Source organism: Mesorhizobium sp. M1D.F.Ca.ET.043.01.1.1, assembly GCF_003952385.1.
Lineage (GTDB): Bacteria > Pseudomonadota > Alphaproteobacteria > Rhizobiales > Rhizobiaceae > Mesorhizobium.
The window spans coordinates 1,903,886-1,961,556 of sequence record NZ_CP034444.1; the positions used below are offsets into that span (position 1 = coordinate 1,903,886).

Sequence of the window (57,671 nt, forward strand, 5' to 3'; positions counted from 1 at the left end):
CCGAAACCAGTCATTCAAGCCCCCAAACGCCACGCGCGTTTCCGCCAACTTAGCGGAAAAAGCGCGTCGGGAGCACTCTCACGGCATCATTGCCTGCCAAGCGCACGATTCAAAACACGATTGAGGACTGGGCACCATTTTCGGCATCGAATGTCTCAATGGCCTTGCGAACCGCCCCACAGAATCTTCCCAGAAGTTCCGGCTCGCTCCCCAGTCGACGGCGCAGCGAAAAGGGCACTTCCAGCTGGGCTCCTTTGCCCGTCAATCCTCGGTTGACGATGTTCGAATCCTGGATACCTGGAAAGGGATGGTTATCCTTTTTGGTCTGGAAGTCGGCTTCCTGGAGACGCCAGGCTATCTCCAAAACCAACGCGGCGTCCTTGCCGCCCAGGTAGACTGTCGAGGGATCGTTCCGATCCTGGCGACCGTGGATAGCGACGACGGTGGACTTCGTCCGCAACAGTTCCAGCGCGGTTGCCTCGTCAAAGTTCCTGGACGTTATGTGCAGCTCCCGGTTGCTTTCCGGCATGAGCCCTTCAAAGCAATACATATCGAGATCGCGCCCTGCTATCGTCTCGGTGATCAGAGAGGTGCGGGGCTCGATCTTGCCGCCGTGCGGGGCCATGACGATCGCACTGCCGGTTCGCGCTCCGCGCCGGACGACTATGCGATAATCTATGTTTTCGATTTTGGCGGCTTTCAGCGCCGCGAAATTTGGAAACTCGTTGTCCATAAATCCCGTTTCACGCCGTCTTCTGTGCCACCAGCCCCAATTCCTCGACCATGGCCTTGCGCATCAGAAACTTCTGCGGCTTGCCGGTGACCGTCATCGGCAACTCGGTGCGGAAGCGGATGTAGCGCGGGATCTTGTAGTGCGCGATCTGGCCGGCGCAGAAGGCCTTGATCTCCTGCTCCGTGGCGATCTGGTTGGGCTTCAGCACGATCCAGGCGCAGAGCTCCTCGCCATATTTGTCGTCGGGGACGCCGAACACCTGCACTTCCTTGATCTTCGGATGGCGATAGAGGAACTCTTCCACCTCGCGCGGATAGACGTTCTCGCCGCCGCGGATGACCATGTCCTTCACCCGGCCGACAATGTTGCAGTAGCCCTCGGCGTCTATTGTCGCGAGGTCGCCGGTATGCATCCAGCCGTCGGCGTCGATCGCCTCGCGCGTCTTCTCGGCGTCGTCCCAGTAACCCTTCATCACCGAATAGCCGCGCGTGCAGAGCTCGCCAGGCTCCCCGACAGCGACCGTGGCGCCGTCGGCGCCGATCGCCTTGACCTCGACATGGGGATGGATGCGACCGACGGTGGAGACGCGCTTTTCGAGCGGATCGTCGACGCTGCTCTGGAACGAGACCGGGCTGGTCTCGGTCATACCGTAGGCGATCGTCACTTGGCTCATATGCATCAGCGACACCACCTTCTTCATCACCTCGATCGGACATGGCGAGCCGGCCATGATGCCCGTGCGCAGGCTGGAAAGGTCGAAGGTCGAAAAATCCGCATGATCGAGCATGGCGACGAACATGGTCGGCACGCCGTAGAGGCCGGTACAACGTTCCTGCGCGACCGCCTTCAGCGTCGCGCCGGCATCGAAACCTTCGCCCGGGAAGACCATCGTCGCGCCCTTGGTGACGCAGCCAATCGTGCCCATCGACATGCCGAAGCAATGATAGAGCGGCACCGGAATGCAAAGCCGATCGTCGACGGTGAGTTTTATCGCCGAGGTGACGAAATTGCCGTTGTTGACGATGTTCAAATGGGTCAGCGTCGCGCCCTTCGGCGCGCCGGTCGTTCCGCTCGTAAACTGGATGTTGATGGCCTCATTCGGCTTCAGGCTCTCGGAGATGCGGTCGAGGCTGTCATGCTCGTCGCGCCCGGCCATGGCGAGCACGTCGCCGAAGTTGAACATGCCGGGCGAATTGTCGTCGCCCATGCGGATGACGATCTCCAGCGCCGGCAGCTTCTTCGCCTTGAGCTTGCCGGGCTCGGCGGTGGCGATCTCCGGCGCCAGCGCCTCGATCATGCCGAGATAGTCGGAGGTCTTGAACTGGACCGCCGTCACCAGCGCTCGGCAAGCGACTTTGTTCAGCGCATATTCGAGCTCGGTCAGCCGGTAGGCCGGGTTGATGTTGACCAGGATGAGGCCGATGCGGGCGGTGGCGAACTGCGTCACCAGCCATTCCCAGCGATTGGGCGACCAGATGCCGACGCGGTCGCCCTTCTCCAATCCGAGCGCCAGGAAGCCGGCGGCCAGAGCGTCGACGGCGTCCGACAGCTCGCTCCAGGTGAAGCGCTTGTCCTGGCCGACGAAGACGGCGGCGTCGAGCGTGGCGTATTTGCTCACCGTGTCGGAAAACAGCTCCGGAATGGTCTTGTCGAGCAAGGGGAGCGAGCGGTCGCCCGAGACATGCGCCCTGCCGTCCACCGGAGCAATGAAGCTATTCTGCGCTTTGCGCAGATTGGTGGCGTTCATGAGCTCGTCGAGTTTGATCGCCATCGCCGTTTCCTCCCGGAATAAGCCAGCCTATCAGCCTGCCGGGATGGTGGAAACCCGCCGAAGGTATGGGGGGTCAAGCGACCAGCGCGGCCATCTTCGCGGCGATATCGCGCAACAGAGCCTCATCGGCCGCGTCACGCTGGTTCTTCGAAGCGACGAGACAGGCCTGCGACTTCAGGATCACGCCGTCGCCCAGCACCTTGAGGTGGTTGGCGCGCAGCGTCGATCCGGTCGTGGTGATGTCGACGATGACGTCAGCCAAACCGGCCGCCGGCGCGCCTTCGGTGGCGCCGAGGCTCTCGACGATGCGGTAGACCTGGATGCCGTGCTTGAGCGAGAAGAACTGCTGCGTCAGCCGCCAGTATTTGGTGGCGATGCGCAACCGCCTGCCGTGACGCTGGCGGAAATCGGCGGCGACGTCGTCGAGATCGGCCATGGTGTCGACGTCGAGCCAGATGTCGGGCACCGCGACCACGACATCGGCATGGCCGAAGCCGAGGCGGGCGACGATCTCGGCGCGCGCTTCGCAGTCGGCGAGGTTCTCGCGCAGCAGGTCCTCGCCGGTGATGCCGAGATCGACCGTGCCCTGGCCGATCTCGCCGGCGATTTCGGACGCGGAGAGGAAAGCCACCTCGACATTGTCGAGGCCATCGATGCGGGCGCGGTATTTGCGGTCGTCCTCAGGCAGGGTGACCGCCAGTCCGGCCCTGGCCAGCACTTCCAGCGACTGCTCCTTGAGACGGCCCTTCGACGGGATCGCCAGCGTGATCATTTCGCGCCCTCCCGCAAAGCCTCGATGCGGTCGAGCCAGACCGAGAAGCCGACGCCGGGGATCGGCTTCCTGGCGCCCAGCAGCGTCAGCAGCCGGTCGTAGCGGCCGCCGCCGACCAGCGGCCGGTCGCCATCGGCAGCCGCGATCTCGAAGACCAGACCGGTGTAGTAGTCGAGCGGACGGCCAAAGGCGGCGTCGTAGCGGATTTCCGCCATCGGCAGGCCATGCGCCTCGATCGCCTTGGCGCGGCCGGCGAAATTCTCCAGCGCAGCGCCGAGCGACAGGCCGGCATCGGAAGCGAATTTTTCCAGCGCTTCCGTGGCGTCGCCTAGTGCGACATCGATCGCGAGAAAGCCCTTCAGCGCCGAGAAGGCCTCGTCGGACAGCCGCACGCTGCGAAGCTGCGCTTTCTCGATCAGCCGCCGCGCGATGTCGGCAGGCGCGCGGCCGGTCGATGCCGACAGGCTGGCCTGCTCCATGCCGGCGGCGATATGCGCGGCAAGGCCTTCCGCGTCGCCGTCGAGCACCAGCATGGCGACCGGACCCGAGAGCTGGCTGTTGCGCGGCGGGTTGGCAAGATCGGCAAGCGCTGCCTCCAGCATCGTCGCGGAGCCGAAGGCGCGCGCAAGCCGCATGCGCCAGCCGCGCGGCAGGCCAAGCGCGGCCAGCACCGCCTCGAACACAGTCTGGTCGCCGAGCGTGACGGCGAGCGGCTGTCCGGGCAGCACCAGCGAGAGCAGCGCGTGCGCATCGGCCAGCGAGCGGGCATCGGCCGCCGCCGTGTCGCGATCGCCGAGATCCTCGATGCCGGCCTGGAAGAACTCGTTGCCGCCTTCGCGGCGTTGGCGAAACACTTCGCCGAGATAGGAATAACGGCGCGGCGTGCCGGCCTGGCTGGCGATGTGGTCGAGGCAGACCGGAATGGTGAATTCGGGCCTGAGGCACAGCGTCTTGCCAGTCTCGCTTTCGGTGAGGAAGATGCGGCGGCGCAGGTCTTCGCCCGCCATGTCGAGGAACGGATCGGCCGGCTGCAGCACCGCGACCTCGACCGCGTGCGTGTCGCGCGCGGCGAAGAGTTTTGCGATGTCGGCGGCGATGGCGGGGTAGCGGGAGATCATGCGGCACGCCCTTCCCTTCTCCCCTTGTGGGAGAAGGTGGATCGGCGCGCAGCGCCGAGACGGTTGAGGGGTGCTGGAAGGAATGAGACGTTGGCGTTCCCTGGAACACCCCTCATCCGACCGAGCTTCGCTCGGCCACCGCCCGGGGGCGAGCCACGGGTCTCGCCCCGTCCTTCGGACCCCACAAGGGGAGAAGGGGAGGTCGGCGCCTTACCTGCCACGAGCTCGCTCCTCGGCCTGCGCCGCCAATATCTTCTTCACCTCGGCGACCAGCTCGCCTTCCGCCACAGTCACCTGCGCCGGCCTTGCCGCCCGCCATTCGGCATTGTCGGTGATCTCGGCCGACATGCGGGCGCCTTCGATCAGGTCCTTGATCTGCACTTCGCCCCTGGCGCGCTCGTCGCCGCCCTGGATGACAGCGACCGGGCTGCCGCGGCGATCGGCATATTTCAGCTGCGCCTTCATGCCGGCGCCGCCGAGATACATTTCGGAGCGGATGCCGGCCGCGCGCAGCTCGGCGACCATCTTCTGGTAGCGGCCGAGGCTTGCCGTGTCCTTGTCCATGACGAGCACGACGACCGGGGCGATGACATCGGAAGTGTCGAGCTTGCCGAGGTTCTTCAGCGCCGTCATCAGCCGGGAGACGCCGATGGAGAAACCGGTCGCCGGCACCGGCTCGCCGCGAAAGCGCGACACCAGCCCGTCATAACGGCCGCCGCCGCCGACAGAACCGAAACGCACGATCTGGCCGTCCTCATTGGGTATCTCGGCCAGAAGTTCGGCTTCGAAGACGGGGCCGGTGTAGTATTCGAGGCCGCGCACGACGGATGTGTCGATGAGCACGCGGCCGTCATAGCCTGCGGCATCCACCATGGCTGCTATCGCCGCAAGTTCGTCGACGCCCTCGCGACCGGTGTCGGCGAAATAGTCCAGCGTCTTCAGCCAGCGGATCTGGGCGGCGTTCGGCGAGATGTCGGTCGCGACCTCCAGCTTGCGCCATTCGCCCGCTGCCGTGCCAGGCTCGTAATTCATGAAATAGAGGACCGTCTCGATCGCCTTGCGCTCGAGGCCGGCGCCCTTGGTGAAGTCGCCGCTCTCGTCCTTGCGGCCGGCGCCCAGCAGTTGCGCGATACCTTCCGGCCCGATCTTGTCCAGCTTGTCGATCGCGCGCAGCACCGTCAGCCGGCGTCCCGCATTCTTGTCGCCGCCGAGGCCGATCGCCTCCAGAATGCCGTCCAGCACCTTGCGGTTGTTGACGCGGATGACGTAGTCGCCGCGCTTGATGCCGAGCGCTTCCATGACGTCGGCCATCATCATCGCCATCTCGGCGTCGGCGGCGACGCCCGCAACGCCGTTCGGCGTGCCGATCGTGTCGGCGTCGAACTGCATGAACTGGCGGAAGCGGCCGGGGCCGGGCTTTTCGTTGCGGAACACCCAGCCGGAGCGGTAGCTGCGGTAGGGCTTCGGCAGCCGGTCATAATTCTCGGCGACGAAACGCGCCGTCGGCGCGGTCAGGTCGTAGCGCAGCGACAGCCACTGGTCGTCATCGTCCTGGAAGGAGAACACGCCTTCGTTCGGCCGATCCTGGTCGGGCAGGAATTTGCCCAATGCATCGGTGTATTCGATCATCGGCTGGTCGACCGGCTCGAAACCGTAAAGCTCATAGACCGAGCGGATGGTCGCCATCATCTTCTCGACGGCGCGGATGTCTTCGGCGCCGCGGTCGGCAAACCCGCGCGGCAGCCGCGCTTTCGTCTTTTCCGATTTGTCGGCCATGGGATAATCTTCTCTGGTCAATGGGCGCGCGTTTCCTAAACGATGCGGCTTGGAGCGGCAAGGGCGGCGACCTCTCCTTCTCCCCTTGCGGGAGAAGGTGGATCGGCGCGCAGCGCCGAGACGGATGAGGGGTGTTCCAGCGGAGTGAAGCGCCGGCTTTCCCTGGAAAACCCCTCATCCGGCCGCTGCGCGGCCACCTTCTCCCACAAGGGGAGAAGGAAGAACTGAAACAAAACCACACCAAAACGAAACAATTCCGCCATCAGCGCGGCATGCTGCAGACACAATCCAAGACGATAAAGCGCACCGAAACAAAGGGTTCGGGGCGATGACCATGGCGGAAGACATCATCGAGAGCGGCACTGCCAGGCTGCGGCCTGCCGGCAACCTCATGCCCAAGCCGGCGCAGCAGCCGGCCGGGCCGTTCGAGGTTACGGCGGAAGCGCAAAAGCCGACGCTGCGCGACGCGCTGGTGACCGGGCTGCTGGTGATCTACCCGGCCTTCGCGGCCGTGGCGGCCATCCTTGCTGGGCTGTTTTTGACCGGCGCCAGCAGCGTCTGAGCTAGCGCACTTCCCCTTCTCCCCTTGTGGGAGAAGGGGAAGTGCGCTCACTTCGGCCTTTTAAATCTCTTCCGTTCCGCCTCCACCTCGGCGCGGCAGACGCAGCCTTCGAGGTGGTCGTTGACCAGGCCCATCGCCTGCATGAAGGCATAGACAGTGGTCGGGCCGACGAAGCTCCAGCCGCGCTTCTTCAGTTCCTTCGATATCCTGACCGAGACCGCCGTCGTCGGGTTGGCGCGCAGATGCGCGAGGTCGACGATTTCGGGCCGTTCATCGGGACCCGGCTCGAACTTCCAGAACCACGCGGCAAGTGAGCCGAATTCATCGACCATCTCGCGGGCCCGCCTGGCGTTGTTGATGGTCGAGACGATCTTGCCGCGGTGGCGGATGATGCCGGCATTGCCGAGCAGGCGTTCGACATCCTGATCGGTGAAGCGCGCCACCTTGTCGAAGTCGAAATTGGCGAAGGCCTCGCGGAAATTCTCGCGCTTGCGCAGGATGGTCAGCCAGGAGAGGCCGGACTGGAACCCTTCGAGACAGATCTTCTCGAACAGCCGGCGATCGTCCGTCACCGGCCTGCCCCATTCATGGTCGTGATAGTGGAGATAGTCCGGCAGGTTGCCGTGCCAGAAGCAGCGCGCGACACCGTCGGGGCCATCCAGCAGGCCGGCATTTTCTTGTCCCATCAGAAGAATTCCATTCGTTAACGCGCTTCGGCGCGAGCTTTACCGTGGCTTTACCAGATTCCTGAACCGGCCGGTAACCACACCAAAAAGTTTACTGACAAAGCGGTCTTTTACGCATTCCGATTCATGTTTTGCTTGCCGCTCCGCGCCAAGGTTCGCCACGCCGAGGGCCCCTTCCCCGCCCTTGGACGAGTTCGACGATCAAGGTGCGTTCCGATGAAGACAGCGTTCACTTTCGTGCTCGGCGCGGCCGCGGTGCTTACCGCCGGCGCGACGACCTCTTTCGCCAATGACCGTTACGCGGACAGGCCGCCGGTGATGGTGAGCCCCGACCTTTCGGCACCCTGGTTGCTGCAGCTTGGCCATGCGCCCGGCATCGTGCGCCCGGCCCGGCAGGCGACGCAGCAGCGGCTTTTCCAGGCGCAACCCGGCCAGCAGAGCACGGCTGCCGTGCAGCAGCCGGCCAAGCGCATGGTGATGCGGCCGCAGATCAACCCGATCTACCTGCCGCAGGAAGTCACCTATGACGGCCCGCAGAAGCCTGGCACCATCGTCATCGACACCCACCAGAACTTCCTCTTCCTGGTCGAGCAGAACGGCAAGGCGCGGCGCTACGGCGTCGGCACCGGCAAGCCCGGCTTCGAATGGTCGGGCACACACAAGATCACCGACAAGAAGGTGTGGCCGGACTGGCGCCCGCCGGCGGTGATGATCAAGCGCGAGGCAGCCAAGGGCCGCTACCTGCCGACCTATCTGGCCGGCGGCATCGAGAACCCGCTCGGCGCGCGCGCGCTCTATCTCGGCACCACCGAATACCGTATCCACGGCACCAACCAGCCCTGGACGATCGGCGGCGCGGTGTCGTCGGGCTGCATCCGGATGCGCAATGAGGATGTCGTCGACCTTTACGAGCGCGTGAAAGTCGGAACGACGGTCGAGGTGATATAGTCACTGCGCATCAGCCAGTAAGGCGGCGCTGAGGCGTTTTTTGGCGCTTGCTGTTGCTCTGAAGCCATAGCGCGCTTTTAGGAGACGTGCTTAGACTGGCAACGAATACGGGGGACGGGTCGTGTGGGGATACGGCCAGTCACGAAAGGGCAGCACGGGAAACCGCGCTGCCCTTTTCGTTTCAGCTGGCTGCGACAGGTCGCCCCGAAAGCACGGTGTTTCGTTTTCAGAGCTGATTTCCAGCCCCTGCTCTGCTATTGCACAATTCCCCTCGCCAAAGGTCTTGAGTCATGTCCCGGTCCGACGACAGCCGCTATCTCAAGGGTGGTCCGGTCGCCCAACGCATCATCGCTTCCGTGCGCGAGGATGCGGCAATCGCCACCGCCGAAGGCTTTCCGCCGAAGCTGGTCTCGATCACCGTCGGCGATACCGACGCGGTCGATGTCTATGTGCGCAACCAGCGTGCCAAGGCGGAGCTTGCCGGCATCGGCTTCGAGGAGCGGCGCTTTGCCGCCGACATCACGGCGGGCGAGCTTGAGGCCGCCATCCAAGGCCTCAACGCCGACCCGCGCGTCACCGGCATCATCATCCAGCGGCCGGTGCCGGCGCATATCCCGATCAAGACGCTGCAGGCGGCGGTGCATCCGCTGAAGGACGTCGAGGGCATGCATCCTGCCTCGATAGGCAACATCGTCTACAACCAGCTCGACCTCGCTCCCTGCACGGCGGCCGCCTCGGTCGAACTGCTCAAGGAGACCGGCCTCGATCTCAAGGGGCTCGAGGTGGTCGTCGTCGGCCATTCAGAGATCGTCGGCAAACCGATCGCCTTCCTGTTGATGAGCGAGGGCGCGACGGTGACGGTCTGCCACCACATGACGCGTTCGGTGGCGGCGCATGCGCGGCGCGCCGATGCGCTGTTCGTCGCCGTCGGCAAGCCGCGGCTGATCAAGGCCGACATGGTGAAGCCCGGTGCCTGCGTCATCGACATCGGCATCAATTCGGAAATCGGGCCGGACGGCGAAAGCCGCATCGTCGGCGACGTCGACACCGAGAGCGTGAAGGAGGTCGCCTCCTGGATCACGCCGGTGCCGGGCGGCGTCGGCCCGCTCACGGTGGCGATCCTACTGCGCAACACCATGGTGGCGCTCAACCGCCAACGCGCGCTCTACCGCGCGACCTACGGCGTGGCGGACAAGCTCGCGGCGGAGTAGTTATTCCGCAGCGATCAAACCGCTGTCGGAAACGCCTTCCGGTTTCGGGCCACCATAGGCCCAGTCGAGCAGTTTTATCGTGTGCACCACCGGCAGCTTCGCGGCGGAGGCGATCTGGGTGATGCAGCCGATGTTGCCGGTGGCGACGATCTCGGCGCCGGTCGCCTCGATGTTCCTGACCTTGCGGTCGCGAAGCCTGGCCGAAATCTCGGACTGCAGGATGTTGTAGGTGCCGGCCGAGCCGCAGCAGAGATGCCCTTCGCGCGGCTCGCGCACGACAAAGCCTGCCCTGCTGAGAAGCTCCTTCGGCTGTCGGGTGATCTTCTGGCCGTGCTGCATCGAGCAGGCGGAATGATAGGCGACGATAATGCCCGGCTTGCGCACCGGCTCGGGCAGGTCGAGGCTGGCGAGATATTCGGTGATGTCCTTGGCCAGCGCAGAGATTCGCGCCGCCTTTTCGGCATAGGCCGGATCGAGGCGCAGCATGAAGCCATAGTCCTTGATCGTCGTGCCGCAACCGGATGCGGTGATGATGATGGCATCGAGCCCACCCTGGTCGATGGCGCGCGTCCATGCGTCGACATTTTGCCTGGCCGAGGCAAGGGCCTGATCCTCGCGACCCATGTGATGGACGAGCGCCCCGCAGCAGCCCTCGCCTGCCGGCACAACGACCTCGATGCCCAGCCGTGTCAGCAGGGAGACGGTCGCTTCGTTGATGGCCGGATCGAGCACCGACTGCGCGCAGCCTGTGAGGATGGCGACGCGGCCGCGTTTTTTGGTCCCCTGCCCCGCATGCGTGCCCGGCGAAGCCATCGGCGATGCCGGCGGGATCGACGACGGCGCAAGCTTCAGCATCGCCGCGATCGGTCTCAGCGCCGGTAGCTTTTCGAACAGGCCGATGAACGGCCGGCCGAGGCCGGCGAGCTTCAACGCGGCGCGGAAGCGACCTGGGTAAGGCAGCACGAAAGCCAGCATGGCACGGTTCAGCCGGTCGAGCAGCGGCCGCTTGTAGGTCTTCTGGATATGGGCGCGGGCATGATCGACGAGATGCATGTAGTTGACGCCCGACGGGCAGGTCGTCATGCAGGCCAAGCAGGACAGGCAGCGGTCGATATGGGTGACGATCTCCTTGTCCGCTGGTCGGCCGTTCTCCAGCATGTCCTTGATGAGATAAATGCGGCCGCGCGGCGAGTCCAACTCGTTGCCCAAGGTCACATAGGTCGGACAGGTGGCGGTGCAGAAGCCGCAATGCACGCATTTGCGCAGGATTTTTTCCGATTCCGCGACATGCGGGTCGGCAAGCTGGGCAAGGGAGAAATTGGTCTGCACTCAAAAATCCTTACTGCCCCAGTAGCCAGCTTTGCGGGTTCTTGACGGGCTCGCCGCGTTGCAGCGCCTGGATGCCCAGGATGCAACGGGCGATGAACCAGACGGCGACGGCGAACATCAGCAGGAAGCCAATCACGAGCATCATCAGGACCACGGAGATCAGCGCGTAGAGAAGGCCGATCCAGAAAGTCCTGACCAGGAATGTGTAGTGGCTTTCGACGAAGCCGCCCGCCTTGCCGCGATTGATATAGGCAAGCACGATGCCGACAATGCCGGTGACGCCGACGACGAGGCTGGCGAGATAGAGAATGTAGATGACCAGCGCGTTGGTTTGGCCTGGTTCCAGCCAGCGATCGGTCTGGCGTGCTCCGGTGTCTGGCCCTGGATTGGCGTTGCTCATGGTGCTCTTCCCTCCGTTGACCGAGGAAGAGTAACAGAGATGGAACCCGGCGCCATGCGGCCGGGGTTGAGAATGTGCTTCGGGTCGAACTCGGCCTTGAGCCGCGCCGACAGTGCCGCCAGATGCGGCGGCTGCGGCTCGAATACCGGCAGTGCGGCGCGATGCGAGGCCGAGGCGCGCACCAGCGTCGCGTGGCCGCCGCCATGTTTGCGGATCAGTCCGCGCAGCAGCTCAGCCTCCGGGTCGTCCTCGCGCATCGACAGCCACACCAGTCCACCCTGCCAGTCGTAAAAGGCATCGACCGCGGCCTGCATGCGCAAGGCCATTACCATGTGATGCGCCTGCGAGGGCGCCATCGAGACGCGCCAGACCGGTCTCGCGGCGACGTCGGCGAAGGGGGCGCAATCGCGAATATCGCGCCAGATCGTCTTTGAGGCTTCGCCCGCGATCTCCTGCAGCGGGCCGGCCCTGCCGAGCAACTGCTTGAGCGCCTCGGTGCGATAGACGACCGACGGCCCAAAGCCTTCTACGCGCAGCAGCGTCGCGGCGTCGGTGCCGAGATGGCCTTCGGCGACGCGCGCGGCGATCCGCTCCGACAGGTGCGCCGCGCTCGACACTTCGGCGCTGGAGCCGAGCGCCAGCGCCATTGCGGCGGCAGCGGCATCGTCGAGCAATCCACGAATGGCCAGCGTGACCTCGGTCTCGGCCGCCGGCAGAACCTTGAAGGTGACGTCGGTGAACACGGCCAGCGTGCCCCAGCTTCCCGCCATCAGCTTGGAAAGATCGTAGCCGGTGACGTTCTTGACGACGCGGCCGCCCGACTTGAAGGCTTCGCCGCGTCCCGAGACCGCCGCTATGCCAAGAACATGGTCGCGCGCGGCACCTGCCTTGAGGCGACGCGGACCGGACAGGTTCGAGGCGAGCACACCGCCCAACGTGCCCCTGCCCGGCTCGCTGCCGAGCAGGGGGGCGTAGTCCATCGGCTCGAAGGCGAATTGCTGGCCGTTTTCGGCAAGGAGCGCTTCGATCTCGGCGAGCGGCGTGCCGGCGCGCGCCGACAGCACCAGTTCGGCCGGCTCGTAGAGCGTCACGCCGGTGAGCTTGGAGAGGTCAAGCGTGTGCTCGGTCTGCAGCGGACGGCCAATGCCGCGCTTGGAGCCGTGGCCGAGGATTTCGAGCGGTGCTTCTTCGGCCGCTGCCCATTGGATGGTGGAGAGGACTTCGGCGGGGGCGGATGGGGCGAAGGTGGTCATGAGCGCGCGCCTTTCCTCGCCGCGCAAAGCGGGGGAGAGGAACCCCAATTCTGAGACCTCCCCATCAAAACCTCGGAATATCCGGAAACGCCACTTGCCCACGGTGCACATGCATCCGCCCAAGCTCGGCGCAGCGGCGGAGCTGCGGGAAGACCTTGCCGGGGTTGAGCAGATGGTTGGGGTCGAAGGCACATTTGACGCGCATCTGCTGGTCGAGGTCGACCTGGTTGAACATTTCCGGCATCAGGTCGCGCTTCTCGACGCCGACGCCGTGCTCGCCGGTGAGCACGCCGCCGACCTCGACGCAAAGGCGCAGGATGTCGGCGCCAAAGCTTTCGGCCTTGTCGAGCTCGCCAGGCACGTTGGCGTCGTAGAGGATCAGGGGATGCAGATTGCCGTCGCCGGCGTGGAAGACGTTGGCGACGCCGAGCCCATACTTCTCGGAAAGCTCGCGCATGCCGGCGAGAACGCGCGGCAGTTCCTTGCGCGGTATGGTGCCGTCCATGCAGTAATAGTCGGGCGAGATGCGGCCGACCGCCGGGAAGGCCGCCTTGCGCCCGGCCCAGAAGCTCAGCCGCTCCTGTTCGGATTGCGAGATGCGGCAGGTGGTCGAGCCGTTGCGGTAGGCGATCGCCTCGATCAGGCCGATCAGGTGGTCGACCTCGACGCTCGGCCCGTCAAGCTCGACGATGAGCAGCGCCTCGACGTCGAGCGGATAGCCGGCATGGACGAAGTCTTCCGCCGCCTGGATCGCCGGGCGGTCCATCATCTCCATGCCGGCGGGGATGATGCCGGCGCCGATGATGTCGGCGACGCACTGGCCGCCCTCTTCGCTCGTCGGGAAGCCGATCAAGAGCGCCCGCGCCGTCTCCGGCTTCTTCAGGATGCGCACGGTGACCTCGGTGACGACACCGAGCAGGCCCTCGGAACCGGTCATGACGCCGAGCAGGTCGTAGCCTTCCTGGTCGAGATGGCTGCCGCCGAGCCGCACCACCTCGCCGTTCATCAGCACCATCTCGATGCCCAGCACATTGTTGGCGGTCAGCCCGTATTTCAGGCAGTGCACGCCGCCGGAATTTTCCGCGACATTGCCGCCGATCGAGCAGGCGATCTGGGAGGATGGATCGGGGGCGTAGTAAAAGCCCTCCTGCTCGACAGCGGTGGTGATGCCGAGATTGGTGACGCCCGGCTGGGCGACGACGACGCGGTTGGGATAGTCGATCGCCAGGATGCGGTTGAAGCGGCTCATCACCAGCAGCACCGCATCCTCGAGCGGCAGCGCGCCGCCAGAGAGCGAGGTGCCGGAACCGCGCGGCACGACGCGGATGTTGCGCTCGTTGCAGTATTTCAGGACGCGCGAGACCTGCGCCACCGTTTCCGGCAGCACGACGACCAGGGGCAGTTGCCGGTAGGCGGTGAGGCCGTCGCTCTCGAAGGCGCGCATTTCGTTGGCCGTGTCGACGACGCCCTCGCCCGGCACGATGATGCGCATGTCGGCGACGATCTCGGCGCGCCGGCGCATCGTGGCGTCGTCTGGCTTCGGCATGGCAAGGCCGGACATCGGGGCAGCCTCATGAGCTTGACTGGTCAAAATCTTTTACCAGCCAAGCGCGTTCGTTGCAAACCCTGCGTTAGGCGGACAGGGGCGACGGGCGCAGGCCAAGCTTCCTCAGCGGCAATCTGCCGCTATGGTTTACCCTCCCCTTGTGCGGAGGGTCGCGAACCAAGTGAGCGGCGTGGGGGTCGGCGCGACGAAAGCGCTTTACGAGCATCCACGCCCCGATCCGCTATGCGGATCGACCCTACCTACAGGGGAAGGTAAGGGGCGCGGCTATTCTCCCGCCGGCTTACCCGGCTCGGAATGCATCTTCCGCACGCGGCGCACGCCCCACCATACCAGCAGGATGGCGACCGGCACCGAAGCCGCGGTGACGACTTCCGGCGCAAAGGCGTGGCCGAAGCTCGAGGCGCCCTTGGCGACGTAGCCGATGAGGCCGACGACATAATAGGAGACGGCGGCGACCGAGAGGCCTTCGACGGTCTGCTGCAGGCGCAATTGCAGCCTGGCGCGGTTGTTCATCGAGGCCAGAAGATCGCGGTTCTGCTTCTCGACGTCGACATCGACCCAGGTGCGCAACAGCGTGGTGGCGCGGGTGAGCTTTCGCGAGAGGTTGGCCTGGCGCTCCTCGACGGAACGGCAGGTGCGCATGGCCGGCGCCATGCGCCTTTGCAGGAAGCCGGCCCAGGTGTCGTAGCCCTGCACCGGCTCCTCATCCAGCGCCTCGAGCCGTTCCGAGACGATGCCGTCATAGGCGCGGCTGGCGCCGAAGCGGTAGAGGCTGGACGCCGCGTCGGCTTCGAGTTCGGCGGCAAGCTCGGTGAGATCGGCAAGCAGCGTCTGGCTGTCGCGGGTCTCGACCGCCTTCATCTCCAGTGTCGTCTGCGCCAGCCGGTCCTCGATGCGGCGGGCCCGGCCGGACAGCGTCAGCGCCAGCGGCAGGCCAAGCATGGCAAGGGTCCGGTAGGTCTCGATGTCGATCAGGCGCTGCGACAAGGCGCCGGTGCTGGCCGGCGTCAGGCCGCGGTCGAGCACCAGCATGCGGGTCAGGCCGTCGCCGTCCTGGCGGAAGTCGGTGACGATGGCCGCGGCACCGCGCTCGACCAGCGAATGGCAGAGGCTGGCCGGGTCGAAGCCGGCGATCAGCTTCTCGCTCGCCTGCGTCCATTTGCGGATCTCGAGCCGGATGCCGGAGATCACGGTTCCCGGCGGCGCGAAGCCGTTGCCGAAGGGCGAATCCTCCTGGCCCCGACCGTTTTCGGCCAGCGGTCCTTCCCAGAGATAGGTCGAGAACTCCGTGTGCCGCTCCCAGCGCAGCGTGCCCTTGCCCCATCTCATGGCGTGGTGGCGGGCATGGCGCTCGGGCGCCGCGATGCCGAGGCGGCGCGACAATTCCGAGAGCACGGCATGGTCGACGCCGGCACCGCCGTCGGTCATGAAGGAAAGCTGGATGAGCACGCGCGGCTTCTCGACAAGCGGATGCGGCCGGGCATGGACTTCGCCCAGCGCGCCGGGGCGTCCCTCATGCGCCGGAAAGCCCATGACGCTGCCTTGGGCGCGCGGCTGGAATTCGAGGTTGGACGTCTCGTCCGACACGGCTGGTCCCCCTGGTTTCGACCGTTCGTGCAATCGGGTTGTCTTGCGGCAATCGCCAAGGCACGTAAACAGCAAATTTTAGCAGGCACGGATGGGAAGGCACTGCGTCGGAATCGACCGGATCCGGCGAATTGGATAAATAATTTGACCAGTTGGCGACAGAGGCTTTAATCTGCGCGGCATCCAATCCGTTCCCAGGCGCCCTCCGTTGAGCGATATCTTCTCCAGGATCGAGCATTCGCGCACCGCCGACGAAGTGGTGCAGCAAATCGAGAACCTGATCCTCGAAGGCGTGCTGCGCACCGGCGACCGGCTGCCGGGCGAGCGCGAGCTGGCGCGTCAGTTCGACGTGTCGCGGCCGATCCTGCGCGACGCGCTGAAGGCACTGGAGGGACGCGGGCTGCTGACCACCAGGCCGGGCGGCGGCACGCATGTCGCCGACGTCATCGGCCAGCTTTTCACCAAGCCGGTGACCGACCTGATCTCGATGCACCGCAAGGCGGTGACCGACTATCTGGAATACCGCCGCGAGGTCGAGGCGATCGCCGCCGAGTATGCGGCGCGGCGCGCAACGCCAGAGGATCTCGCTCTGCTCGACCGCATCATGGCGCGCATGGACGAGGCGCACCGGACCGGCGATTTCGACGACGAGGCGGAAATCGACGTCGAATTCCATCACGCGGTCTGCGAATGCGCGCACAACATCATCCTCCTGCACACGCTGCGCTCCTGCTATCGGCTGTTGTCCGAGGGCGTGTTCCAGAACCGGCTCCTGGTGTTCACCGTTCCCGGCGCGCGCGAGGCTCTGCTCCAGCAGCACCGGGCGATCCACGCCGCGATCAAGGCGGCGGACCCGATCGCGGCGCGCAAGGCCGCGATGGACCACATCACCTATGTCGAGCGCTCGATGGCCGAAGCCGAGCGCAGCGGCGACTGGCAGCGCGTGTCGCGGCTAAGGCTCAGGCAACGCTCCGAGACCGGCGACATCGAACCCGCACGCAAACGCTCCTGAACACGGATCAAGCAAGGACCATTATGAGCGAAATCCTCACCATCGCCGATCTCAAGGACCTGGCGCGCCGCAAGGTGCCGAAGATGTTCTTCGACTATGCCGATTCCGGCGCCTGGACCGAGAGCACCTACCGCGCCAACGAGGAGGATTTCCAAAAGATCAAGTTCCGGCAGCGCGTGCTGGTCGACATGAGCAACCGCTCGCTGGAGTCGACCATGATCGGCGAGAAGGTGGCGATGCCAGTGGCGCTCGCCCCTACGGGGCTGACCGGCATGCAGCATGCCGACGGCGAGATGCTGGCGGCGCAGGCTGCCGAGGAGTTCGGCGTGCCGTTCACGCTCTCGACCATGAGCATCTGCTCGATCGAGGATGTCGCCTCGGTGACCAAGAAGCCGTTCTGGTTCCAGCTCTATGTGCTGCGCGACAAGGACTTCGTGCTCAACCTCATCGACCGCGCCAAGGCGGCAAACTGCTCGGCGCTGGTGCTGACGCTCGACCTGCAGATCCTCGGCCAGCGCCACAAGGACGTGCGCAACGGGCTGTCGGCGCCGCCCAAGATGACGCTCGCGAACATTGTCGACCTCGCCCTCAAGCCGCGCTGGTGCCTGGGCATCGCCGGCACCAAGCGCCGAACCTTCCGCAACATCGTCGGCCATGCCAAGGGCGTCAGCGACGTCTTTTCGCTGTCGTCCTGGACGACGGAGCAGTTCGATCCGCAGCTGTCGTGGAACGACGTCGCCTGGATCAAGGAGCGCTGGGGCGGCAAGCTGATCCTGAAGGGCATCCTCGACAAGGAGGACGCGTTGATGGCGGCCGAGACCGGCGCCGACGCGATCGTCGTCTCCAACCATGGCGGGCGGCAGCTCGATGGCGCCGCCTCCTCGATCTCGGTGCTGGAGGAGATCGCCGACGCGGTCGGCGACAGGATCGAAGTGCACATGGACGGCGGCATCCGCTCGGGCCAGGACGTGCTCAAGGCGCTTTGCCTCGGCGCCAAGGGCACCTATATCGGCCGGCCGTTCCTTTACGGCCTCGGCGCGATGGGCAAGGCGGGCGTCACCAAGGCGCTCGAGATCATCCGGAAGGAAATGGACATCACGCTGGCGCTGTGCGGTAAGCGTCTGGTAACCGACATGGGCAAGGACCAGTTGCGGCGCTAGGGGCTTATTCACCGATCCGCCCTAGTTTCCCGTGATGACCGACACGGGAAGACGCTCGCCTTGACCGAAACCGGCATCCATTACCTCGACGCGCGCGGGCCGGACGGCATGCGGCTCTACGCGATCGGCGACGTGCATGGCCGTCATGACCTTCTCGCCGCCATGCACCACGGGATCGAGAGCGAGCTGGAACACGCGCCGTCGTCCGACTGGCGCATCATCCATCTTGGCGATTATGTCGACCGCGGGCCGGACTCCAAAAGCGTCATCGAGTTCCTGATCGAGGCCAGGAAGCGCGACCCGCGCAACATCATGCTTGCCGGCAACCACGATATCGGCATGCTGGAATTTCTTGCCGAGCCCGACCCGGACGGCCTGTTCATGCGCTTTGGCGGGATCCAGACCGCGGCGTCATACGGGGTGAAGCTTTCGACCGGCGGCAGCTGGTTCGGCAGGCCGGACGAGGCGCTGGCCCACGGACACGCGGCATTGGTCGACGCGGTGCCGCAAACCCATGTCGATTTCCTGAAGTCGCTGTCCTTTTCAGTGTCCTTCGGCGACTTCTTCTTCTGTCATGCCGGCATCAGGCCCGGCATTCCGCTCGAAAGCCAGAGCCCGCTGGACCTGATCTGGATCCGCGACGCGTTCCACGATCACCCGGGGCTCTATCCGAAAGTGATCGTGCATGGGCACACACCCGTGCCGGAAGCCGAGGTGATGGCCAACCGCGTCAATGTCGACACACTCGCCTGGCAAGCGGGAACGCTGAGCGCGCTCGCCGTCAATGGCGGCGACAAGCGCATCCTGACCGTGCAAGGGAAAGCGCTTTAGGCCGCGATCCTTTTCCTGGATTGCTCTAGTTGAGCGCGGCGGTGACGCCGTAGCCGTTGACGGCCCGGTGGTTGGTCGCTGCATCGGCGGCATAGATTCCGAGGCCGCACAGAACGATGGCAGACAGCATGACAAAGGACAAAAGCGCTGCTTTCACGGACGTCATCTCTGGTTGAGCTTTCTGCATCTGTGCACGAGGCGGTTACCAATGCGTTGAAACGATAAAATGCGTCTCAATGTTTCGACGATTTCGCGCTTCTAGGCAGATTCTGTATCGCCGGTGTGTCGCCTGGATCACACAGAAGGTTCATCGCGGTTGCACGGACGATACAGGGCGGGCGCCTTCTAGAATGGCGCTCGGGTACAAGCCAAGGACGAAGCAGGTTTTCCCCAGGCGGAACCGCCGTCGCGTGCCAATTATGTCACGCTTGGTGCGGCGGTCTGCAAGATGATCAGATCGTCGCCACCCAGGCGCGCGCAATCGCCAGGCCGGCGGCGTCGGCTTCCTGCCCGTTGCGCGCCGCCTCGTCGTCGAGCCTGCCGGCCCAGTCGGGGTGGCGGTCGGCGATCAGCGACGCGAAGGAGGTGCTCCAGTCGCGCACCATTGGGCGATCCGCCTCGAAATGGAACTGGAAGCCATAGACGGCGCGGCCGATGCGAAAGGCCTGGTTCGCCGCGACATCGTTGCTGGCAAGCCGCACGGCCTCCTCGGGCAGGTCGAACGTGTCGTCATGCCACTGGAAGATCGGGAAGCTTTCCGGCAATGCGCCAAGCACCGGATCGGCCTTGGCCGCCGTCGTCAGCGACACGCCGCGCCAGCCGAATTCAACGGCACCGCCGATGTGGTTCTCGGCGCCGAAGGCGCGGGCGAGAAGCTGGCCGCCAAGACAGATGCCGAGCACCGAGCGGTCCTTGCCGGCGAAATCGCGCGTCAGCTCGAGCAAGGCGGGAAAGTAGGGATAGTCGTCGTCGGCCAGCGCATTCTGACCGCCGCCCAGCACCACCATGGCATCGTGACCATTTGCGTCCTGCGGCAGCGGGTCGCCCTGGTAGGGGCGGCGCAGGTCGAGCTCGGCGCCTGCCTCCGCAAGAGCGGCGCCGATCTGGCCGAGGCCGGTGTTGTCGTAGTTCTGGACCACCAGCACCCGCATGGGAAAATCCTGCTGACATGAAAATGCTGGGGAGCGATATCATGGCGCCTTCGTTTCAGCCAAGATGCGTGCCGGGGAGAAAGCTATGCCACTGCAGAACCGGGTCGATCCGTTCGGTGCCATCCATGCCACGCCGGAGCGCGGCCTGTTCACCGGCAATCGCGGCATCATCCACGACCCCGAGACGAAAACGCTTTTGAAGAAGCGCTGGGCCCTGCCGGCCTGGATCATCTGCACGTGCCAGTTCCGTGGTGTGCGGCGCGAGCCGATGGGCCGCAACCGGCCAAGTGATGACGAACCGGGGGGTAAGGCGGGCTGGACCGAACTGTTCTTCCTCGACGAGGTGACGGCGCTCGCCGCTGGCCACCGGCCCTGCTTCTTCTGCCGGCGCGAGCGGGCCGCCGATTTCGTGCGCCGCTTCGGCGAGGCCTTCGGCGTTGCCGAACCGCGCGCGCCGATGGTCGACAAACGGCTGCACAAGGAGCGGTTGGGCTCGGGCGGCCGGCCACCGACGGTCGAGCCGGACGTGCTTTCCGCCCTGCCTGATGGGTCCATGGTCGCGGATGGCGGCACCGTCTATGCCTTGCGTGGCGGCAAGGCGCTGCGCTGGTCGTTCGCGGGCTATGGCACTCCGACGGAATTCGATGAGCTAGCGGGTCGGCCACTTCGCCTGACCACGCCGGCGACCACCATCTCGGTGCTGCGGCAAGGCTACGTGCCGGCGTGGCATCCTTCCGCCGAGGCTTGACGGCACAGGTCGCGTCGCCCATTGCTCGGCCATGCGCGCCAATTACAAGATGCAGCGGCTGTTCGTGCCGGACGATCTCGAACCGGGCCTCGAATTCGACGCCGGACAACAGCAGAGCCACTATCTCGCGCATGTGCTGCGGCTCGGCGAAGGCGCCGAGGTTCTTCTTTTCAACGGCCGCGACGGCGAATGGTCGGCGGCAATCGCCGCCAAATCCAAGAAGGCGGTGCGGCTCAAGGTGCTCTCCCTGCAGCGGCCGCAGCCGCCGCTGCCCGATCTCGTCTACTGCTTCGCGCCACTGAAGCAAGGCCGGCTCGACTATCTGGTGCAGAAGGCGGTGGAGATGGGCGCAGGCGTGTTGCAGCCGGTGATCACCCAGCATACGCAAGTGGCGAAGCCCGGCATCGATCGGCTGCGCGCCAATGTCGTCGAGGCGGCCGAGCAATGCGGCATCCTGGCGGTGCCAGACGTGCGCGAGGCGGAGAAGCTGGCGCGGCTGCTCGGCGGCTGGGACAAGGAACGGCGGCTGATCTTCTGCGACGAGGATGCCTCGACCAACAATCCGCTGACGGCCTTGCAGGCGGTGCGGGAGAAAAAACTCGCGCTGCTGGTCGGGCCGGAGGGCGGATTTTCCGACGACGAGCGCAGGATGCTGCGGGCGCTACCTTTCGTCACCGCCATCCCGCTTGGCCCCCGCATCCTGCGCGCCGATACGGCGGCGGTGGCGGCGCTTGCCGTGATGCAGGCGACGATCGGCGATTGGTGATCAAATCCAGTTGAGCCGTGGCTCAGGATTTTTCGCTTGATCGGCTACTGACATTTCGTCCATCTAGCGCCCGGCGGTCGTCCGACCGCCTACAGCGCCGCGCGTCCTTTTTCGGACGCGCAAAGGACGTTGTAGCACTTTGATTTGGCGTATGATCCTTTCCGAAAATCGAAGGCGATTTTCGGAGTCATGCGGCGGGAGGGCTCATCATGGCGCGCGACACAACCGATATTCAGCCCATTGAAGGCATCGACGAACTCGTCGGCTATCTCGTCGCGGGCAACAAGCCGCGCGATAAATGGCGCATCGGCACCGAGCACGAGAAATTCCCCTTCTATGTCGACGGCAACGCGCCGGTGCCCTATGGCGGCGAGCGCGGCATCCGCGCCATCCTCGAAGGCATGCAGCAAAAGCTCGGCTGGGATCCGATCATGGATGCCGGCCGCATCATCGGCCTGGTCGAGCCGACCGGCCAGGGCGCGATCTCGCTGGAGCCGGGCGGACAGTTCGAGCTCTCCGGCGCGCCGCTGGAATCCATCCACCAGACTTGCCGCGAGGGCAACGCGCATCTGGCACAGGTGCGCGAGATCGCCGAGCCGCTCGGCATCCGCTTCCTCGGCCTCGGCGGCAGCCCGAAATGGTCGCTGGCCGAAACGCCGAAAATGCCGAAGTCGCGCTACGAGATCATGACGCGCTACATGCCGAAGGTCGGATCGAAGGGCCTCGACATGATGTACCGCACCTGCACGATCCAGGTGAATCTCGACTTCGAGAGCGAGACCGACATGCGCCGCAAGATGCAGGTGTCGCTGAAGCTGCAGCCGCTGTCGACGGCGCTGTTCGCCAATTCGCCCTTCACCGAGAGCCATCCGAACGGGCTGCAAAGCTGGCGCGGCGACATCTGGCGCGATACCGACAACCAGCGTTCCGGCATGCTGGAACTCTGCTTCGCGCCGGATTTCGGCTTTGCCGACTATGTCGAATGGGCGCTCGACGTGCCGATGTATTTCGTCATCCGCGACGGGCAGTATCACGACATGACGCGCCACACCTTCCGCCAGTTCATGGCGGGCGCCGCCCGCAACGAGGTTCCCGACGGGCTGCCGACAATGGGCGACTGGGCCAACCACCTGTCGACGCTGTTCCCCGATGTGCGGCTGAAGCGCTTCCTTGAGATGCGCGGCGCCGACGGCGGACCGTGGCGGCGCATCTGCGCGCTGCCGGCCTTCTGGGTCGGACTGCTCTATGACGAGCAGGCGCTGGACGCCATCGAGGCGCTGACCTCGAGCTGGACCTACCAGGAGGCGCTGGCGATGCGCAGCGCCGTTCCGGAGCAAGGCATTGCCGCGCCGTTCCGCAACACGACCTTGCGCGACGTCGCCCGCGACGTGCTCGCCATCTCGCGCATGGGCCTGAAGAACCGCGCCAAGAAGAACCGCGACGGCTATGACGAGACTTCGTTCCTGAACACGCTGGACGAGGTCGTGGCGCGCGGCACCACCAGCGCCGAGGAGATGCTGTCGGCCTACCACACGCGCTGGGGCGGCTCGATCGAGCCGGTTTTCATGGAATATGCCTACTAACCGGCCAGTTTCCGCCTGACGGCGCGCGGCGAAAGCCGCTTCAATCAGGAATGGAAACGAATTAGGCTTCTTCCACGAGGATGTTCCCGGAGGAGACGCCCATGCCTTCCTTGTTCGACATATTCGCCCAAGCCCAGAACGGCGCCGGCATGCAGGCGCTGGCCCAGCAGTTCGGGCTTTCGATGCAGCAGACCCAGGCCGCGGTGCAGGCGCTGCTGCCGGCCTTCTCACAGGGGCTTCAGCGCAACACGGCGGACCCCTATGGGATGGGCGCCTTCATGACGGCGATGGCGAGCGGCCAGCATGCCAAATATTTCGAGGACGCGACCCGGGCCTTCTCGCCGCAAGGCATTGATGAAGGCAACGGCATTCTCGGTCACCTGTTCGGCTCGAAGGACCTGTCGCGCGCCGTGGCCGCCCAGGCCGCGCAGGCGACCGGCCTCAGCCAGCAGGTGCTGCAGCAGATGCTGCCGGCCATGGCCTCGATGATGATGGGCGGGCTGTTCAAACAAACCAACAACCAGATGCAGGCCGCTGGCGGCTTCGGCGGCGGCAATCCACTCGGCGAGATCATCGAGGAAATGATGCGGCAGGCCGGAGGCGGCGCGCAAGCGCCGCAACCGGCACCCAGTCCCTATGGCGACAACCCGCTCGGCAAGGTCCTGCAGGACATGTTCGGCGGCGGCGCGCAACAGCCGCAAAGCCAGCCGCAGCAGGCGCCGAACCCCTACGGTGACAATCCGCTCGGCAAGGTCCTGCAGGACATGTTCGGCGGCGGCGCGCAACAGCCGCAAAGCCAGCCGCAGCAGGCGCCGAACCCCTACGGTGACAATCCGCTCGGCAAGATGTTCGAAGAAATGCTGCGCCAGGGCGGTGGCGGATTTGGCTTGCCGGGCGGGCAGCCGGCGCCGCAGCAGCCGCAGCAGAGCCAGTCGCCGCAGCCGCAAACCAACCCGAGCGGCCGGCCGCGGAACCCGTTCGACGATATTTTCGGCAGGATGTTCGAGACCGGCGCGCAGCAGCGTGACGAGTACCAGAAGGGAATGGAGAGCATCTTCGACCAGTTCAAACGCGGCATGGGCCGGCGGTAGCTTTCGCGCGGCCCAGGGTGTGTCGAGATTCAGGTCAGGCCGAGCCGAAAATGCTGATTTCCGAGAACCGGCCTACGCCGGCCGTAGCCTTCATAGAGCGAAGAGACTTATGGGGCTTCGGCCGGCAAGGCCGGAGCGGAGCGTACTTGAAGTACGTGAGCACCGGAAGCGCAGGAAGCCGCCATTTGCAGGCCGGCATCACCTGAATGGCGACGTGCCAAAAAATGCCCGGTCCTGGAGGGGTACCGGGCAATGTGCAGGCAGGCCGGCGGGGAACCGGCAGGGAGTGTGGGAGCCTGCATGAAGCTTGGTCGCGCCGGACCCCGAAAAGGTTCAGGGGCGGCCCAAAATGCAGTCGGGCAGCCGATCAGGCCACCTTGCGAGCGAGGTCCTCGATCGTGTCGGCGCGGTCGCTGGCGATGGCGCGCAGCTTGGCCGTCGGATCGCGGCCGAAAGGAACGGCGACAGCGACATGAAGGTCGGCGCGGGTCAGGCCGATGTCGGCAAGCTCGGCATCCGACATCTCGCCAAGGCGATAGAAGGCCCGGCGGTTTTTCCAGGCGCGAAAGGTGTTGGCGACCGCATTGAGCACGCGCGTCGCAACGGCCGGACGCGTGGTGATGCGCGGGGTCTGGGAGGCGAATTCGATCGTGGTCATGTCAGTCTCTCCTTCACGAGTCGAGCGGACGAAACCAGTCAGCCGGCGCCTTGGGAGAAAGCGCCGTTGCGGTCTCGATACACTTAAAGTGACGCATGTCGCTGCCCCAAAACCGGGGACCACTTTTGGGCGACATGCGGTGCCTTCATGTGGACGAAGGCAATTTGCCACTGCACGATTGATTAATCCAACGAATGTTTCTAATCTTTAGCATCAACATCAATGATGGATTGGACCGATGAAAGCGCCGCTCGATCTCGATCAGTTGCAGACCTTCATCTCGATCGCCGATACGGGAAGCTTCACCCGCGCCGCGGAGGAGGTGCACCGGACACAGTCGGCGGTGTCGATGCAGATGCGCCGGCTGGAGGAGCGGATCGGCAAGCCGCTGTTCGAAAAGGACGGCCGCACCAACAAGCTGACCGAGGAAGGCGACAGGCTGCTGTCCTACGCGAGACGACTGATCTACCTCAATCGTGAGACCTTGGCCGCCTTCGACGACCAGCGGCTCGAAGGCACGATCCGCATCGGCACGCCGGACGACTATGCCGACCGTTTCCTGCCCGAGATCATGGCGCGCTTCTCGCGTTCCAACCCGCGCGTCGAGCTGACCGTAGTCTGCGAACCGACGCCGGGGCTGGTCGAGCACATCAAGCGCGGCAATCTCGACCTCGCGCTGGTGACGCACAACGATACGCGCGGCCAGTCGGAAGTGGTGCGGCGCGAGCCGCTTCTGTGGGTTACCTCGGCCAACCACGCCACGCATGAGCAGGAGATCCTGCCGATGGCGTTCGGCCGGCCGAACTGCATCTGGCGACGCGCGGCCGTCGACGTGCTCGACCGGCAGAACCGCGAATATCGCGTGCTGTTCTCCAGCTTCTCGGCCACGGTGATCACGGCAGCCGTGCTTTCCGGCCTCGCCATCTCGGTGCTGCCGGAATGCGCGCTCAGGCCCGGCATGCGCGTGCTCGGCGAGGCCGACGGGTTCGATGCGCTACCGGATTGCCGCATCGGCATCATGCGCGGCCAGACCTCGCAACCGGAGATCGTCGACGCGCTGGCCAGGCACATCGCGGAGAGCCTGGACAACATTTCCGTGCCGGTCGGCGAGGAGACGGGAAGCTTCGACTTCGCCGCGCTTGCCTTCGCCAAGATGAAGCGGACCAAGGCAAACCAGATCCTGCCTGGCTGGTGATCCTTGGGGCCTTGTTCGATCGCGCTCGAGCAGGTCATCGTCTCACGGAAACGCTGACCTGCTCTGACACTTGTTTTTCTCGCAATTCCGCAGCGAAGGCGCCGAGCCTAACCGTTGCACACTTTTCCTGGATTTGTTCTAGCGCGTTTCACCGTTTCACGGAAACGGCGAAACGCCCTATCTCCTTGTTTTTACGCAATTCCAGACGGAAAATCGCTCACACTTTTCCTGGAATTGCTCTAGGCGCGAGCGGCGGTCGGCCCGACCTCGTCCGGCGAAGCCAGACCAGAAAGGCTGAGCAGTTGGACCGGCTCGAGCGGCGGCGACAAGAAATAGCCCTGTAGCTGCCGGCAGCCCATGGCGACCAGCAGCATCTTCTGCGCCTCGGTCTCCACACCCTCGGCGGTGACGTCGACCCCGAGCGCCATGGCGAGATCGATCAGCGCCTTGACGATCGCCGCCGAGTTGCCGTCGCCATCGAGAAGCCGCACGAAGGAACGGTCTATCTTGAGCTTGTCTATGGCGTGGCGACGCAGGTAGCTCAGCGATGAATAGCCGGTCCCGAAATCGTCCAGAACGATGCCGACGCCCAACTGGCGCAAGGTCGCCAGAGCCGCCCGCGAAGCATCGCTGTTGTCCAGAAGCACGCTTTCGGTGATCTCGAACTGCAGGCGCTGCGGCGCCAGCCCGGTGTCGGCAAGGATCGACGCAACCTGTTCGGGAAAGCCGGCGTCGCGCAACTGCAGCGGCGACACGTTGACGGCGAGCCACGGCAGGTCGGTGCGCACGGCGAAGCGGCAGGCCTCCTGCAGCACCCACGCACCGAGCTGGCCGATCATGCCGCGTTCCTCGGCGATGGCGATGAATTGCGCCGCCGGCAATGCGCCATGCACATCATGCCCCCAGCGGATCAGCGCCTCCGCGCCGAGGATCGTCTCGCCGTTCGCCGCGAACACCGGCTGGTAGGCAAGCCTGATGCCGGTGCCGCCGTCGAGGGCCTTGCGAAGCTCGGTCTCGACCTTGCGCTTGCGCAGGAGCAGGTCGTCCATGTCGCCGGCGAAGACCTGGTGCCGGCTCCGGCCGTTCTTCTTGGCTTCGTAGAGCGCGATGTCGGCCTTGCGCAGCAGATCGTCGGCATCCGTCTCGCCGCCGGGCGATAGCGCGATGCCGATCGAAGCGCTGACAAAGACCTGATCCTCCATGAGCTTGAACGGCTCCTGCAACTTCTGCAGCAGCCGCTCGGCGATATCCTCGGCGGCGCGGATATCGCGGATGTCGACGAGGATCAGCGCGAACTCGTCGCCGCCCAGCCGTGCGACGGTATCCACCTCGCGAACGGTGTGCTGCAGCCTGGCCGCTGTCTGGCGCACCAGCTCGTCGCCCGCAGGATGGCCGAGCGTGTCGTTGATATGCTTGAAGCGATCGAGATCGAGATAAAGCAACCCCACCCTTCCCATGTCGTGAACCGCGATATCCTGGCCGGCCCTGAGCAGGGCCCGCCGCAGGCGGTCCTCGAAAAGAGCCCTGTTGGGCAGGCCGGTGAGCGTGTCGTGGAAGGCGAGATATTGCGCCTCATCCTGGCTGGTCTGCAGCGCGGACGAGGCGCGGCGGAGCCTGCGCAGCAGGAACGCCAGGACGCCCGCCGCCACAAGCAGCGCCACGCCCAGCGCCGGCGCCATCTTGCGCACCAGCGCAAGACCGGGCCGCTCCCGATCCCAGCCGACATAGCCGAGGATGACACCGCGGGAATCGACCAGCGGGACCGCCGCGGCGCCGACCGGTTGCGACAGCGGTACAAGCCGCGCACCGTCGAGCAGATATTTTCCCGCAATCCTGCGGATGACGGCGTCGTTGATGAACTCCACCGACACGTGCAGATATTCGGTGCCGGGCGCCTGCGTGACCCGGTCCGAACTCGGCAGCAGCGGCATGACGCTCAGGATCGCCGGCTTGCCGCCAAGCGACACCAAGTCCTCCGCGATCATCTTGGCAGGCTGGCCGGAAGCGTCGGTCTTCGGCGGCCCGGCCAGCATGCGACGCAGCTTCTCGACGGATGGCTGCAAGGCAGGCTCGTCCCTGCCATAGGCGGACGGATCGACTACCTTGCCTTCCTGCATGGCATGAATGGGATGGTCGGCGGCATCGAGTATGTAGACCTGGCTGTGACCGTAATAGGTGTACATCCAGACGCTGAGATTCTCCTCGATCCAGGTCTGGTTGCCGGCTCGCACATTGGTGATCGCGTCATCCCAGACCGAAACGCTTTCCTGTTCACGCTGAACAGACGCAATCTGATCCTTCAAACCGTCGGCGATGAATATTTTCTGGCGTTCGAGCGAGACGTCGTCGGCCTGGGCGGTCGCATAGACGCCAAAACCGACGACGATGAACAGCGCGAAGACAGCCAGCGTCAGCACGGTGAGCGTGACCTGATGCGTCAATGGGCTGCTGTTGGTGCGTTCGCTCATGCGTTCCCTGGGCCGACTTTCCTGCCGCCAGTCAAAGCAAATCGGGTTTAAGATCGCGTTATAATATTAGCGAGGATTGCTCCCTGCCTTGACGCGGCCCGATAAGCGTTCCCCAATCATGTGATGAGCGAAGCAGCAACCGAATCACGCAGCAACGCCACCGAATATACGGTGAGCGAGATTTCCGGCGCGCTGAAGCGCACGGTCGAGGACGCTTTCGGCAATGTGCGGGTGCGCGGCGAGATCTCCGGCTACCGCGGGCCGCATTCCTCCGGCCACGCCTATTTCGCGCTGAAGGACGACCGCGCCCGGATCGATGCCGTGGTGTGGAAGACCACGATGGCGCGCCTGAAATTCCGGCCCGAGGAAGGGATGGAAGTGATCGCTAGCGGCAGGCTGACGACCTATCCCGGCAAATCCAACTACCAGATCGTCATCGACAATCTTGAGCCGGCCGGCGCCGGCGCGCTGATGGCGCTGCTCGAAGAGCGCAAGCGGCGGCTGCAGGCCGAGGGCCTGTTCGATTCCGGCCGCAAGCGGCGGCTGCCGTTCATGCCGCGCGTCATCGGCGTCGTGACCTCGCCGACGGGCTCGGTGATCCGCGACATCATCCACCGCATCAAGGACCGCTTCCCGCTCACCGTGCTGGTGTGGCCGGTCAGGGTGCAGGGCGAGACGACGGCCAAGGAAGTGACCGCAGCCGTCAACGGCTTCAACGCGCTCACCTGGGACGGCCCCATCCGGCAACCCGACCTTCTGATCGTGGCGCGCGGCGGCGGCAGCCTCGAGGACCTTTGGGGCTTCAACGACGAAGGCCTGGCGCGCGCCGTCGCGGCCTCGCATATTCCGGTGATCTCCGCGGTCGGGCACGAGACCGACTGGACGCTGATAGACTTTGTCGCCGACATGCGCGCGCCGACGCCGACGGGCGCCGCCGAAATCGCCGTGCCGGTCAGGGCGGACCTGGAGGCCACCCTGGCAAGCCTCGGCGCGCGGCTCAACGCCTGCGCCTCGCGCAATCTGGAGCGCAAGCGCCAGGCGGTGCGCGCCGCGGCGCGCGCGCTCCCCTCGCCCGATCAATTGCTGGCGCTGCCGCGCCGCCGCTTCGACGAGGCGACCAGCCGGCTGGGACGAGGTCTGACGGTGAGCATCGAGCGCAAGCGCGCAAGGCTGGAGAGGCAGCGGCTGACGCCGGCCACCTTGTCGCGCCGCCTCAACGAGACGCGCACGCTGACAGGCCGCGACATCGCCCGCGCACGCGCCGCCTTCTTCGCGATCGTTCGCCAGGGCCGGGCGCGCTTCCAGCGCACGTCGGCGAGACTGTCACCAACGCCGATCGTGCGGCGGCAGAAGCTGCGGGCCGACACTCTGGCCGGGCTGACCCGCCGCCAGGATCAGGCGATGACGCGGCGGCTCGACCAGTTGCGTGCCGCCCTCACCCAGGCCGACCGGCTGCTCGCCACGCTGTCGCACAAGGCCGTGCTGGCGCGCGGCTTCGCGCTGGTCAAGGACGCCGACGGCGCCGTCATCAAGCGCGTCGCGGAGCTGGCGCCGGGGGCGGCGCTGCAGCTGGAGTTCGCCGACGGCAATGCCGAGGCCATCGCCACCAGCGGCGGGGCGCGGCCGAAGCTGGCCGCCAAGCCGTCGGGCAAGGCCAAGGAGCCGGGCAATCAGGGCTCGTTGTTCTGAGGACGGGATGAGCAGCAACGACCCGCATCTTCGCACGCCATCGGGCAAGCCGCGTCTGCGCTCGTTCGGGATAGTCCTGGACGGCACGCCCGGCCGCTTCAACGCCATCACCGACGTGCCGGGCGTCGCGGTCGGCTATACGACGCTGATTGCCGGCGACGGCCCGCTCCAGATCGGCAAGGGGCCGGTGCGCACCGGCGTCACAGCGATTCTGCCAAGACCGGTTCAAGAGCTTGCGACGCCGGTCTTCGCCGGCGTCTTCAGCCAGAACGGCAATGGCGAGCTGACCGGCACGCACATCATCGAGGAGACCGGCGCCTTCAACTTCCCGGTCACCATCACCAACACCCATTCCTGCGGCGTCACGCGCGACGGCACGCTGCGCTGGATGAGCCGCGTGCTGCCGGCCGCGCTCGACAGCGCCTGGGGCCTGCCGTTGGCGGCTGAGACCTATGACGGTTTCCTCAACGACATCAACGGCCATCATGTCGGCTTCGAGCATGTCGCCGAAGCGCTCGACAGCGCAACAGGCGGCGCCATCGAGGAAGGCAGCGTCGGCGGCGGCACCGGCATGATCACCTTCGGCTTCAAGGCCGGATCCGGCACCGCCTCCCGCATCGTCGAATGGCAGGACAAGCGCTACACGCTCGGCGTGTTCGTGCAGTCGAATTTCGGCAAGCGCAGCAATTTCACCCTTCGCGGCCGGCGCGTCGGCCCGGAATTGGCCGAACCGGCGATCCGCGAAGGCACGCCGCGCGCCGAAAAGGGTTCGATCATCGCAATCGTGGCCACCGACGCGCCGTTCCTGCCGCATCAGATGAAGCGGCTCGCCCGCCGCGTGCCGCTGGGCATCGCCATGACCGGCGGCTACGGCTACCACAGCTCGGGCGACATTTTTCTCGCCTTTTCGACCGCCAATCCCGAAGCCGCGCTGGCGCCTCCAGGCCGCATCGCCCGCGCCGATTTCATCCCGGACGTCGATATCGATCCGTTCTTCGATGCGGTGGTGCAGGGAGTGGAGGAAGCGATCCTCAACGCCATGGTCGCCAACGAGGACATGACGGGTCGCGACGGCAATTTCGTGCCGGCGCTGCCAAAGGCGTGGCTCAAAGAGAAATTCGGGTAGGCCGGATCCAGGATCAGGCCGAACAATGCCTGTTTTTTTCCGGCTCAAGCCGGGACAGGCATCTCACTTTGACGGCTTGTCCGGCGCCGTCTGTTGCTCGCTCTCTTCGGCGACTTCCTCGAGCCGCGAAGCAATCAGTTCCTGGATGTCGCCGACTTCCTCCTGGATGTCTTCCAGAAGAATGCCTTCCTCGGCGGCCTGGGCGCAGCACTCCCTGGCGAGGGTCTCGGCCTGCTTCTCGATTCTGGCCGGCGAATGCTGGCAATGGACTTTCTCGCCAATCCATCCGCGCAAGAACTCGATCGCATGTTCACTCATACTGCTTCTTCCCTAGCGGCAATGCCGGTTGGTAGTCATGAACGCCCCCATCCCGCTATCGGATGCAAGTCCCATTCGAGCCGAGTCGGCCTCGCCCGGCAAGACATCTTGCCCGAGGTCCACAAAGCGGGAGGAATTGGAGGGTTCAGGAAACACGTTCTGATTGGTGAGGGTGATGATGCCTTGGCAGGACCGTCAAGGATCCGTTCTATTGTTTCTGTTTGCTTTTTCCCGGTTTTTCGAACCGATTTCCGTGACAGCACGCAACGCATTTCGGCGATCTCGCAGGCGAGTCCAAGAGGCGAGAAACCGAAAGCCGCCGGTATATAGTGATATCCTCATGCAATGTCGACTCCGCTCGCCGACCCTGCTTCTTTCCGCCGCGTCCGGTGAGAAGGCGACCTGAGATCACAAGGACATGCGGCCGGCTTCGCCAGGCACAGCGCGATGCCGTCATTGGCCCCTTGAACGCTCAACTCTGGCACGCGTAACATCAAATCGCTCACTTGAGTCTGTTTCATTCGTCCGGGCTAATGCACGGATCGGTTTGGATATTTTCCTTTGCATAAGGATGCAAAAAGCAGCGCGCCGGAGCGCGGCAAATCCTTTGCCCATGTGGCGGAAGCCTCCTGGGGAAAGGGTCTCAGCACCCTGCTCCGCATCATGCGCATGACGCTGCGCCACCCCTGGCAAGTCGCGATCACCATCGTCTCGACCTTCATCGCCGCGACGCTGCAGCTTCTCATTCCCCGCCTGCTGGGGCGCGCCATCGACCAGGCGCAAGGCGTGATGGCCGAGGGTGCCGGCATCGCCGCGCAGCACGCGCTGTGGGGCACGGCGCTCACGCTGCTGGTCGTCAGCGTGCTGCGCGGCCTCTTCACCATGGCGCAGAACTACTATGGCGAGGCCGTCGGCCATCAGACCGGATATGAGCTGCGCCTGGCCTTCTACGAGAAGATCCAGCGCCTCAGCTTTGCCTTCCACGACAGGGTCCACACCGGCGATCTAATCACGCTCGGGCTGCTCGATCTCGACGGCGTGCGCATGTTCTTTTCGACCGGCGTCCTGCGCGTGGTCCTGCTCGGCGTGCTGATCGGCGTCGGCGCCTATCTCCTGATCAGCACCGATCTCGTGCTCGGACTGCTCAGCCTGAGCTTCGTGCCCTTCGTCGCCTGGCGATCCTCCGTCACCCAGCTCAGGCTGCGCAGCACCTGGCTGACGCTGCAGCAGCGCCTGTCGGTGCTGAGCCGGGTGATGGACGAGAATCTCGGCGGCATCCGCGTCGTGCGCGCTTTCGCGGCGCAGCGCCATGAGCTGGGCAAATTCGACCGCGCCAAGCAGGATGCGCTGGCTCTCGCCAACGAGCGCGTCGATATCCGCGTCAGCAACACCAGCGCCATGAACTTCTCGTTCCTGGCGGCCATGGGCCTGGTGCTCTGGTTCGGCGGCCAGAAGGTGATGTCGGGTCAAATCAGCGTCGGAACGCTGGCGCAGTTCCTTACTTTCATGACCATCCTGCAGATGCCGGTGCGCCAGCTCGGCCTGATGGTCAACTCGTTCGCGCGCGCCTCGACCTGCGGCACGCGGCTGTTCGAACTGCTCGACACCGAGCTCGACATCAAGGACGCGCCGGGCGCCAAGGACCTCGTCGTCACCGACGGCGTGCTGCGCTTCGAGGATGTCGGCTTCCATTATCCGGGCTCAGGCGGCCGGCCGACATTGTCGGGCATTTCCTTCGAGGCCAGGCCCGGCCAGACCATCGGCATCGTCGGCCCGCCCGGCAGCGGCAAGTCGACCATCGCGCATTTGATCCCGCGCTTCTACGATGTGAGCTCGGGCACCATCACCATCGACGGCCAGGACATCCGCGAGGTCACCCTGCAGTCGCTGCGCAAGGCGGTGGGCGTCGTGCAGCAGGACGCTTTCCTGTTCACCACCTCGATCGAGAACAACATCGCCTACGGCAATCCCTGGGCGCGCGAGACGCGCATCGAGCGGGCGGCCGAGTCCGCCCAGCTGCACAACTACATCATCGGGCTTCCGGCCGGCTACACCACGATCGTCGGCGAACGCGGCGCGTCGCTCTCCGGCGGCCAGCGGCAGCGCCTGACCATCGCCCGCAGCCTGATGCTGCGGCCTTCGGTGCTGGTCTTCGACGATTCGACCGCGGCCATCGATGCCGGCACCGAGCAGCGCATCCGCGCGGCGATGAAGCGCTTCGCCAAGGATCGCGTGACGCTCATCATCTCGCATCGGCTGAGCTCGCTGATGCATGCCGACCAGATCCTGTTCGTGGAAGGCGGCCGGATCGTCGAACGCGGCACGCATGAGGAGCTGCTGGCCTTGGGCGGACGCTACCGCGCTCTCTACGACCTGCAGCTCAGGCCCGACGACGACCGGCCCATCGCGCTGGGGGCGGCATGATGTCGACACAGAACGACGACGAGAAGGAAGACACCAGCGGGCGGCCGGCAAAGGCCGTCGTCGGCTCGCATCGCGACGAGGAAGAGGTTTTCGGCAAGGCCTACGATCCGCGCATCGTGCGGCGCATCTGGAGCTTCGTGCGGCCGTACCGGACCCGGATTTTCATCTCGGTCGCCGCAGTGCTGGTGTTCACGCTGACGCAACTGGCGATCCCGCTGGTCATCCGCTACGCCATCGACCACGGCATGGCGCCGGGCAGGGTTGACCGTTCGGTCATGGCCTGGGCGACCAGCGCTTTCGCGGCGGTCATCCTGGTGAACTATGCGGCGAGCTATGTTCAGGAGAGCGTCGTCGGCAAGGTGGCGGAAAACGTCCTGTCAGACCTGCGCCGCGCCATGTTCGGCCATCTGCAGCGGGTCTCCCTGAGCTTCATGGACAAGACCGAGGTCGGCCGGCTGATGTCGCGCCTGCAGGGCGACGTCAATTCGATGCAGGAGTTCCTTGAGACATCGGTCATGTCGGTGGGCGACATCGTGCTCTTGTTCGGCATCGTCAGCGTGCTCCTGTGGCTCGATTTCCGGCTCGGTCTGCTGACGCTCTCGACCATGCCGATGCTGTTCATCGTTCGCCTGTTCTGGCTGCCGCGCGCCAAGGTCGCCTTCATGGCCGCGCATGAAACCAACTCGATCGCCAACGGGGCTTTGGCGGAAGGCATCCACGGCGTGCGCACCGTGCAGAGCCTCGAGCGCCAGCACGTCAATTTCGAGCTCTATGACGAGAAGGTGCTGGCCAATCTCAATGCGCATCTGCGGTCGGCCAAATACGCGCAGGTGATGGTGCCGATCGTCGACACGCTGACCGGGATCGCGATGGCGACAGTCATCGTCGTCGGCGGCTCGATGGTGCTGTCGCACGGCCTCGACATCGGCGTCATGGTGGCGTTCCTGTTCTACATCCAGCGCTTCTTCGACCCCATCCGCTCGCTCACCATGCAGTACAGCGTCATGCAACGCGCCATGGCTTCCGGCCAGCGCATCTCCGAAGTGCTCGATGTGCCGGTGGAGGTCAGCGACCGGCAAGGCGCGGTGGCGCTGTCGCGCGACATGGACGGCTCGGTCGAGTTCAGGAACGTCACCTTCGGCTACCGGCGGAACCAGCCGGTGCTGAAGAATGTCAGCTTCCGCGTCAATCCGGGCGAAACGGTCGCGCTCGTCGGTCCGACCGGCTCGGGCAAGTCGAGCTCCATGGCGCTGGCGCATCGCTTCTACGACGTGTGGTCGGGTCAGGTCCTGGTCGGCGGGCATGACGTGCGCGACCTGACGCAGGATTCGCTCGGGGAACAGATGGCGATGGTGCTGCAGGAGCCGTTTCTGTTTTCCGGGACGGTGCTGGAGAACATCCGCTATCACAAAACCAATGCAACCCGCGAGCAGGTGGTGCGCGCGGCCAGGGCCGTCGGCGCGCACGACTTCATCGAGCAGTTGCCCGGCGGTTACGACACCGAGCTCGAGCAGCGCGGCGGCAATCTCTCGCTCGGCCAGCGGCAGTTGATCAGCTTCGCGCGGGCGCTGGTCGCCGACGCCAAGATCCTCGTGCTCGACGAAGCCACGGCCAGCATCGATTCCTACACGGAGATGCTGATCCAGAAGGCGCTGATAAAACTGCTGGAAGGCCGGACCGGGCTCGTCATCGCCCATCGGCTCGCCACCATCCGCGGCGCCGACCGCATCATCGTCTTGCAGAACGGCGAGATCGTCGAGAGCGGCAACCACGAACAATTGATGGAACGGAAGGGCCTTTACGCCCGGCTCTACAACATGAACTACGCCTCGTTCGACGACATTTCCGAGGAGGAGATGGAAATGGACGCAGTGGCCGGCAAAGCGACGTGACCGCCAAGAAGTTTTCGCAAGAAAAGGCGGACCTGGGGGACACCGGCTCCGCCTTGCCTGCCGACGGGCTTCGGGGGAGAAGTCTGGGTTCGGCGCGCAGTATGGGCTAGGCCGCAGCCTGGCGCAGCTCCGGCAGATCGATGAAGCGGCCAAGATCCTGAGCGCGGTGCAGGAGAGAGCCGACAAGCCCATCGACCCAGTCCTTCGCGCCAAGACGCGCCTGCAGTTGCAGAAGCTGAAAGAGGACGCGAACCCCTGTTACATCAGACTGGAGCCCGCGAAGGCAAACCTGCCCCCGCTTGAGCTTGCCGGCGCCTGATGCAGGCATCCTGCTTGCCGCAAGGAGCCTGATCTCGCGCGCCATGCCCACCGCAGGCTGAATTGGCCGACCTGGCCGGAGCGATTGCTTCGTTCGCCTCGCTTCGCTCCGGGCTGAAGCCGCTGTCGGTTGGATCCGGCCTGCCTGGTTCCCGACGGAATTGCGCCAGTCCCCGACAGGTGGCCACATCGACATCGCTGGCATGTCGCGGGCTGTCCACATAGTGCTTGCCGTCGATCCTGGAAATCGGCTAGGCGCATGGCCTTAAGCCACGCGAGCTCGATGCCGGTTTCTCGCGCGAAACCGGTGAAGCCTTGCACCGCAACACTGGTTTCTTCAAGGTAGGAGCGACGACTGGGCATAGATGTCGTTGCTTGCCGATTTGGCCGGAAGGTTACAGCACGATGCCACTCATGATCAGACGGTTGGGGACCAGGAGTCTGGCGCGCCCGGCGCGGCGTCTCGAAGACCTGACTGCGATGTTTGTCGTGATCGCCACGTCGCTCGTCCTTGGGATCGCGCTCTTGTTGGCTGGTCCGGCACAGGCGCAAGCGCCGGCGACCGTCCCGCCTGAAAGGGTAAAACAGCTATTCGAGCTTCTCGACGATCCGTCAGTGAAGGCCTGGGTGGCCGAACAGCGACATCAGGACGCCCGGCCCGCGGCTGCGCCTGCCGAGGCGGGAGCTTCGCCGGCCGGCGCATCGTCCGACGCGGTGGCCACACCGGGCCAGATGAATACGATGGCATCCTCGACGCTCGATCGGATCAAGCATCATATCGAAAGAATCGTGCGGACTTTGCCCTTGCTGCCAGGCCAGTTCGCGCGCGTTCGGGCAGAGACCATGGACGATATGTCCAGCAAGGGTTCTGCCGGCGTATTCATGCTGATCACGATGTTCATCGCTGCCGGCGTGGCGCTCACCTGGGCAACGTACAGGCTCACCCGTCCGTTTCGTCTTTGGATCATCGCGCAGCCGAAGGAGACGCCCATCGGGCGGGCCAAGAAGATTGGCGGTCGCACGCTTTATTCCAGCCTGCTGATCGTTTCGTTCGCGCTGGGCAGCGCCGGCGCGTTCATGTTGTTCGACTGGCCGATGCTCATCCGCGAGATCGTGCTGACATTTCTGATCGCTGCAGTCGTTACAGCGGCTGTGCGCATGTACGTCGCAGCCATGCTCGTCCCTTCCTTCATGAAAGTCGAGAACGCCGTCGAGGTTCGCGCTTTGCCGGTCACCAACGAAACGGCCGACCATTGGTTCTATTGGCTACCCCGGATCGTCGGCGTCTTCGCCTTCTTCGCCGCGGCGTTTACCCTCCTGCCGGGTCTCGGCATCGATCGGGACGGAATGCTGGTCCTGTCGACGGGCGCCGATTTCGTGCTGCTGTTGCTCTTGCTGCTTGCCATTTGGCGTCGACCACGAACACAGCGAGACGATGCGCAGCCAAGCGGCCACACGGGAGCGACATGGCTATTGACCGCCTATTTCGTCGTTCTGTTCCTGCTGCGCATCGCCGGTCTCAACATATTGTTCTGGTTTACCTTCGCCGCATTCTTCCTGCCTTTGACAGTCGTTCTGACGCAGCGCGGGGTCAATTTCGTCCTGCGGCCGGGTTCGGAAGATGCCGGCCGGCCCACGATCCCGGCGGTGACGATCGCCGTCATCGATCGAGCAGTCCGGATGGTCTTGATCCTGACGGCGGCCTATTTTCTCGCGCGTGTCTGGGGCCTGGACATGCAGTCCATGCGGGACAGCGATACGACGACCACGCTCATATTGCGCGGCTTGATCAATGTCATGGTCATTGCGCTCGCAGCCGATTTCGGCTGGTCGATCATCAAAGCCTTGATCGAACGAAAGCTGGGCATCGAGACGCCGCACGCGGTGACCGACGACGAGGAGGCCCCGATCCTCGATCCGCAGCAGGCGCGGCTGCGCACGCTCTTGCCGATCATCCAGAACATTCTGCTCGCAGTGATCGTCGTGATGGCGGTGCTGATGATGCTCGCCTCAGTGGGTATCGAGATCGGCCCGTTGATCGCCGGCGCCGGCGTCGTTGGCGTCGCCGTGGGATTTGGAGCTCAAACCATAGTCAAGGACGTCATTTCGGGCGTGTTTTTTCTGCTCGACGATGCGTTTCGTGTTGGCGAGTACATTACCTCCGGCCGTTATGTGGGGACGGTGGAGAGCTTTTCGCTGCGCTCGGTGAAGCTGCGCCACCATCGTGGCCCGCTGTTCACGATACCTTTTGGTGAACTCGGAGCCGTCCAGAACCAGAGCCGTGACTGGGTCACCGACAAATTCAACATCACCGTCGGCTACGACACCGATATCGATTTCGCCCGCAGGCTGATCAAGCGGATCGGCCTCGAACTGGCGGAAGATCCCGAATTCAAACAATGGGTGCTCTCGCCGATCAAGATGCAGGGCGTGCAGGAATTCGGCGAGTACGGCATCGTGTTGAGGGTCAAGGTGACGACCAGGCCGGGGGGCGCCTTCAATATGAAACGCAAATTCTATGTACGCCTCCGCCAGGTCTTCAAGGAGCAGGGCATCGAACTCCCATTCCCGACGGTCCACGTCGAGGGGCTGCAGAACCCACATGGGGCAGAGAGCGCGCCGATAGAGATCACACCCGCGTTGAAAACTGCCGTCGCGCAGTCGCACACCACTCGGCGCAGAAGAAAAGCCAGCACAACGGACTAGGAAAGCTTGTGACGCCCGCCGGCCGCAGCGCGACTTTCCGCGCATCGCCAGCGGCAGAGATACTCTTTTATCTTCAACCACTTAAGGCGAAAGAGCACCGTCCCGCCGACAGGCACGGGCGCTTCGCGCGAATGCAGCTCCATGGAGGGTCCGGGTTTCTGATGTCTTGTTCACCACGAAAAGTGAGCCTGGAGTGGAGAGCGCCGGCTGGCCTTTTCGCGCCGCTCGGCGGGTGTGCATAGGACTCGATGAGCCGGCGGATGGTGAGGCGATCTGCGGCTTGTTCGGTAATACAAATTGAAAATTGCGCCCTCATGTTTCAAAACAGGTCGATTGACCCGGTATGGTAACGAAACGTGGGGTCGCCCACGGTCTCAAGGCGAGAGTTTTAAAAGACGTTCAATAATGACCCATCACGTACAAGATGCCCGAATTCTCATGTACAGCCACGACACGTTCGGGCTGGGCCACCTGCAGCGCTGCCGGACGATCGCGCATTCGCTGGTCGAGGATTTCCACGGACTTCAGGTGCTTATCATTTCGGGTGCGCCTATTGCCGGCGCCTTCGACTACCGCGCCCGTGTCGACTTCGTGAAGATCCCCAGCGTCATCAAGTTGCGCAACGGCGAATACACCTCGCTGGAAAAGGATATCGACCTGCATGAGACGCTAAGGATGCGCCAGTCGATCATCCGCCACACCGCCGAGACCTTCCGGCCGGATATATTCATCGTCGACAAGGAACCGCTCGGCCTGCGCGGCGAGATCGAGGACACGCTGTCCTACCTCAAGACTCGGGGCACCACGCTCGTGCTTGGCCTGCGCGAGGTGATGGATGCGCCGCATCTGCTCGAAGCAGAGTGGGCACGCAGGGATGTGATGCGCAAGATAGGCCTGTTCTACGACAAGATCTGGGCCTATGGACCGCCGGATTTCTACGATCCATTGACCGGCCTGGACGTGCCGCCGGGTGTCAGGGCAAAGATGAGGTTCGTCGGCTTCCTGCAACGAAGCCTGCAGCGGAACGAATTGCCCGGCCACCGGCCCGAGGGCGACTATATCCTCGTTACCACCGGTGGCGGCGGCGACGGCGCCGAACTGATCCACGACGTCATCGATGCCTATCAGCAGGATCCGCAATTGCAGCACAGGGCGCTGATCGTGCTTGGGCCTTACATGCCGGCGCGCAAGCGCAACAAGCTGCTCAAGAAGGGGGCCAAGATCCCCTACATCAAGATCATCGAGTTCGACAACCGCATGGAAGACCTGATTGCAGGCGCCAAGGCGGTGGTGGCAATGGGCGGCTACAACACCTATTGCGAGATACTGTCTTTCGACAAGCCGGCGCTGATCGTGCCGCGCGTCGAGCCCCGCGAGGAACAGCTGATCCGCGCTCGGCGCGCAGCCGAACTCGGCCTCGTCGAGATGCTTTTGCCGGAAGAAGCCAAGGATTCCCAGCGCTTTGCCGATGCACTGGCGGCGCTGCCGGACCGGCCCCGCCCATCACAGAGCAATCCGCATCTTACCCTGGAAGGGCTGCCTCATATTTCGGAAATCGTTGCGGAGCTGTTCGACCGGCGGGCCGGCCATCACCTTTCGGTCATCGAAGGAATGAACTGAGTTGCAACGTCGCAAGATCGTCGTGGTTCTGAAGGGGTATCCACGGCTGTCGGAAACCTTCATCGCGCAGGAACTGCTCGGTCTGGAACGTGCGGGGTTCGACCTGATACTCGTCGCGCTCAGGCGGCCGACCGATGCAAAACGCCATCCCGTGCACGACGAGATCAAGGCGCCCGTCCATTATCTGCCGGAGTATCTGCATAAAGAGCCGCTGCGCGTGATCCGCTCGCTGTTTGCTCATCTGCCGCGGCCGGGCTTCTGGCGCGCGCTCGGATCGCTGGCTGCCGATATCCCCCGCGACTTTACGCGCAATCGCGTGCGCCGCTTCGGGCAAGCGCTGGTGCTGGCGGCCGAATGGCCGGAAGGCGCGGGATGGTTGCATGCACATTTCGCGCACACGCCGGCATCGGTGACGCTCTATGTCAGCCTGCTTCGCAGCCTGCCCTGGAGCTGCTCGGCCCATGCCAAGGACATCTGGACATCGGCGGACTGGGATCTGGCCGGCAAGCTTTCCTCGGCGCGCTGGACGGTCACTTGCACGAAGACCGGCTTCGACCGTCTGAAAGAACTCGCCAACGGCAACTCGTCCGTGCATCTGAGCTATCATGGGCTCGACCTTGATCGCTTCGGCAGTTTCGGCGAGGCGCGAAAACAGCACGACGGCTCGGCTCCGGACGAACCGGTTATCGTTCTGAGCGTCGGGCGCGCCGTCGAAAAGAAAGGCTACGACACCTTGCTGGAGGCGCTTGCCCTCTTGCCTGGCGACTTGGCGTGGCGTTTCGAGCATATCGGCGGCGGCGAGGAACTGGAACGGCTCAAGGCGCTGGCGCGAAAGCTCGGACTGGACGGGCGCGTCTCCTGGAAAGGCGCGCTTGCGCAGGAGGACGTGCTTGAGCACTACCGCCGCGCCGACATCTTCGCCCTGGCCTGCAGGATCACCGCAAATGGCGACCGGGACGGTCTGCCGAATGTTCTGGTGGAGGCGGCGAGCCAGCGGCTTGCCTGCGTGTCGACCGATATTTCCGGCGTGCCGGAGCTTTTATCGCCGGATGAAACCGGGCTGCTGGTTCCGACGGAGAACCCGATCGCCCTCGCCCAGGCGCTGGAGCGCCTGATCCGTGATCCCGTGCTGCGCGCCCGCCTCGGCGACGCCGCAGAGCGGCGCGTGCGCGGCAATTTCGATCATTTGACAAGCATTGGACAGCTCAAGGAACTGTTCGAGCGCGAGTGGCGGGTCGCCGATTGAAGCGGCTGCGCGCCTTCCTCTATGTCCAGCACCTGCTCGGTATCGGCCATCTCGCGCGCTCCAGCCGCATCGCAGCCGCTTTGGTCGATGACGGATTCGACGTTACCGTCGTGACCGGGGGAGCGCCGATCGCGGGGTTTCCGGGACCGGGGGTAAAATCTGTAGCCCTGCCGCCTGCCACTTCCGGTGACGAAGGATTTTCCGGACTTGTCGACCTGCAGGGCAAACCCATCGATGACGATTTCAGGAAACGGCGTTCGGAGATGCTGCTGGACGCATTCCGGGATTGCAGGCCTGATATCGTCATCGTCGAGGCGTTTCCGTTTGGACGCCGCCAGATGCGTTTCGAACTCTTGCCGCTGATCGAAGCCATCGAAGCGACGTCACCCAGGCCGCTGCTGGCGACGTCCGTCCGCGATATCCTTCAGGAGCGCGTCAAGCCGGGCCGAAACGAGGAAACGGTCGAACTCGTCAACAGGCATTTCGACCTTGTCATGGTCCACGGCGATCCTGCTTTCGCAACCATCGACAAGACATTTCCGTTGGCCGGGGCGATCAGGGCCGAGGTCGCCTACACGGGGCTCGTTGCGGCGCCGCCACCGCCGGCGGCCTCCGAGCGCTTCGACATCCTGGTGTCGGTTGGCGGCGGGGCTGCCGGAAAGAGCCTTGTCAGCTCCGCCATCGCAGCCGCGGGGAATGCCGGCAACGGTTGGAAATGGTGTTTGATCACCGGCCCAAACCTGCCGAAAGACGAGTTTGACGCGATCGCTCGCGATGCCCCGCCCGGCCTGTCAATCTTCCGGTTCCGCGAGGATTTCGCCGGCCTGCTGACCGGAGCCCGCCTGTCGGTCTCGCAGGCGGGTTACAACACGGTCTGCGATGTCCTGCGCGCGGGTTGTCGCTCCCTGCTCGTTCCATTTGCGGCCGGCGGGGAGACCGAACAAACGGTTCGCGCCCTGATGCTCGAAGAACTCGGTCTTGCAACGGTGCTGAAGGAAAAGCACCTGACGCCTGAAGCTTTGGCGCAAGCGATCGAACAGGCGCTTGCAAGACCGACGCCATCCGCGCATCGTCTCGATCTGGAAGGCGCGCATCACTCGGCGCAAATCCTGCGCGAGCGGTATCGAACCTGGTCCCAAAAATCCTGACGCGGGTCGCGTCGGGGTTAGATTGGCGCAACGCGCTTCAAACAGTTCCAATCAGCATGAAGCGCGTATAATTCTTTGTCGGCAGCTCGCCGGAGAACCTGATCTCCCGCAGCGCCGCCATGGCTTCGAAGGCTGCCAGTGAAGCCACGCAGTTGATGTGCGTCGGCTCGCTGAAATAGTCGTTCGATTGCAGCAGCACAGTCGTGCCCCGCGGAAGCAGGGCAAGCCAGGCGCTGAGATCGGCTATGTGTTCGCAGCTCGTATTGACGATCAGGTCGGACCGCCCGGCCGCATAGTCGAGCGCGTACATATCCGCCGTCAGCGCCCGGAACCGGTCGCCGGCATCCCGGTTGAGGGTCAGGGCGACCGGCGCGACTTCGGGATCGATATCGATGCTATCGACCGCTGCGACTTCGAAGCGGGCGTCGTTGAAAAGCATTGCCGGCAAAACGCCGTACCATCCACCCAGAACCCATATGCGCCCGAACCGGCCGCCGCAGCTTTCGAACAGCTTGTCGAGCGCCCACATCTTGCAGGCGACCTGCTTGTGGTTGAAGGCGTTGGCGATGTCGGCCTGCGGATGCTTGGCGATGACGCGCGCCAGCCCTGCCACGAGCGGGTGGTTGACATAGGCGGCAATTCCCCGCGTGAGGTCCAGGGCCTGGTCGTGCCCGTCCAGGCCGGCATTGCGTGGCTGCGTGACATCCATCATATTCGCCTTGTATGTTGGGATTTCGGGCGACACAACGCAATCTTTGCCCTCGCAAAGCCGCCTCGCAGGCTTCGAACATGTCGCCGGCGATGATTGCCGATACGCTGTCCGCTGGCAGATGCTTTTGCTTTGTTCTTTGAACTGAAGGACCCACAGTCGCATATGGAACCCAGCCTAGCCCGCTATATCTGGAGGCACACCAGAAAGCAGCAGATCTGGATATTGATGATCGTCCTACTGTCGATGATCCCCTATTTCATGTCCTTCGACCTGCCGAAACTGATCGTCAACGGCCCGATCCAGGGCAGGGGCTTCGAGCAACCGGGCTCGACCCAGCCATTCATGAGGTTGCACTATGACCTGCCGTTCATCGGCGAGGTCCTGTTGTTCTCCGGTTTTCAGCTCGGCCGCAAGGCAACGCTGCTTGCCCTGAGCATTGTGTTCCTCTTGCTGGTCGTCATCAACGGTCTGTTCAAACTCTACATCAACACCTACAAGGGCCGCCTCGGCGAGCGCATGCTGCGCCGTATCCGCTTCGATCTGGTCGATCGTGTGCTGCGGTTTCCGCCTATTTACTTCAAGCGGGTGAAATCCGCCGAAGTGGCGACCATGGTGAAGGACGAGGTGGAGCCGCTGGGCGGCTTCATCGGCGATGCCTTCCTGCAGCCGGTGCTGCTCGGCGGCCAGGCGCTGACGGCCATGCTGTTTATCATGGTCCAGAACGTCTGGCTCGGAATGATAGCGGTCGTGATCGTGGTGATCCAGATCGTGCTCATCCCGCGAATGCGGCGGCGGCTGCTCGTGCTCGGGCGCCAACGGCAGTTGACAGCGCGCGCGCTTTCGGGCCGGGTTGGCGAAATCGTCGACGGCATAGGCGCGGTTCACGTCCACGATACGTCAAACTACGAGCGAGCCGACATAGCATCCCGGCTCGGGCTCATCTTCAAGATCCGCTTCGATCTTTACCAATGGAAATTCATGGTAAAGTTCCTCAACAATTTTCTCGCGCAGCTCACGCCCTTTCTGTTCTACATGATTGGCGGGTACCTGGTTATCGGAGGACGGCTGGACGTCGGCCAGCTCGTGGCGGTGATCGGCGCCTACAAGGACCTGCCCGGACCGATGAAAGAACTGATCGACTGGGATCAGGATCGGCAGGATGTTCAAGTCAAATATCAGCAGGTCGTTGAACAGTTCACCGTCGAGGGTCTCATTGCGCCGGGAATCGCAGCGCTGACCGTCGACAATCCCGGTCCGATGACCGACCCCCTCTCAGCGATCGGTCTGTCCATAGCAGACGATGGCGGCGCAATGCTCCTCGACCGTATCTCCCTGCAGGTCAAGCCGGGTGAGACGGTTGCGCTGGTCAGCACCGCAACAGGCGGAGCGGAGGCGCTTGCCGAAGCCTTCGCGCGGCTGAGCTGGCCGAGCAGTGGAAAGGTCACTTCGGGCGCCGATGACCTGCTTGAACTCCCCGAAGCGGTGACCGGCCGGCGCATGTCCTACGCCTCGTCGGATGTTTTCCTATTCCAGGCAAGCCTCCGCGATAATCTGCTCTACGGCTTGAAGCATGCGCCGCTGACATCAGTGCCTTATGACGGCGCAGCGGCAGACCAGCAGCGTTGGAACATCGAAGAGGCGCGCCGGTCGGGCAATCCGGATCTCGATGTCCACAGCGACTGGGTCGACTATGCTTCCGCCGGCGCTACCGGCCCGCACGACCTCTTTGAAGCCGTGCGCCAGGTCCTCGACGCGGTTCTTCTGTCGCGCGACATTCTGGATCTTGGCTTGCGCTCTTCGGCCGACCTCACGCGTCACACGAAACTTGCCGGGCGGATCGTCGAACTCCGTGCGGCGCTGCGAACCCGGCTGGAAAAAGAAGGGCTGAGCGGGCTGGTGGTTCCTTTCGAACCGGGCGCCTACAACAAGGAAGCGGCGATCGGCCAGAACCTGCTCTTCGGCGCCGCCGCCGGCCCCGAACTGGCCGACAGGGCTCTGGCGGCCAATCCTTATTTCGCGTCGGTGCTGAAGCAAGCCGGCCTCGATCGCACGCTCTACGAAATGGGCATGGATATCGCCGAACAAGCGATCGAGCTGTTTGCCGACCTGCCGCCCGATCACCCTTTCTTCCAGCAACTCGCCTTCATGAGCGCCGAGGAGATACCAGCTTACGAAACCTTGCTGCAACGGCTCAAGAACCGTCCCTACGAGACGGTCTCGGAGAACGACCGCGCCATGATCGTCACCTTGAGCTTTGCCTATATCGAGCCCCGGCATCGCTTCGGCCTGCTGAGCGACGAATTGATGAACAAGATAGTCGCCGCACGCAACCAGTTCTATGAAGACCTGCCGCCCGAGCTGCAAAACGCGGTCGAACGCTACGATCCTGCCAAATACATTGCCGCGGCTACGGTCATGGACAATGTCCTGTTCGGGCGTCTGGGCAGCAACCATCCCGACGCGCCGGACCGCATACGCTCCATCGTCTATGACATTCTTGATGAACTGGGGCTTTATGCCGAACTGCTGGATGTCGGTTTGGACTTCAACGTCGGTGCCGGCGGCAGGCGGTTGACCGGTGGACAGCGACAGAAGCTCGATGTTGCCCGGGCCCTGCTCAAGCGTCCCGATTTTCTCATTCTCAACCGGCCGCTGTCGGCGCTCGACCAGCGCGTGCAGGACAAGGTGCTGCAAAACGTGCTCGAGGAAGCCAGACGCGACGGCCGTTCGCCGGCAATTGTGTGGGTCGTGACCAATCCGGCAATGGCGATGATGTTCGATCGCGTTATCGTCTTCGACTCGGGTCGCTTGGTGGAAGACGGACCACACGAGACACTTTTGGCAGGGAACAGTACTTTCAAGGAACTGCTCTCATAGGGCGTTGGAAATTCAGATAGGATCATTCTGCCGGTGGGAACTTGCTGCAGCATCAAGGATTGAAGTTCCAGCCGGTCGGGCTCGCCACCTTTCGCGTGGCTCGTTTCGCCATCCGGAAACAGATTTATTCCATCCGGGTGTCGGTTGTTCTAGTCTCGCAGGCGTGAATTTAGGGAAGGTTTGCGACAATGCTGCTCAAGGATGAGGTTGGAATGCTGCAACGCGTTCCCTTGTTCTCCGGCATAGAGCCGGCAAAGCTCAAGCTGCTTGCGTTCACGTCCGATCGCGTGAGCTACAGCGCGGGCGAGATCCTTTTCCGGCAGGGCGACGAGGGAGACGCCGCCTATGTCATCCTTTCAGGCAAGGCGGATATTCTGGTCGATTCCGACAGCGGACCGATAAAAGTTGCCGAACTGCTGCCAAATTCGATCGTTGGCGAGATCGCCATATTGTGCAACAGCTCCCGCACGGCCAGCGTCAGAGCCGCAAGTCCGCTGGAAGCCTTGAGAATCCGCAAGGATCATCTCCTGAGGCTTATGAGGGAGTTCCCGGAAATGACCATCGAGATGGTGCGGGTCCTCGCCGATCGCCTAAGCCATACGACCGCGGATCTGATCGACGCACGGAGCGCCAAGTAACCAGTGACGCGCGCTTGATCCTAGCCGTTGTGATGGAACTGGCTGCCACGGGCGACTGGACTGCGAAGGGGTAGCATGGACGACGACGTTTTTCTGGTCAGGTTTTGGGGCGTGCGCGGCAGCATTTCGGTATCGGGGCCAGAATTCTCCCGCTATGGCGGCAACACAATCTGCATTGAGATGCGATGCGGCAAACATACGCTTCTGTTCGACGCGGGCTCCGGCCTACGGCCTGCGGGCCACGCGCTTCGGGCGTCGGGCGTGACCGATTTCGACCTGTTTTTCACCCATTGCCATTACGATCACATCATCGGGTTCCCGGCTTTTACGCCGATCTATGATCGGAGCGTCAAGGTGACGCTTTGGTCCGGGCATCTTGCAGGACGCATGACGACCCAGCAGATGATCGATGAGTTCATGCGGCCGCCATGGTTTCCGGTGAGGCTCGATATCTGCAAGGCAAGGCTCGACTGCCGCGATTTCGTATCCGGAGACGTGCTTCGGCCGCGTGAGGGGGTGGTGGTGCGAACCGGCAGTCTTATTCATCCGGGCGGCTGCGTGGGCTACCGGGTCGAATGGGGCGGCCGCGTCGTGGCGGTGATCACAGACACCGAGCACGAACCGGACCTGCTTGACCAGACGGTGCTCGGCCTGATCGAAGATGCCGATCTCGTCATTTACGATTGCACCTACACCGAGGAGGAGATGGAACGCCGCCGCGGTAACGGGCACTCGACATGGCAAGAGGGCGTCAAGCTCTGTGAGACGGCCGGTGCGCGAGGGCTTGCGCTGTTCCACCACGATCCGTCTCGCACCGACGACCAGCTGGACGAGATCGAGAAAATGGCCAAAGACAGGTTTGCCGGCGCTTTTGCCGCGCGGGATGGCCAGACGCTCGAATTTCCAGTCTCATTGCGCAAAAAGGGCTGAGCGGTTTTCCTGTTTTGACGCAATTCCGGACGGAAAACCGTTTCACACTTTTCTTGGAATTGCTCAGAGCGGTCCACCGTTTCACGGAAACGGCAAACCGCTCTATCTCCTTGTTTTGACGCAATTCCGGACGGAAAACCGTTTCACACTTTTCCTGGAATTGCTTTAGCGGCGCTGCGCTCGATCAACGTTGTGACAGGAAGCCATGCGCAGGCTTCGGTCTGCGCGGTGACTGTGAACAGCCGTTCAAGGAAAAGCCAGGCCGATTCATCGTGCACGAGATGGTGGGTGAGCAGGCCGACCGGTTCGCCGCCGTCGAATGCATGCTGCAATTGCGCGACGATAGCCTGAACCAACAGGCCATGATCGCGGCATCCGCGCGTGCCATGCCAATCCATGATGTCGACATTACTGTTGATGACCGCCAGCGGAGCCGGCTTCGGCGGTCCATAGACCGACAATGCCGCAAATCCGATCGATCCAAGGTCGGGTACCAAGCCGGCGTCGATCCTGTTCCAGGGCGGCACCAGCATCGGAACGGCACGTGCGCCGTGCAGGCCGATCACACGCGACAGCCCGCGAGCCAGATCATCGAGCACCGCCTGGCGTGGCCGATGCGGGCCAAGCTCCTGCTTCTTCTGGCCCCCGGGCGCATGATTCCGGTGCGCCCAGCCATGGATGGCGACCGTGGCTTGCGGCGCCTCGTCGAGCCGCGCGGCAAGCGTCTCATCAGTCGGGGCCGGAATGACGGCCAGCGTGACCGGTACCGCGAATTCACCGGTGTGGCCGAGCAGCCGATCAAGCGCAGGCGTCGGAGCCACGGCGTCATCGTCGCGCAGCCAGAACTCCGCCTTACGCCCCGCCCGTCGTCGGCGCGCCAACTCTTCCACCAGGGGTTGCCAGATCCGATCGGATGTCATGAAACCGGGATCTTCGCAAGAAGCTCGGCCAGACGCACCGCCGCAGCACCGAGAGAACGTTCTTCGAAGATGAAACGTCTGGCTTCCGCAGCCATGGCGGTTCTTTCGTCGTTACGGACCAGAAGCCTTTCAATGGCGGAAGCGAACGCCGCCACATCGCCCGGCGGGGTGAGAAACCCGGCCTGGCCATTCCGCACGACCTCCGGCACGCCGGCGATGTCCTGGGCCACCACCGGAAGGCCGGCGGCCTGTGCTTCGAGATAGGCAATGCCATAGGCCTCGCCGAAACCCGGCCAGACGTAGATTCCCCCGCTGTAGAGGACATCCGGCACGGCGGCTGGCTCGATCGCGCCGAGCCATTCGATACGCTCGGCGGGCAAGCCGGCGAATTGCGCCTTGACCTCGTCACGGGCCGGCCCGTCCCCGACGATCGACATCGTCCAGGACAGGTGGGCGATCGAACCGAGCGCCTGCGCCAGCATGCGATAGCTTTCGAGTTTGTCGCCTGGGCGCATCATGGCGACGGTGACGAGGCGCGTCCGACAACTCCGTGCCGGCGTTTCCCGGAATGCCGATGTGTCGATGAAGGGCGAAAGCATGCCGAAAGCGGCGTCGGGTATCGCGCCTGCCAATCCCTGGCGATCCCTTTGCGTGAAGCAGATGTTCAGCGCCGCCTGCTCGACGGCTCGCGCCACCAGCGCTTGCGTGTCGGCCCACAAGCCGGCGTTGCGCCGCCTCGAATAGGAGGCTTCCGCTGTCACATAGGGAACGGCAAAGGCCGACGCCAGCTCGGGCCCGATCAGGTCGGGCGCCTTGTAGTAGGGATGATAGGAGAACCAGAGATCGGGCTTGCCGTCACGATCCCAAAGCCGTGTCAGCCGCGCGACTTCCTTTTGGGCCTCGATCCTGAGCGCATCGAAACTTTCCGGCTCCTGTTGGCGTAGATAGAAGCGCAATTCGGAGGCCAGTTCGACGCTGTGCCCTCCGCGCTCCAGCGCCTTGATCAGCGCCCGTGCCATCTGGCGGTCGCCGGAGGCAACGGGGTCATTGGGTGACTTCAGCGGCGCATAGAAGGCAATTCGCATCGCCGGAACCTATCATCGGAAGGCCGGCGCAAGTCAATTTCGAAGCATGATCGACTTCACCTGCAAGCAGTGGGAATGTGCTATCTGATGCTCATGGAAACAGCTATCGCGTCCGACCCGTTTGTCGCTTCCCTGCCGGTCTTCGCAAAGTTCGAAAGCGTTGCCGATATCGACAACTATCGACCTCTCCCCGACGGCTGGGCGCTGGCCACCGCCGACATCGTCGGCTCGACCAAGGCGATCGAGGCCGGGCGCTATAAAACCGTCAATATGGCCGGCGCCAGCGTCATTTCGGCGCTGCTCAATGCGCTTGGTCGGCAAGATCTTCCTTTTGTCTTCGGCGGCGACGGCGCGCTCGTGGCGTTCCCCGGCTCGGCGCTGGAGATCACCCGCAACGCGCTGGCGGCCGTCCAGAGATGGGTGGCGGACGAACTGGACCTGACCTTGCGCGCCGCAATCGTGCCGATAAAGGACATAAGAGCGCAAGGCCTCGACGTTCGCGTGGCGAGGTTCCAGGCCTCCGAAGCGGTCTTTTATGCCATGTTCGCCGGCGGTGGCGGCAGTTGGGCGGAAGCCGAGATGAAAGCGGGGCGCTACCGCATCGATCCCGCGCCGGCCGGCGCGCGGCCGGACCTGACCGGCCTCTCCTGCCGCTGGAACCCTATCGAAGCCCGGCATGGCGAAATCGTCTCGATCATCGCCATACCGCGGGCTTCGCGCGACTTGCGCGGTTTCCAGTTGCTGGTTTCCGACATCATCGCCCTTGCCGGCAGGCAGGAGCGCGACGGTCACCCGGTGCCGGCGAGCGGGCCGAGCTACAGTCTGCTGCCCGCCGGTCTCGATATCGAGGCGCGGGCCGTGGCGCCGGTCGGACGGCGGTGGCTGGCGAAGCTGTGGGTGGTGTTCCTGATGACGCTTACGGCTGTCACCGATCGATTTGGCTGGACGATCGGCAGGTTCGATCCGAAGATCTACAAACGCGACGTGGCCAGCAATTCGGACTTCCGCAAGTTCGACGACGGCTTGAAGATGACCATCGACGTCGAGGCGGATGTGTTGCAACGGATCGAGAGCCGGCTGAAACAGGCGGAAGAAGCGGGCATCTGCAGCTATGGCCTGCACCGCCAGAAATCGGCCCTGATGACATGCCTGGTCGCCTCGCCGCTGCAGCGAGATCACCTTCATTTCATCGATGGCGCGGCCGGCGGCTACGCGATGGCCGCCGCAAGCCTGAAGGCGAAGGCGGCAATCTGACGACGACCGGCCCGAGAGACGCCGGTGAAGGCTAGGGCAATTCCCGGAAAAGTTTGAGCGGTTTTCCGTCCGGAATTGCGTAAAAACAAGGAGATAGGGCGTTTCTCCGTTTCCGTGAAACGGTGAAACGCGCTACGGCGTCCGAGCCGGCGAATTTTTGCCCGATGTCAGGATGGTGATTGCACTTAGCAAGCAGCCTCTCCACATAACGCCGCAGAGAATAGATGCAGTCGCGCCTGCTCCCCGGCCGCAAGGACAGTCATCCGGGAACCTCTTCGCCGCTTTTGCCGTCGGAGCCGGCCCCGTTGCCGTCGGGAATCCTAGCTTTGGGTCGTTGGCGCACTGTGTTATGGCGGATCAAAGGACGATGGCTCCGTCTTCGACGGGTTTCGGGATAGCATGAGCGCAGCGCAAGCAGAAATTTCCACCATTCTCATGGACAAGGTCGCCGATTGGCTGAACCAATCGGCGCTGGCGGGCCACGACCTTGAGACATTGATAAAAGGCTTTTGCGAACGGCTGGCTGCTGCCGGCCTGCCGCTGAAGCGGGTGCATCTGAGCTTTTCGATGCTTCATCCGCTCTATGATGCGCTTGGCTTCACCTGGTTTCGCGGCGAGGGCCTGGAAGTGGAAAGCTTCCGCAGCAAGCCCGGCGTGCCGTCCGACAGGTTCCTCACCAGCCCATACTACCATCTGCTCAGCAACAAGCTCGACCATCTGCGCCGCCGGCTCGACCCGTCGATGCCGTCGGAGTTTCCTGTTTTCGACGACCTCAGGCTCATGGGCGTCACCGACTACATGGCTTTCGTCCTGCCCTTCAGCGGCAACACCAGTCAGGGCATGATGGGGTCCTGGTCGACAGACAGCGCTGGCGGTTTCAGCGACAGCATGATCTCGGCGCTGCTGCGCATCCAAAGCCATCTCGCTATCGCGACCAAGATGGCGGTGCTTACCAAGCTCGCCGACAACATGATGACCACCTATCTCGGCGGCGACGCCGGCAAGCGCGTGCTTGACGGTCAGATCAAGCGCGGCGAGGGAGATACTATCCGGGCCGCACTGGTGATGGGCGACATGCGCGGGTCCTCAAAGCTTGCCGAAACCTCCGGCCGCGAAATCTATATCGATACGCTCAACCAGTTTTTCGACGCCGTTGCTGCACCTTTCAATCGCAAAGGCGGGCAGATCATGAGTTTCATCGGTGACGGCTTCATCGCCGTCTACCCTTGCGAAAGGCATCGCTCGCAGTCCGAGATAGCCTGCCAGGCTGCCCTTGCGGCCGCGCACAAGGCCACGGCGCGCATGATGGATCTCAATCTGCGCAGAAAGGAAAAGGGCCTGTTCGATATAAAATTCGGTCTCGGCCTCCATGTCGGCAATGTGATGTTCGGCAATGTCGGGCTTACCGACCGACTGACATTCTCTGTCTTCGGCTCGGCTGTAAACGAGGTCCAGCGCCTCCAGACCCTGACCAAGAAATATCCGCACAGCGTTCTCGCCAGCAAGGACTTCGCCAGCTATTGCGGCGCCAACAGCTGGCTGACGCTCGGCAACGAGGAACTGGTTGGCATCAAGCAGAAGCTGACGGTGCTTTCACCCGATCTGTCGGGCGCTCTCGCGCTCGATGAAGACGGCGCGCTGGAGCCGATTCACGGCCGGATGTCGGACGCCGAGCAGGTCATGCTGCTTCATCGCGATGCCGCGCGGATATCGGCGGGCGACCCAAGCAAGATCCAATAACCGCTACGATCTGATCCCCACGCCTTTGGGCAGACAGTGCGGCCACCGGGTCCGCCTGCCGACGACCGTTTCGAATCCAAGTTGCTCTGGGCTGGCAATGCGCTAGTCTCGCTTTCTGGGACCCGCCAGAGTGGGGCTGGTGTGAGCATGAATTCGAGTGTTGATCTGCTGCGAATCGAAGATGTTGGCATCTCCTTTGCCATTATCGGGGGACCGTTGCATGCCGTCAGGCGCGCAAATCTTCGCGTCCTGCCCGGCAAGGTTACCGCGCTTGTGGGCGAGTCGGGTTCGGGAAAATCGGTTCTCAGCCAGGCAGTGATGGGCATCTTGCCCAACACGGCCCGTGTTCGCGGCCGTGTCCTGTTTTCCGATCCTGAAAAGCCCGGCATGACGCAGGACATCCTGCAGATGCCGCGTGATGGACCCGAGATCCGGGCGTTGAGAGGCAGCCGGATCGGCAAGATCTTTCAGGAGCCGATGACATCGCTGTCGCCGCTGCACACGATCGGCAACCAGGTCAGCGAATCGCTGCAGATCCATACGCCCATGACCCGGGCGGAGCGCATGGCGCGGACCGAGGAAATGCTCGGCCTTGTCGGCTTTCCCAATCCCAAGCGCGCCTATGACATGTATCCCTTCGAACTTTCGGGAGGGTTGCGCCAGCGCGCCATGATCGCCATGGCGCTTATCTGCCGGCCCGCCCTGTTGATCGCCGACGAGCCGACGACGGCGTTGGACGTCACTATCCAGGCGCAAATCCTGCAATTGCTGCGCGGGCTTCAGACCAAGCTGAACATGGCGATGCTGCTGATCACGCACGACCTGGGCGTGGTCGCCAATGTCGCCGACGAGGTGGTGGTCATGTACCATGGCGAGATCATGGAAGCGGGACCTGTCGAGGCGATATTCCGCCGGCCAGGCCACCCTTACCTCAAGGGCCTGATGGCAGCCGTTCCGCATTTCGACCTGAAGCCCGGCGAAAGGCTGAAGGCGCTTCGCGAGGTGCCGGTGAATGTCGGGAGCCTGCTCGGCAAGCAGACGGCGCCGGCATCGAAGGGGCCGGACGACATCCTGCTGTCGGTCAGGGATCTGAAAAAGACCTTCACCATCCGCAAGTCCGGATGGTTCGGCGGGAATCATCAAACCACTGTTCGCGCCGTGGACGGCGTGAGCTTCGATATCCGGCGGGGTGAGTGCCTCGGTCTGGTCGGCGAAAGCGGCTCCGGTAAAACCACCGTCAGCAAGATCCTGATGCGGGCCGTCACCCCCAGCGGGGGATCCGTGATCTTCAACGGCCGCGATGGACCGATCGACGTCCTGGAAGGCGAGGGAGACACCCTGCGCACGCTGCGCGCGAAAATCCAGATGGTTTTCCAGGATCCGGTCTCGTCGCTTTCCCCTCGGATGACGGTGGAGAACATCTTGAGCGAGCCGCTGGAAATCCATCAGCGTGGCAATGCCGCGTCCCGACTTGCCACGGTCAAGAGCCTGATGCAGGCAATCGGACTCGATCCGCGCTTCATCAAGCGTTATCCGCACAGTTTCTCCGGCGGGCAGCGTCAGCGTATCGGCATTGCGCGCGCATTGGCGCTGGGACCTGAACTCCTGATCTGCGACGAACCGGTTTCGGCGCTCGATGTCTCCGTCCAGGCGCAGATCCTCAACCTTCTGAAGGACCTGCAGAAGGAACTGGGGCTGACCTACCTGTTCATATCCCACAACCTGGCGGTGGTGGACTACATGGCGGACCGCATCGCGGTGATGTGCGGCGGGCGTATCGTCGAGCTTGCGCCGCGCGAAATCCTGCTCAGGAAGCCGATCCACCCCTACACGCGCTCGCTGGTCGCCGCGGTGCCTTTCCCGGATCTCGACAGGCCGATGGATTTCAAGACGCTGAAGCTCAGCGGCGCTTCCGACACCAGCGCATGGGGACCGCAATTCCGCGACGAGGGCGAGGAGGATACGCTGTCGCCGCTCGATCTTGGCGGCGGCCACCTTGTGCTGGCCCGACGTTCGGCCGATGTCAGCGAGTTGCGCCATTGATCAGCCGACGCACCGTCCTTGGACTCCTGGCTTCGGCATTTGTGCCGGGCACGTTGCGCGCCGGCGATCTGGAGCCGGAATTTCTTCAGCCGCTGCTGATAGCCAAGGCGCTGCCGCCACTCGCCGAACGCTTGCCCAAGAGCCCGCGCGTGTTGAATCTCGCCGCGATGGGCCGGCAGCCCGGCCAGTATGGCGGCACGCTGCGCACGATCATCGGCAGCCAGAAAGATATCCGGCTGATGACGATCTATGGCTATGCCCGCCTGGTCGGCTATGACGAAAAGCTTAACCTGCAACCCGACATTCTCGAAAGCTTCGACGTCGCGGACGATCGCGTCTTCACCTTCAAGATACGGGAAGGACATAAATGGTCCGACGGCAGCCTGCTGACGCCGGAGGATTTTCGCTATTGCTGGGAAGATGTCTGGCTGAACGAGGAGCTTTCGCAAGGCGGGCTCGCCCCTGCCCTGCTGGCGGACGGCAAGCCGCCAAGCTTCGAGATCGTCGATCCGTTGACGGTGCGCTACAGCTGGGACGCGCCCAATCCCGACTTCCTGCCCAAGCTCGCTGCCGCTTCGCCGCTATCGCTTGTCCTGCCGGCGGCCTATCTCAAGCAGTTCCACAAGAAATACCAGGATCCATTCCGGCTCGCCGGCCTGATGGAGGAGAACAGGGCTAAGAAATGGACGCTCCTGCATATCCGCATGTCGCGGCAGTATCGCCCGGAGAACCCGGAACTGCCGACGCTCGATCCCTGGCAGAACCGGACCAAGCCGCCGGCTGAGCAGTTCATCTTCGAGCGCAACCCGTTCTTTCATCGAATAGACGAGAATGGCCGGCAACTGCCCTATGTCGACCGGTTTGTCATGAATGTCAGCTCGTCGGCGATCATTTCCGCCAAGACCGGTGCAGGCGAGAGCGACCTGCAATGCATGGGAATCGACTTTTCCGACTACTCCTTCCTGAAGGACGCAGAGAAGCGCTACCCGGTGAAGATGCATCTGTGGAAACGCACACAGGGTTCGCGGCTGGCGCTGCTGCCCAATCTGAATTGTGCCGACCAGGTGTGGCGTGGCCTTCTTCGCGACGTGCGCGTGCGCCGCGCGCTTTCGCTCGCCGTGGACAGGCGCGAGATCAATTTGGCCGTGTTCTACGGATTGGCTCAGGAAAGTGCCGATACGGTTCTGCCGGAGAGCTCGCTCTACCGGCCGGAATTCGCGAAGGCCTGGGTCGCCCATGATCCCGACCGGGCCAATGCCCTGCTCGACGAGGTCGGGCTTCAGAGGCGTGACGATGACGGCCTGCGGATCCTTCCCGATGGACGCCCGGCGCAGGTCATCGTGGAAACGGCCGGCGAAAGCACGCTGGAAACCGACGCGCTCGAGCTCATCACCGATCATTGGCGCCAGATCGGCATCGCCCTGTTCATCCGGACTTCGCAGCGCGACATCTTCCGCAGCCGCGCACTTGGCGGCCAGATCATGATGTCGATGTGGTCGGGCATCGACAATGGCGTGCCGACCGCCGACATGAACCCGTACCAATTGGCCCCCACCATCGACGACCAGCTGCAATGGCCGTTATGGGGCGCTCACTACTTGTCTCATGGCACGCTCGGCGAGGCGCCGGACCTGCCGCCCGTGGTCGAGCTGATGGCTTTGCTCAAACGCTGGAACGCATCGACCAACGCCGCGGAGCGCGCCGAAATCTGGAATTCAATGCTGTCGATCTACACCGATCAGGTGTTTTCGATCGGCACGGTGAACGGAACGTATCAGCCGGTTCTGGCGTCCTCGCGGCTGCGCAATCTGCCTGACAAGGCGCTCTACGGCTACGACCCGACCTCCTATTTCGGCGTCTATATGCCGGACACATTCTGGCTTGGAGAGTCCTGAGCGTGCTTCGATATATCGCCTGGCGCATCACCGTGATGGTTCCAACGCTGCTGATCATATCGGCGCTGGTGTTCACGATCATCGAACTTCCCCCAGGCGACTATTTCGACAGCTATGTCGCCGAGCTTCGGGCTCAGGGCGAAGCGGTGGATTCAGATCGCATCGTGATGATGCGCAAGGAGTATGGTTTCGACAAACCACCGGTCATTCGCTACTTCTACTGGGTCGGCGGGATGCTGCACGGCGATTTCGGCTATTCCTTCGAATATGAGCTGCCGGTTCGCAACGTCATCGGGGACCGAATGTGGCTGACCGTGCTGGTTTCCTTCGTCACGATCATCTTCACCTGGCTCATCGCCTTTCCGATCGGCATGTACTCCGCCACGCATCAATACAGCTGGGGCGACTACGGCCTGACTTTCCTCGGCCTTCTCGGCCTTGCCATTCCGAACTTCATGCTGGCGCTGATCCTGATGTATTTCGCCAATATCTGGTTCGGTACGTCCATCGGCCATCTCATGGACCAGCAATATCTCGGCGAACCGATGAGCTGGGCCAAGGCGAAGTCGATCCTCGCCCATCTCTGGATCCCGGTCTTGATCATCGGCACCGGGGGCACGGCAAGCATGATCCGGCGGCTGCGCGCCAATCTGCTCGATGAGCTTCACAAGCAATATGTCGTGACCGCGCGCGCCAAAGGCCTGCATCCCTTCA

Annotated in this window: 49 protein-coding genes (2 of these 49 running past the window's edge); 27 read left to right on the forward strand and 22 right to left on the reverse strand. The window is 63.8% G+C overall.

Going from position 1 to position 57,671, the window contains the following annotated elements:
• The 7 genes from EJ067_RS09555 to EJ067_RS09585 all read right to left on the reverse strand — a co-directional run.
• Positions 1–14 carry the 5' portion of a calcium:proton antiporter gene (locus EJ067_RS09555; protein ID WP_126085705.1) on the reverse strand. It extends 1,090 nt beyond the left edge of the window, so only the first 14 of its 1,104 coding nucleotides appear in the window; its start codon is at positions 12–14; its stop codon lies off the left edge, out of view.
• A 95-nt stretch (positions 15–109) separates the two neighbouring features.
• Positions 110–733, reverse strand: coding sequence for a poly-gamma-glutamate hydrolase family protein (locus EJ067_RS09560; RefSeq protein WP_126085706.1), 624 nt, complete (start codon positions 731–733; stop codon positions 110–112).
• 10 nt (positions 734–743) lie between these two features.
• Positions 744–2,504 (reverse strand): AMP-binding protein, encoded by a 1,761-nt coding sequence (locus tag EJ067_RS09565; protein WP_126085707.1) that lies wholly within the window; start codon positions 2,502–2,504, stop codon positions 744–746.
• 73 nt (positions 2,505–2,577) lie between these two features.
• Positions 2,578–3,276 carry an ATP phosphoribosyltransferase gene (hisG, locus tag EJ067_RS09570; RefSeq protein ID WP_126085708.1) on the reverse strand — a complete coding sequence of 233 codons (699 nt, stop codon included), beginning with the start codon at positions 3,274–3,276 and terminating at the stop codon, positions 2,578–2,580.
• Positions 3,273–4,394, reverse strand: a complete 1,122-nt coding sequence (locus EJ067_RS09575; RefSeq protein WP_126085709.1) for an ATP phosphoribosyltransferase regulatory subunit — start codon at positions 4,392–4,394, stop codon at positions 3,273–3,275. The genes hisG and EJ067_RS09575 overlap by 4 nt, the downstream gene beginning before the upstream one ends.
• 210 nt (positions 4,395–4,604) lie before the next feature.
• Positions 4,605–6,170, reverse strand: a complete 1,566-nt coding sequence (gene hisS / locus EJ067_RS09580) for a histidine--tRNA ligase (protein WP_126085710.1) — start codon at positions 6,168–6,170, stop codon at positions 4,605–4,607.
• Between the two features lie 35 nt (positions 6,171–6,205).
• The gene (locus EJ067_RS09585; RefSeq protein ID WP_126085711.1) at positions 6,206–6,433 is read right to left on the reverse strand and encodes a hypothetical protein; all 228 of its coding nucleotides are present in this window, start codon (positions 6,431–6,433) and stop codon (positions 6,206–6,208) included.
• A 71-nt stretch (positions 6,434–6,504) separates the two neighbouring features.
• Here EJ067_RS09585 and EJ067_RS09590 point away from each other — a divergent pair, with 71 nt between their 5' ends.
• Complete coding sequence (locus tag EJ067_RS09590) at positions 6,505–6,732, forward strand: hypothetical protein (RefSeq protein ID WP_245468238.1); 228 nt, start codon at positions 6,505–6,507, stop codon at positions 6,730–6,732.
• A 47-nt stretch (positions 6,733–6,779) separates the two neighbouring features.
• Here EJ067_RS09590 and EJ067_RS09595 read toward each other — a convergent pair whose 3' ends face one another.
• On the reverse strand, positions 6,780–7,418 hold the full coding sequence (locus tag EJ067_RS09595; RefSeq protein ID WP_126085713.1) for a DNA-3-methyladenine glycosylase I: 639 nt from the start codon (positions 7,416–7,418) through the stop codon (positions 6,780–6,782).
• 216 nt (positions 7,419–7,634) lie between these two features.
• Between EJ067_RS09595 and EJ067_RS09600 the strand changes: the two genes are divergently transcribed.
• Positions 7,635–8,366 carry a L,D-transpeptidase gene (locus EJ067_RS09600; protein WP_126085714.1) on the forward strand — a complete coding sequence of 244 codons (732 nt, stop codon included), beginning with the start codon at positions 7,635–7,637 and terminating at the stop codon, positions 8,364–8,366.
• A 290-nt stretch (positions 8,367–8,656) separates the two neighbouring features.
• On the forward strand, positions 8,657–9,577 hold the full coding sequence (locus tag EJ067_RS09605; RefSeq protein ID WP_126085715.1) for a bifunctional 5,10-methylenetetrahydrofolate dehydrogenase/5,10-methenyltetrahydrofolate cyclohydrolase: 921 nt from the start codon (positions 8,657–8,659) through the stop codon (positions 9,575–9,577).
• Here the strand turns inward: EJ067_RS09605 and glcF are convergent, their stop codons facing one another.
• The 5 genes from glcF to EJ067_RS09630 all read right to left on the reverse strand — a co-directional run bounded on the left by glcF (position 9,578) and on the right by EJ067_RS09630 (position 15,713).
• Positions 9,578–10,906 (reverse strand): glycolate oxidase subunit GlcF, encoded by a 1,329-nt coding sequence (gene glcF, locus EJ067_RS09610; RefSeq protein WP_126085716.1) that lies wholly within the window; start codon positions 10,904–10,906, stop codon positions 9,578–9,580.
• A gap of 10 nt (positions 10,907–10,916) precedes the next feature.
• Positions 10,917–11,306 carry a DUF4870 domain-containing protein gene (locus EJ067_RS09615; RefSeq protein WP_126085717.1) on the reverse strand — a complete coding sequence of 130 codons (390 nt, stop codon included), beginning with the start codon at positions 11,304–11,306 and terminating at the stop codon, positions 10,917–10,919.
• Complete coding sequence (gene glcE, locus EJ067_RS09620; protein WP_126085718.1) at positions 11,303–12,559, reverse strand: glycolate oxidase subunit GlcE; 1,257 nt, start codon at positions 12,557–12,559, stop codon at positions 11,303–11,305. The genes EJ067_RS09615 and glcE overlap by 4 nt, the downstream gene beginning before the upstream one ends.
• A 64-nt stretch (positions 12,560–12,623) precedes the next feature.
• Complete coding sequence (locus tag EJ067_RS09625) at positions 12,624–14,120, reverse strand: FAD-linked oxidase C-terminal domain-containing protein (protein WP_126085719.1); 1,497 nt, start codon at positions 14,118–14,120, stop codon at positions 12,624–12,626.
• Between the two features lie 270 nt (positions 14,121–14,390).
• Positions 14,391–15,713, reverse strand: coding sequence for a DUF3422 family protein (locus EJ067_RS09630; protein ID WP_126085720.1), 1,323 nt, complete (start codon positions 15,711–15,713; stop codon positions 14,391–14,393).
• A 208-nt stretch (positions 15,714–15,921) separates the two neighbouring features.
• Between EJ067_RS09630 and EJ067_RS09635 the strand changes: the two genes are divergently transcribed.
• From EJ067_RS09635 to EJ067_RS09645, 3 genes are read left to right on the forward strand one after another with little or no spacing between them, the layout of a single operon-like run.
• On the forward strand, positions 15,922–16,725 hold the full coding sequence (locus tag EJ067_RS09635; RefSeq protein ID WP_126085721.1) for an FCD domain-containing protein: 804 nt from the start codon (positions 15,922–15,924) through the stop codon (positions 16,723–16,725).
• Between the two features lie 23 nt (positions 16,726–16,748).
• Entirely contained in the window at positions 16,749–17,885 is a 1,137-nt protein-coding gene (locus EJ067_RS09640; RefSeq protein WP_126085722.1) for an alpha-hydroxy acid oxidase, read from the forward strand.
• A 60-nt stretch (positions 17,886–17,945) separates the two neighbouring features.
• Entirely contained in the window at positions 17,946–18,716 is a 771-nt protein-coding gene (locus tag EJ067_RS09645) for a metallophosphoesterase (protein WP_126085723.1), read from the forward strand.
• 25 nt (positions 18,717–18,741) lie between these two features.
• Here EJ067_RS09645 and EJ067_RS09650 read toward each other — a convergent pair whose 3' ends face one another.
• Both EJ067_RS09650 and EJ067_RS09655 read right to left on the reverse strand, forming a co-directional pair.
• A complete protein-coding gene (locus EJ067_RS09650; RefSeq protein WP_189510879.1) occupies positions 18,742–18,882 on the reverse strand; it encodes a hypothetical protein in 141 nt (46 codons plus the stop codon).
• Positions 18,883–19,168: 286 nt separating this feature from the next.
• A complete protein-coding gene (locus tag EJ067_RS09655; protein ID WP_126085725.1) occupies positions 19,169–19,867 on the reverse strand; it encodes a type 1 glutamine amidotransferase in 699 nt (232 codons plus the stop codon).
• A gap of 85 nt (positions 19,868–19,952) precedes the next feature.
• On the opposite strand from EJ067_RS09655, the gene EJ067_RS09660 reads away from it, so the two are divergent.
• From EJ067_RS09660 to EJ067_RS09675, 4 genes are all read left to right on the forward strand, one after another.
• Positions 19,953–20,615 (forward strand): hypothetical protein, encoded by a 663-nt coding sequence (locus EJ067_RS09660; RefSeq protein WP_126085726.1) that lies wholly within the window; start codon positions 19,953–19,955, stop codon positions 20,613–20,615.
• 31 nt (positions 20,616–20,646) lie between these two features.
• A complete protein-coding gene (locus EJ067_RS09665) occupies positions 20,647–21,381 on the forward strand; it encodes a 16S rRNA (uracil(1498)-N(3))-methyltransferase (RefSeq protein WP_126085727.1) in 735 nt (244 codons plus the stop codon).
• 209 nt (positions 21,382–21,590) lie between these two features.
• Positions 21,591–22,964, forward strand: coding sequence for a glutamate--cysteine ligase (locus EJ067_RS09670; protein ID WP_126085728.1), 1,374 nt, complete (start codon positions 21,591–21,593; stop codon positions 22,962–22,964).
• A 101-nt stretch (positions 22,965–23,065) separates the two neighbouring features.
• On the forward strand, positions 23,066–24,055 hold the full coding sequence (locus EJ067_RS09675; RefSeq protein ID WP_126085729.1) for a DUF937 domain-containing protein: 990 nt from the start codon (positions 23,066–23,068) through the stop codon (positions 24,053–24,055).
• Between the two features lie 367 nt (positions 24,056–24,422).
• Here EJ067_RS09675 and EJ067_RS09680 read toward each other — a convergent pair whose 3' ends face one another.
• Positions 24,423–24,713, reverse strand: a complete 291-nt coding sequence (locus EJ067_RS09680; protein WP_126085730.1) for a DUF1127 domain-containing protein — start codon at positions 24,711–24,713, stop codon at positions 24,423–24,425.
• Between the two features lie 238 nt (positions 24,714–24,951).
• Here EJ067_RS09680 and EJ067_RS09685 point away from each other — a divergent pair, with 238 nt between their 5' ends.
• Positions 24,952–25,908, forward strand: a complete 957-nt coding sequence (locus EJ067_RS09685) for a LysR substrate-binding domain-containing protein (protein ID WP_126085731.1) — start codon at positions 24,952–24,954, stop codon at positions 25,906–25,908.
• 239 nt (positions 25,909–26,147) lie between these two features.
• Here EJ067_RS09685 and EJ067_RS09690 read toward each other — a convergent pair whose 3' ends face one another.
• Positions 26,148–28,376, reverse strand: coding sequence for an EAL domain-containing protein (locus EJ067_RS09690; RefSeq protein ID WP_126085732.1), 2,229 nt, complete (start codon positions 28,374–28,376; stop codon positions 26,148–26,150).
• 123 nt (positions 28,377–28,499) lie between these two features.
• Here EJ067_RS09690 and xseA point away from each other — a divergent pair, with 123 nt between their 5' ends.
• Both xseA and EJ067_RS09700 read left to right on the forward strand, forming a co-directional pair.
• Entirely contained in the window at positions 28,500–30,065 is a 1,566-nt protein-coding gene (gene xseA, locus EJ067_RS09695; protein ID WP_126085733.1) for an exodeoxyribonuclease VII large subunit, read from the forward strand.
• Between the two features lie 7 nt (positions 30,066–30,072).
• Positions 30,073–31,191: a P1 family peptidase gene (locus EJ067_RS09700; RefSeq protein ID WP_126085734.1), complete on the forward strand. Its 1,119-nt coding sequence runs from the start codon at positions 30,073–30,075 to the stop codon at positions 31,189–31,191.
• A gap of 63 nt (positions 31,192–31,254) precedes the next feature.
• On the opposite strand, the gene EJ067_RS09705 is transcribed toward EJ067_RS09700, so the two are convergent.
• A complete protein-coding gene (locus EJ067_RS09705) occupies positions 31,255–31,509 on the reverse strand; it encodes a DUF768 domain-containing protein (protein WP_126085735.1) in 255 nt (84 codons plus the stop codon).
• 561 nt (positions 31,510–32,070) lie between these two features.
• On the opposite strand from EJ067_RS09705, the gene EJ067_RS09710 reads away from it, so the two are divergent.
• Both EJ067_RS09710 and EJ067_RS09715 read left to right on the forward strand, forming a co-directional pair.
• Positions 32,071–33,933, forward strand: coding sequence for an ABC transporter ATP-binding protein (locus EJ067_RS09710; RefSeq protein WP_126085736.1), 1,863 nt, complete (start codon positions 32,071–32,073; stop codon positions 33,931–33,933).
• The gene (locus tag EJ067_RS09715) at positions 33,933–35,825 is read left to right on the forward strand and encodes an ABC transporter ATP-binding protein (RefSeq protein WP_126089571.1); all 1,893 of its coding nucleotides are present in this window, start codon (positions 33,933–33,935) and stop codon (positions 35,823–35,825) included. The genes EJ067_RS09710 and EJ067_RS09715 overlap by 1 nt, the downstream gene beginning before the upstream one ends.
• A gap of 106 nt (positions 35,826–35,931) precedes the next feature.
• Here EJ067_RS09715 and EJ067_RS34525 read toward each other — a convergent pair whose 3' ends face one another.
• The gene (locus EJ067_RS34525) at positions 35,932–36,189 is read right to left on the reverse strand and encodes a hypothetical protein (RefSeq protein WP_189510530.1); all 258 of its coding nucleotides are present in this window, start codon (positions 36,187–36,189) and stop codon (positions 35,932–35,934) included.
• Between the two features lie 434 nt (positions 36,190–36,623).
• Between EJ067_RS34525 and EJ067_RS09725 the strand changes: the two genes are divergently transcribed.
• The 4 genes from EJ067_RS09725 (at position 36,624) to EJ067_RS09740 (ending at position 42,863) form a co-directional block, all read left to right on the forward strand.
• Positions 36,624–38,849: a mechanosensitive ion channel family protein gene (locus EJ067_RS09725; protein WP_126089572.1), complete on the forward strand. Its 2,226-nt coding sequence runs from the start codon at positions 36,624–36,626 to the stop codon at positions 38,847–38,849.
• Positions 38,850–39,254: 405 nt separating this feature from the next.
• Positions 39,255–40,469, forward strand: a complete 1,215-nt coding sequence (locus tag EJ067_RS09730) for a glycosyltransferase family protein (RefSeq protein ID WP_126085737.1) — start codon at positions 39,255–39,257, stop codon at positions 40,467–40,469.
• Position 40,470: 1 nt separating this feature from the next.
• Entirely contained in the window at positions 40,471–41,715 is a 1,245-nt protein-coding gene (locus tag EJ067_RS09735; RefSeq protein ID WP_126085738.1) for a glycosyltransferase, read from the forward strand.
• Complete coding sequence (locus tag EJ067_RS09740; protein WP_126085739.1) at positions 41,712–42,863, forward strand: glycosyltransferase family protein; 1,152 nt, start codon at positions 41,712–41,714, stop codon at positions 42,861–42,863. The genes EJ067_RS09735 and EJ067_RS09740 overlap by 4 nt, the downstream gene beginning before the upstream one ends.
• 37 nt (positions 42,864–42,900) lie before the next feature.
• Here EJ067_RS09740 and EJ067_RS09745 read toward each other — a convergent pair whose 3' ends face one another.
• Positions 42,901–43,572, reverse strand: a complete 672-nt coding sequence (locus EJ067_RS09745; protein ID WP_126085740.1) for a class I SAM-dependent methyltransferase — start codon at positions 43,570–43,572, stop codon at positions 42,901–42,903.
• Positions 43,573–43,737: 165 nt separating this feature from the next.
• Between EJ067_RS09745 and EJ067_RS09750 the strand changes: the two genes are divergently transcribed.
• From EJ067_RS09750 to EJ067_RS09760, 3 genes are all read left to right on the forward strand, one after another.
• On the forward strand, positions 43,738–46,452 hold the full coding sequence (locus EJ067_RS09750) for an ABC transporter ATP-binding protein (RefSeq protein WP_126085741.1): 2,715 nt from the start codon (positions 43,738–43,740) through the stop codon (positions 46,450–46,452).
• A gap of 188 nt (positions 46,453–46,640) precedes the next feature.
• Entirely contained in the window at positions 46,641–47,090 is a 450-nt protein-coding gene (locus EJ067_RS09755) for a cyclic nucleotide-binding domain-containing protein (RefSeq protein WP_126085742.1), read from the forward strand.
• Positions 47,091–47,165: 75 nt separating this feature from the next.
• Entirely contained in the window at positions 47,166–48,020 is an 855-nt protein-coding gene (locus tag EJ067_RS09760; protein WP_126085743.1) for an MBL fold metallo-hydrolase, read from the forward strand.
• A 143-nt stretch (positions 48,021–48,163) separates the two neighbouring features.
• Here the strand turns inward: EJ067_RS09760 and EJ067_RS09765 are convergent, their stop codons facing one another.
• Together EJ067_RS09765 and EJ067_RS09770 are read right to left on the reverse strand one after the other, a co-directional pair.
• Positions 48,164–48,940: a polysaccharide deacetylase family protein gene (locus tag EJ067_RS09765; RefSeq protein WP_126085744.1), complete on the reverse strand. Its 777-nt coding sequence runs from the start codon at positions 48,938–48,940 to the stop codon at positions 48,164–48,166.
• Positions 48,937–50,025, reverse strand: coding sequence for a glycosyltransferase family 4 protein (locus EJ067_RS09770; RefSeq protein WP_126085745.1), 1,089 nt, complete (start codon positions 50,023–50,025; stop codon positions 48,937–48,939). The genes EJ067_RS09765 and EJ067_RS09770 overlap by 4 nt, the downstream gene beginning before the upstream one ends.
• Before the next feature lie 75 nt (positions 50,026–50,100).
• On the opposite strand from EJ067_RS09770, the gene EJ067_RS09775 reads away from it, so the two are divergent.
• The 5 genes from EJ067_RS09775 to EJ067_RS09795 all read left to right on the forward strand — a co-directional run.
• The gene (locus tag EJ067_RS09775; RefSeq protein ID WP_126085746.1) at positions 50,101–51,279 is read left to right on the forward strand and encodes a DUF3095 domain-containing protein; all 1,179 of its coding nucleotides are present in this window, start codon (positions 50,101–50,103) and stop codon (positions 51,277–51,279) included.
• 399 nt (positions 51,280–51,678) lie between these two features.
• On the forward strand, positions 51,679–53,019 hold the full coding sequence (locus EJ067_RS09780; protein ID WP_126085747.1) for an adenylate/guanylate cyclase domain-containing protein: 1,341 nt from the start codon (positions 51,679–51,681) through the stop codon (positions 53,017–53,019).
• A 147-nt stretch (positions 53,020–53,166) separates the two neighbouring features.
• Positions 53,167–55,062, forward strand: a complete 1,896-nt coding sequence (locus tag EJ067_RS09785) for an ABC transporter ATP-binding protein (RefSeq protein ID WP_126085748.1) — start codon at positions 53,167–53,169, stop codon at positions 55,060–55,062.
• Entirely contained in the window at positions 55,059–56,957 is a 1,899-nt protein-coding gene (locus EJ067_RS09790; protein WP_126085749.1) for an ABC transporter substrate-binding protein, read from the forward strand. The genes EJ067_RS09785 and EJ067_RS09790 overlap by 4 nt, the downstream gene beginning before the upstream one ends.
• A 2-nt stretch (positions 56,958–56,959) precedes the next feature.
• A protein-coding gene (locus EJ067_RS09795; RefSeq protein WP_126085750.1) for an ABC transporter permease crosses the window boundary here: on the forward strand, positions 56,960–57,671 show its 5' portion. The gene runs 287 nt beyond the window's last position; the window shows 712 of its 999 coding nt (coding positions 1–712); the start codon lies at positions 56,960–56,962; the stop codon falls past the right edge of the window.

What these genes read in the sequence shown, in the direction of transcription:
- EJ067_RS09705 (WP_126085735.1), bottom strand. Translation starts at nt 31,509, where the DNA reads ATGAGTGAACATGCGATCGAGTTCTTGCGCGGATGGATTGGCGAGAAA.
- EJ067_RS09750 (WP_126085741.1), top strand. Translation starts at nt 43,738, where the DNA reads ATGGAACCCAGCCTAGCCCGCTATATCTGGAGGCACACCAGAAAGCAG.
- EJ067_RS09660 (WP_126085726.1), top strand. Translation starts at nt 19,953, where the DNA reads ATGCCACTGCAGAACCGGGTCGATCCGTTCGGTGCCATCCATGCCACG.
- EJ067_RS09625 (WP_126085719.1), bottom strand. Translation starts at nt 14,120, where the DNA reads ATGTCCGGCCTTGCCATGCCGAAGCCAGACGACGCCACGATGCGCCGG.
- EJ067_RS09665 (WP_126085727.1), top strand. Translation starts at nt 20,647, where the DNA reads ATGCGCGCCAATTACAAGATGCAGCGGCTGTTCGTGCCGGACGATCTC.
- EJ067_RS09590 (WP_245468238.1), top strand. Translation starts at nt 6,505, where the DNA reads ATGGCGGAAGACATCATCGAGAGCGGCACTGCCAGGCTGCGGCCTGCC.
- EJ067_RS09675 (WP_126085729.1), top strand. Translation starts at nt 23,066, where the DNA reads ATGCCTTCCTTGTTCGACATATTCGCCCAAGCCCAGAACGGCGCCGGC.
- EJ067_RS09730 (WP_126085737.1), top strand. Translation starts at nt 39,255, where the DNA reads ATGACCCATCACGTACAAGATGCCCGAATTCTCATGTACAGCCACGAC.
- EJ067_RS09700 (WP_126085734.1), top strand. Translation starts at nt 30,073, where the DNA reads ATGAGCAGCAACGACCCGCATCTTCGCACGCCATCGGGCAAGCCGCGT.
- EJ067_RS09755 (WP_126085742.1), top strand. Translation starts at nt 46,641, where the DNA reads ATGCTGCTCAAGGATGAGGTTGGAATGCTGCAACGCGTTCCCTTGTTC.
- EJ067_RS09745 (WP_126085740.1), bottom strand. Translation starts at nt 43,572, where the DNA reads ATGGATGTCACGCAGCCACGCAATGCCGGCCTGGACGGGCACGACCAG.
- EJ067_RS09780 (WP_126085747.1), top strand. Translation starts at nt 51,679, where the DNA reads ATGAGCGCAGCGCAAGCAGAAATTTCCACCATTCTCATGGACAAGGTC.
- EJ067_RS09560 (WP_126085706.1), bottom strand. Translation starts at nt 733, where the DNA reads ATGGACAACGAGTTTCCAAATTTCGCGGCGCTGAAAGCCGCCAAAATC.
- EJ067_RS09585 (WP_126085711.1), bottom strand. Translation starts at nt 6,433, where the DNA reads ATGGCGGAATTGTTTCGTTTTGGTGTGGTTTTGTTTCAGTTCTTCCTT.
- glcE (WP_126085718.1), bottom strand. Translation starts at nt 12,559, where the DNA reads ATGACCACCTTCGCCCCATCCGCCCCCGCCGAAGTCCTCTCCACCATC.
- EJ067_RS09615 (WP_126085717.1), bottom strand. Translation starts at nt 11,306, where the DNA reads ATGAGCAACGCCAATCCAGGGCCAGACACCGGAGCACGCCAGACCGAT.
- EJ067_RS09685 (WP_126085731.1), top strand. Translation starts at nt 24,952, where the DNA reads ATGAAAGCGCCGCTCGATCTCGATCAGTTGCAGACCTTCATCTCGATC.
- hisG (WP_126085708.1), bottom strand. Translation starts at nt 3,276, where the DNA reads ATGATCACGCTGGCGATCCCGTCGAAGGGCCGTCTCAAGGAGCAGTCG.
- EJ067_RS09575 (WP_126085709.1), bottom strand. Translation starts at nt 4,394, where the DNA reads ATGATCTCCCGCTACCCCGCCATCGCCGCCGACATCGCAAAACTCTTC.
- EJ067_RS09670 (WP_126085728.1), top strand. Translation starts at nt 21,591, where the DNA reads ATGGCGCGCGACACAACCGATATTCAGCCCATTGAAGGCATCGACGAA.
- EJ067_RS09690 (WP_126085732.1), bottom strand. Translation starts at nt 28,376, where the DNA reads ATGAGCGAACGCACCAACAGCAGCCCATTGACGCATCAGGTCACGCTC.
- EJ067_RS09725 (WP_126089572.1), top strand. Translation starts at nt 36,624, where the DNA reads ATGTTTGTCGTGATCGCCACGTCGCTCGTCCTTGGGATCGCGCTCTTG.
- EJ067_RS34525 (WP_189510530.1), bottom strand. Translation starts at nt 36,189, where the DNA reads ATGGCGCGCGAGATCAGGCTCCTTGCGGCAAGCAGGATGCCTGCATCA.
- xseA (WP_126085733.1), top strand. Translation starts at nt 28,500, where the DNA reads ATGAGCGAAGCAGCAACCGAATCACGCAGCAACGCCACCGAATATACG.
- EJ067_RS09605 (WP_126085715.1), top strand. Translation starts at nt 8,657, where the DNA reads ATGTCCCGGTCCGACGACAGCCGCTATCTCAAGGGTGGTCCGGTCGCC.
- EJ067_RS09785 (WP_126085748.1), top strand. Translation starts at nt 53,167, where the DNA reads ATGAATTCGAGTGTTGATCTGCTGCGAATCGAAGATGTTGGCATCTCC.
- hisS (WP_126085710.1), bottom strand. Translation starts at nt 6,170, where the DNA reads ATGGCCGACAAATCGGAAAAGACGAAAGCGCGGCTGCCGCGCGGGTTT.
- EJ067_RS09680 (WP_126085730.1), bottom strand. Translation starts at nt 24,713, where the DNA reads ATGACCACGATCGAATTCGCCTCCCAGACCCCGCGCATCACCACGCGT.
- EJ067_RS09770 (WP_126085745.1), bottom strand. Translation starts at nt 50,025, where the DNA reads ATGCGAATTGCCTTCTATGCGCCGCTGAAGTCACCCAATGACCCCGTT.
- EJ067_RS09775 (WP_126085746.1), top strand. Translation starts at nt 50,101, where the DNA reads ATGTGCTATCTGATGCTCATGGAAACAGCTATCGCGTCCGACCCGTTT.
- EJ067_RS09650 (WP_189510879.1), bottom strand. Translation starts at nt 18,882, where the DNA reads ATGACGTCCGTGAAAGCAGCGCTTTTGTCCTTTGTCATGCTGTCTGCC.
- EJ067_RS09595 (WP_126085713.1), bottom strand. Translation starts at nt 7,418, where the DNA reads ATGGGACAAGAAAATGCCGGCCTGCTGGATGGCCCCGACGGTGTCGCG.
- EJ067_RS09600 (WP_126085714.1), top strand. Translation starts at nt 7,635, where the DNA reads ATGAAGACAGCGTTCACTTTCGTGCTCGGCGCGGCCGCGGTGCTTACC.
- EJ067_RS09655 (WP_126085725.1), bottom strand. Translation starts at nt 19,867, where the DNA reads ATGCGGGTGCTGGTGGTCCAGAACTACGACAACACCGGCCTCGGCCAG.
- EJ067_RS09760 (WP_126085743.1), top strand. Translation starts at nt 47,166, where the DNA reads ATGGACGACGACGTTTTTCTGGTCAGGTTTTGGGGCGTGCGCGGCAGC.
- EJ067_RS09765 (WP_126085744.1), bottom strand. Translation starts at nt 48,940, where the DNA reads ATGACATCCGATCGGATCTGGCAACCCCTGGTGGAAGAGTTGGCGCGC.
- EJ067_RS09640 (WP_126085722.1), top strand. Translation starts at nt 16,749, where the DNA reads ATGAGCGAAATCCTCACCATCGCCGATCTCAAGGACCTGGCGCGCCGC.
- EJ067_RS09565 (WP_126085707.1), bottom strand. Translation starts at nt 2,504, where the DNA reads ATGGCGATCAAACTCGACGAGCTCATGAACGCCACCAATCTGCGCAAA.
- EJ067_RS09715 (WP_126089571.1), top strand. Translation starts at nt 33,933, where the DNA reads ATGTCGACACAGAACGACGACGAGAAGGAAGACACCAGCGGGCGGCCG.